This is a genomic window from Pseudoalteromonas sp. Isolate6 (genome assembly GCF_022398435.1).
GTDB lineage: Bacteria > Pseudomonadota > Gammaproteobacteria > Enterobacterales > Alteromonadaceae > Pseudoalteromonas > Pseudoalteromonas galatheae.
The window spans coordinates 1-48,462 of sequence record NZ_JAKEVK010000015.1 but is presented as its reverse complement, the minus strand read 5'-3'; the positions used below and the strand labels follow the sequence as shown (position 1 = coordinate 48,462).

44 protein-coding genes are annotated in these 48,462 nt (G+C 44.7%); 27 read left to right on the top strand and 17 right to left on the bottom strand.

The window, feature by feature from the left end; all coding sequences use genetic code 11:
* Nucleotides 1–126: 126 nt before the first annotated feature.
* Nucleotides 127–1,386, top strand: coding sequence for a transcription termination factor Rho (gene rho / locus L1D50_RS03765; RefSeq protein ID WP_010604247.1), 1,260 nt, complete (start codon nt 127–129; stop codon nt 1,384–1,386).
* A 137-nt stretch (nt 1,387–1,523) separates the two neighbouring features.
* Entirely contained in the window at nt 1,524–2,786 is a 1,263-nt protein-coding gene (locus L1D50_RS03760) for a methyl-accepting chemotaxis protein (RefSeq protein ID WP_128725223.1), read from the top strand.
* On the opposite strand, the gene L1D50_RS03755 is transcribed toward L1D50_RS03760, so the two are convergent.
* Nucleotides 2,783–5,617, bottom strand: a complete 2,835-nt coding sequence (locus L1D50_RS03755) for an ATP-binding protein (protein ID WP_138524659.1) — start codon at nt 5,615–5,617, stop codon at nt 2,783–2,785. The two genes, L1D50_RS03760 and L1D50_RS03755, sit on opposite strands and share 4 nt — an antisense overlap.
* 71 nt (nt 5,618–5,688) lie before the next feature.
* Here L1D50_RS03755 and L1D50_RS03750 point away from each other — a divergent pair, with 71 nt between their 5' ends.
* Complete coding sequence (locus L1D50_RS03750) at nt 5,689–6,273, top strand: DNA-J related domain-containing protein (protein WP_128725221.1); 585 nt, start codon at nt 5,689–5,691, stop codon at nt 6,271–6,273.
* Here the strand turns inward: L1D50_RS03750 and dbpA are convergent.
* On the bottom strand, nt 6,262–7,644 hold the full coding sequence (gene dbpA, locus L1D50_RS03745; RefSeq protein ID WP_138524655.1) for an ATP-dependent RNA helicase DbpA: 1,383 nt from the start codon (nt 7,642–7,644) through the stop codon (nt 6,262–6,264). The genes L1D50_RS03750 and dbpA overlap by 12 nt on opposite strands.
* A 191-nt stretch (nt 7,645–7,835) precedes the next feature.
* Between dbpA and L1D50_RS03740 the strand changes: the two genes are divergently transcribed.
* Entirely contained in the window at nt 7,836–9,230 is a 1,395-nt protein-coding gene (locus L1D50_RS03740; RefSeq protein WP_239965551.1) for a M20/M25/M40 family metallo-hydrolase, read from the top strand.
* A gap of 89 nt (nt 9,231–9,319) precedes the next feature.
* Nucleotides 9,320–10,090, top strand: coding sequence for a tetratricopeptide repeat protein (locus tag L1D50_RS03735; RefSeq protein ID WP_239965550.1), 771 nt, complete (start codon nt 9,320–9,322; stop codon nt 10,088–10,090).
* Here L1D50_RS03735 and L1D50_RS03730 read toward each other — a convergent pair.
* Nucleotides 10,087–12,699: a GGDEF and EAL domain-containing protein gene (locus L1D50_RS03730; protein ID WP_128725217.1), complete on the bottom strand. Its 2,613-nt coding sequence runs from the start codon at nt 12,697–12,699 to the stop codon at nt 10,087–10,089. The two genes, L1D50_RS03735 and L1D50_RS03730, sit on opposite strands and share 4 nt — an antisense overlap.
* A gap of 316 nt (nt 12,700–13,015) precedes the next feature.
* On the opposite strand from L1D50_RS03730, the gene ubiD reads away from it, so the two are divergent.
* From ubiD to L1D50_RS03715, 3 genes are all read left to right on the top strand, one after another.
* Nucleotides 13,016–14,488 carry a 4-hydroxy-3-polyprenylbenzoate decarboxylase gene (ubiD, locus tag L1D50_RS03725; protein WP_128725216.1) on the top strand — a complete coding sequence of 491 codons (1,473 nt, stop codon included), beginning with the start codon at nt 13,016–13,018 and terminating at the stop codon, nt 14,486–14,488.
* Between the two features lie 77 nt (nt 14,489–14,565).
* The gene (gene fre / locus L1D50_RS03720) at nt 14,566–15,279 is read left to right on the top strand and encodes an NAD(P)H-flavin reductase (protein ID WP_128725215.1); all 714 of its coding nucleotides are present in this window, start codon (nt 14,566–14,568) and stop codon (nt 15,277–15,279) included.
* A gap of 402 nt (nt 15,280–15,681) precedes the next feature.
* Nucleotides 15,682–16,089, top strand: a complete 408-nt coding sequence (locus L1D50_RS03715; RefSeq protein WP_128725226.1) for a CBS domain-containing protein — start codon at nt 15,682–15,684, stop codon at nt 16,087–16,089.
* Nucleotides 16,090–16,109: 20 nt separating this feature from the next.
* Here the strand turns inward: L1D50_RS03715 and add are convergent, their stop codons facing one another.
* From add to cyaY, 7 genes are all read right to left on the bottom strand, one after another.
* Complete coding sequence (gene add, locus L1D50_RS03710; RefSeq protein ID WP_239965549.1) at nt 16,110–17,105, bottom strand: adenosine deaminase; 996 nt, start codon at nt 17,103–17,105, stop codon at nt 16,110–16,112.
* 132 nt (nt 17,106–17,237) lie between these two features.
* Complete coding sequence (locus L1D50_RS03705; protein ID WP_239965548.1) at nt 17,238–18,341, bottom strand: heme biosynthesis HemY N-terminal domain-containing protein; 1,104 nt, start codon at nt 18,339–18,341, stop codon at nt 17,238–17,240.
* A complete protein-coding gene (locus L1D50_RS03700) occupies nt 18,338–20,155 on the bottom strand; it encodes a uroporphyrinogen-III C-methyltransferase (protein ID WP_128725212.1) in 1,818 nt (605 codons plus the stop codon). Before L1D50_RS03700 ends, L1D50_RS03705 begins: the two co-directional genes overlap by 4 nt.
* Entirely contained in the window at nt 20,156–21,094 is a 939-nt protein-coding gene (gene hemC / locus L1D50_RS03695; protein WP_138524641.1) for a hydroxymethylbilane synthase, read from the bottom strand. It lies immediately after the preceding gene.
* A gap of 103 nt (nt 21,095–21,197) precedes the next feature.
* Nucleotides 21,198–22,133: a DUF2914 domain-containing protein gene (locus L1D50_RS03690; protein WP_239965547.1), complete on the bottom strand. Its 936-nt coding sequence runs from the start codon at nt 22,131–22,133 to the stop codon at nt 21,198–21,200.
* 45 nt (nt 22,134–22,178) lie between these two features.
* Nucleotides 22,179–22,835, bottom strand: a complete 657-nt coding sequence (locus L1D50_RS03685; protein ID WP_128725269.1) for an alpha/beta fold hydrolase — start codon at nt 22,833–22,835, stop codon at nt 22,179–22,181.
* Nucleotides 22,835–23,155, bottom strand: a complete 321-nt coding sequence (gene cyaY / locus L1D50_RS03680; RefSeq protein WP_010378141.1) for an iron donor protein CyaY — start codon at nt 23,153–23,155, stop codon at nt 22,835–22,837. Before cyaY ends, L1D50_RS03685 begins: the two co-directional genes overlap by 1 nt.
* Before the next feature lie 155 nt (nt 23,156–23,310).
* Between cyaY and L1D50_RS03675 the strand changes: the two genes are divergently transcribed.
* The 7 genes from L1D50_RS03675 to L1D50_RS03645 all read left to right on the top strand — a co-directional run bounded on the left by L1D50_RS03675 (nt 23,311) and on the right by L1D50_RS03645 (nt 29,543).
* On the top strand, nt 23,311–23,487 hold the full coding sequence (locus L1D50_RS03675; RefSeq protein WP_010604229.1) for a lipoprotein: 177 nt from the start codon (nt 23,311–23,313) through the stop codon (nt 23,485–23,487).
* A gap of 1 nt (nt 23,488) precedes the next feature.
* Complete coding sequence (gene lysA, locus L1D50_RS03670; protein WP_239965546.1) at nt 23,489–24,742, top strand: diaminopimelate decarboxylase; 1,254 nt, start codon at nt 23,489–23,491, stop codon at nt 24,740–24,742.
* A 127-nt stretch (nt 24,743–24,869) separates the two neighbouring features.
* Nucleotides 24,870–25,700 (top strand): diaminopimelate epimerase, encoded by an 831-nt coding sequence (gene dapF, locus L1D50_RS03665; protein ID WP_138523324.1) that lies wholly within the window; start codon nt 24,870–24,872, stop codon nt 25,698–25,700.
* Nucleotides 25,697–26,323 carry a DUF484 family protein gene (locus L1D50_RS03660; protein ID WP_138523326.1) on the top strand — a complete coding sequence of 209 codons (627 nt, stop codon included), beginning with the start codon at nt 25,697–25,699 and terminating at the stop codon, nt 26,321–26,323. The genes dapF and L1D50_RS03660 overlap by 4 nt, the downstream gene beginning before the upstream one ends.
* Complete coding sequence (locus tag L1D50_RS03655; protein WP_239965545.1) at nt 26,320–27,243, top strand: tyrosine recombinase XerC; 924 nt, start codon at nt 26,320–26,322, stop codon at nt 27,241–27,243. The genes L1D50_RS03660 and L1D50_RS03655 overlap by 4 nt, the downstream gene beginning before the upstream one ends.
* Before the next feature lie 2 nt (nt 27,244–27,245).
* Nucleotides 27,246–27,947 carry an HAD-IA family hydrolase gene (locus L1D50_RS03650; protein ID WP_239965544.1) on the top strand — a complete coding sequence of 234 codons (702 nt, stop codon included), beginning with the start codon at nt 27,246–27,248 and terminating at the stop codon, nt 27,945–27,947.
* 84 nt (nt 27,948–28,031) lie between these two features.
* The gene (locus L1D50_RS03645) at nt 28,032–29,543 is read left to right on the top strand and encodes a peptide MFS transporter (RefSeq protein ID WP_239965543.1); all 1,512 of its coding nucleotides are present in this window, start codon (nt 28,032–28,034) and stop codon (nt 29,541–29,543) included.
* Between the two features lie 29 nt (nt 29,544–29,572).
* On the opposite strand, the gene L1D50_RS03640 is transcribed toward L1D50_RS03645, so the two are convergent.
* The gene (locus tag L1D50_RS03640) at nt 29,573–30,907 is read right to left on the bottom strand and encodes a hypothetical protein (RefSeq protein ID WP_239965542.1); all 1,335 of its coding nucleotides are present in this window, start codon (nt 30,905–30,907) and stop codon (nt 29,573–29,575) included.
* 116 nt (nt 30,908–31,023) lie between these two features.
* On the opposite strand from L1D50_RS03640, the gene L1D50_RS03635 reads away from it, so the two are divergent.
* Nucleotides 31,024–31,893, top strand: coding sequence for an SDR family oxidoreductase (locus L1D50_RS03635; RefSeq protein WP_239965541.1), 870 nt, complete (start codon nt 31,024–31,026; stop codon nt 31,891–31,893).
* A 3-nt stretch (nt 31,894–31,896) separates the two neighbouring features.
* On the opposite strand, the gene L1D50_RS03630 is transcribed toward L1D50_RS03635, so the two are convergent.
* Nucleotides 31,897–32,202 (bottom strand): DUF6482 family protein, encoded by a 306-nt coding sequence (locus L1D50_RS03630; protein ID WP_128725278.1) that lies wholly within the window; start codon nt 32,200–32,202, stop codon nt 31,897–31,899.
* Between the two features lie 82 nt (nt 32,203–32,284).
* Here L1D50_RS03630 and L1D50_RS03625 point away from each other — a divergent pair, with 82 nt between their 5' ends.
* Entirely contained in the window at nt 32,285–32,977 is a 693-nt protein-coding gene (locus L1D50_RS03625) for a pseudouridine synthase (protein ID WP_239965552.1), read from the top strand.
* 23 nt (nt 32,978–33,000) lie between these two features.
* Here the strand turns inward: L1D50_RS03625 and L1D50_RS03620 are convergent, their stop codons facing one another.
* Entirely contained in the window at nt 33,001–33,387 is a 387-nt protein-coding gene (locus L1D50_RS03620) for an MAPEG family protein (protein WP_039491002.1), read from the bottom strand.
* Between the two features lie 300 nt (nt 33,388–33,687).
* On the opposite strand from L1D50_RS03620, the gene L1D50_RS03615 reads away from it, so the two are divergent.
* The gene (locus L1D50_RS03615) at nt 33,688–34,557 is read left to right on the top strand and encodes a multidrug transporter (protein WP_128725280.1); all 870 of its coding nucleotides are present in this window, start codon (nt 33,688–33,690) and stop codon (nt 34,555–34,557) included.
* On the opposite strand, the gene L1D50_RS03610 is transcribed toward L1D50_RS03615, so the two are convergent.
* Both L1D50_RS03610 and L1D50_RS03605 read right to left on the bottom strand, forming a co-directional pair.
* A complete protein-coding gene (locus L1D50_RS03610; protein WP_010604216.1) occupies nt 34,544–34,858 on the bottom strand; it encodes a multidrug efflux SMR transporter in 315 nt (104 codons plus the stop codon). The genes L1D50_RS03615 and L1D50_RS03610 overlap by 14 nt on opposite strands.
* Before the next feature lies 1 nt (nt 34,859).
* Nucleotides 34,860–36,386, bottom strand: a complete 1,527-nt coding sequence (locus tag L1D50_RS03605) for a bifunctional GNAT family N-acetyltransferase/carbon-nitrogen hydrolase family protein (protein WP_128725281.1) — start codon at nt 36,384–36,386, stop codon at nt 34,860–34,862.
* A 157-nt stretch (nt 36,387–36,543) separates the two neighbouring features.
* On the opposite strand from L1D50_RS03605, the gene L1D50_RS03600 reads away from it, so the two are divergent.
* Nucleotides 36,544–37,614, top strand: a complete 1,071-nt coding sequence (locus L1D50_RS03600; protein ID WP_138523342.1) for a GGDEF domain-containing protein — start codon at nt 36,544–36,546, stop codon at nt 37,612–37,614.
* 27 nt (nt 37,615–37,641) lie between these two features.
* On the opposite strand, the gene L1D50_RS03595 is transcribed toward L1D50_RS03600, so the two are convergent.
* A complete protein-coding gene (locus L1D50_RS03595; protein ID WP_239965540.1) occupies nt 37,642–39,936 on the bottom strand; it encodes a penicillin acylase family protein in 2,295 nt (764 codons plus the stop codon).
* Between the two features lie 195 nt (nt 39,937–40,131).
* Between L1D50_RS03595 and L1D50_RS03590 the strand changes: the two genes are divergently transcribed.
* The 6 genes from L1D50_RS03590 to folX all read left to right on the top strand — a co-directional run bounded on the left by L1D50_RS03590 (nt 40,132) and on the right by folX (nt 46,830).
* Nucleotides 40,132–43,488 (top strand): ATP-binding protein, encoded by a 3,357-nt coding sequence (locus tag L1D50_RS03590; protein WP_239965539.1) that lies wholly within the window; start codon nt 40,132–40,134, stop codon nt 43,486–43,488.
* 93 nt (nt 43,489–43,581) lie between these two features.
* The gene (locus L1D50_RS03585) at nt 43,582–44,211 is read left to right on the top strand and encodes a DUF480 domain-containing protein (protein ID WP_128725285.1); all 630 of its coding nucleotides are present in this window, start codon (nt 43,582–43,584) and stop codon (nt 44,209–44,211) included.
* Nucleotides 44,212–44,271: 60 nt separating this feature from the next.
* Entirely contained in the window at nt 44,272–45,108 is an 837-nt protein-coding gene (gene nadE / locus L1D50_RS03580; protein ID WP_128725286.1) for an ammonia-dependent NAD(+) synthetase, read from the top strand.
* 74 nt (nt 45,109–45,182) lie between these two features.
* A complete protein-coding gene (gene folM / locus L1D50_RS03575) occupies nt 45,183–45,899 on the top strand; it encodes a dihydromonapterin reductase (protein WP_128725287.1) in 717 nt (238 codons plus the stop codon).
* A 6-nt stretch (nt 45,900–45,905) separates the two neighbouring features.
* On the top strand, nt 45,906–46,460 hold the full coding sequence (gene folE / locus L1D50_RS03570) for a GTP cyclohydrolase I FolE (RefSeq protein ID WP_128725288.1): 555 nt from the start codon (nt 45,906–45,908) through the stop codon (nt 46,458–46,460).
* 7 nt (nt 46,461–46,467) lie between these two features.
* Entirely contained in the window at nt 46,468–46,830 is a 363-nt protein-coding gene (gene folX / locus L1D50_RS03565) for a dihydroneopterin triphosphate 2'-epimerase (protein ID WP_128725289.1), read from the top strand.
* A 39-nt stretch (nt 46,831–46,869) separates the two neighbouring features.
* Here the strand turns inward: folX and L1D50_RS03560 are convergent, their stop codons facing one another.
* The gene (locus tag L1D50_RS03560) at nt 46,870–47,298 is read right to left on the bottom strand and encodes a YqaA family protein (protein WP_128725290.1); all 429 of its coding nucleotides are present in this window, start codon (nt 47,296–47,298) and stop codon (nt 46,870–46,872) included.
* A 106-nt stretch (nt 47,299–47,404) separates the two neighbouring features.
* On the opposite strand from L1D50_RS03560, the gene L1D50_RS03555 reads away from it, so the two are divergent.
* Both L1D50_RS03555 and L1D50_RS03550 read left to right on the top strand, forming a co-directional pair.
* Nucleotides 47,405–47,917, top strand: a complete 513-nt coding sequence (locus L1D50_RS03555) for a thioredoxin-like domain-containing protein (protein ID WP_138523352.1) — start codon at nt 47,405–47,407, stop codon at nt 47,915–47,917.
* A 12-nt stretch (nt 47,918–47,929) separates the two neighbouring features.
* A complete protein-coding gene (locus tag L1D50_RS03550) occupies nt 47,930–48,394 on the top strand; it encodes a DUF2721 domain-containing protein (protein ID WP_017219384.1) in 465 nt (154 codons plus the stop codon).
* Nucleotides 48,395–48,462: the final 68 nt, after the last annotated feature.

Here is a 48,462-nt window from a genome sequence, read left to right as displayed (position 1 = left end):
GTATAAACACTGGACGACCCGACGCCTAGCTGCTAACTTATAAAGCCACAAACCTTTAAGCTTTATCAAATCAACCTCTCTCGTGAAACTAACGAGAATGACAACTGTAATAAAGAACCCACCAATATGCATTTACGCGAATTAAAAGACAAGTCAATCAATGAACTTGTAAAACTTGCTGAGTCCATGGGACTTGAAAACGTAGCTCGTTTAAGAAAACAAGATATTATCTTTGCTATTTTGAAAGCGCACGCGAAAAGCGGCGAAAATATATACGGCGGCGGTGTTTTAGAAATTTTACAAGATGGCTTCGGCTTTTTACGTTCTTCAGAAGCATCTTACCTAGCTGGTCCTGATGATATTTATGTTTCCCCGAGCCAGATTAGACGTTTCAGCCTGCGTACCGGTGATACCATCAGTGGTTTAATCAGACCACCAAAAGATGGCGAAAGATATTTTGCATTATTGAAAGTTAATGAAGTTAACTTCGATAAGCCAGAAAACTCACGTACCAAAATCCTATTCGAAAACTTAACGCCTATTCATGCTAATGAGCGTATGGTGATGGAACGAGGAAATGGTAGTACAGAAGATATTACCGCTCGAGTACTGGACCTTGCTTCTCCAATTGGTAAAGGTCAGCGTGCACTTATCGTTGCACCGCCAAAAGCAGGTAAGACAATGTTGCTACAAAACATTGCTCAGTCCATCACATACAACAACCCAGATGCAACATTGATGGTACTACTCATCGATGAACGTCCAGAAGAAGTAACTGAGATGCAGCGCCTTGTTCAAGGTGAAGTTATTGCCTCTACGTTTGATGAACCAGCCAACCGCCACGTTCAGGTAGCAGAAATGGTTATCGAAAAAGCAAAACGCTTAGTTGAACATAAGAAGGATGTCATCATTCTACTTGACTCAATTACACGTCTTGCCCGAGCATATAACACGGTTATTCCTTCATCAGGTAAAGTACTAACCGGTGGTGTTGATGCCAATGCTCTTCACAAACCAAAGCGTTTCTTTGGTGCCGCACGTAATGTTGAGGAAGGCGGAAGCTTAACCATCATTGCAACAGCACTTATCGATACCGGCTCTAAGATGGATGAAGTTATCTACGAAGAGTTTAAAGGTACGGGTAACATGGAACTACACCTAAACCGTAAGATCGCGGAGAAACGTGTATTCCCAGCTATCGACTTCAACCGCTCAGGCACTCGTCGTGAAGAACTGCTGACGAAGACTGATGAGCTTCAAAAGATGTGGATCTTGCGTAAGATTGTGCATGAAATGAGTGAAATCGATGCGATGGAATTCCTTATTGATAAGCTTTCCATGAGCAAAACAAACGATGAGTTTTTCGACTCAATGCGTCGTAAGTAAGTAGACTTAGAGTCTAGTTATTGAAAAGCCAGCTTATGCTGGCTTTTTGCATTTCAGGTTCGCCAACTACCTGTTTTTGTTCTATACCTACCTAATAAAATTAAACTAGATTTGAATAATGAACCAAGGGACGTAACATGAAGCCGAGTCGTATTATTGCCGCTGTCACACTGTTTAACTTGGCTTCTGTAACACTTGCAATTACTTTTATTTCCTCAGATGCGATTAAGATAGCTGCTGCAGCTGGTACATTAACACTAGGAGCGTTATTGCAATTCATATGTTTTAAAAGCGCTTCCTCTGCAGAAAAACATATGGAACATCTCGTTCGAAACTTTATCACCGACAGTGGGGTAGACCTTACCTACCGCTTTAACGAACAAGATAAAAATATCTCTAAATCCTGCCTACTAATGAATGATTGCTTTGCTGTCATCGAACACATCATTAGCGAAGTCTACTCCTCCTCTTCGCGGCTTCACCCTATGGCAGATAGCTTAAGAGATACTTATGCATCCATGACACAAAAAGCGACGCTACAGCATACTCACGGTGAATACTTAGCGACTTCAATACAGTCTATGTTGGAGATTTCTGCGCGCCTGGATACTAGTTTAGAGCAGATCTACGCATCGGTAGAGAATGCTACAACGGCGGTGAAACAAACCCGATTAGACACCGATAAAAGCCAAGAAAGTCTGCTTACACTTGCGGATAACATCAAAAAAACCAGTAAACAAATAGAACTCCTCAAAACCGACAGCAATGAGATTAGCTCAGTACTTGAAGTGATTAACGGTATTGCGGAACAAACCAACTTACTGGCGCTGAATGCTGCAATTGAGGCCGCACGAGCAGGAGAGCTTGGCCGAGGCTTCGCCGTTGTTGCCGACGAGGTGCGTAATCTGGCAGCACGAACGAGTCAATCAACCAAAGAAGTAAGTCAGGTTATTAGAAAAATACAATCCGGTACTGATTCTGTTTATGCGCTGATGCAAGCGGCGCTAGAAGAAACAGATAACACAGTAAAATTAAGCGAAGCTTCTACAAAAGAAGTTGATGAAATAGAAAACTCGATGCTCTCTATCAACCAAATGTCTCATGATATTCATCAGCAAGTTGGGGAGCAAAAACAAGCTTCTGACGCAGCTCAAGAGAGCATAGAGTCAATGGTTCATCTAAACTCTGATGCCCTATCGAGTACGAAAATACAAGCTGTGTCCAATCGTGATCTCATTGCCCTATCACAAAGCATTCATGAAAAGCTGTCTATTTTTAAAATCGCTGACTACACACCGGAACTAGATACCAGAAAAGATAGCTCCCGAATATCTATCAGTGATGATACGCAACCTGACAATTTGAAGGTGGATGACTCCGACGATATAGAGCTCTTTTAAGAGGCCAAAGACTCTTGAGATTTTAGTTGATCGCACAACGCCAAAAACAAAGATTGGAATTGCTCTTCACAACCCTGCTTTAGCACTTTTTCAAACTCTATTGCGATGTTTGCAAGTTCTGGAAATTCAAACATTGAAGCAGCTCCAGCAAGTTTATGGCATGTACTCTGAAGTGTAGCCAAGTCTTTGTTTTGCCAAGCGTCAATTAATAAGTAACGCTCTTGCTCAAAGGTATTTGAAAAGCTATCTCGCAAATCCGATAAATCGATCTTAAGCTCATATGGCTTTCCTTCAGACTCAAGAGTTAAATGTGTATTCAAGACCCCTAATAATTCATTTTTATTAATCGGCTTACCAATATGTCCATTGAATCCTGAATCAATATATGATTTGACTTCTTCTGTCAGCACATTTGCCGTGAGCGCATAAATTGGCCCCATATAACCTGCTGAACGAATAATTCTCAGCGCCTCGACACCATCCATCCCAGGCATTTGAATGTCCATCAAAACTAAATCTGGAAAATCACTCAGACACTGTTCGACTGCCCTTGCACCATTTTCGGCTACGCATACCGTCGCACCAGTACGCTCTATCATACGTGAAAACAATTGACGATTTTCAGGATGGTCTTCAACAACCAGAACACTTCCCGACAGCTGTGGCTGTTTTAATTGTGGAATTTGAACTTCAGCATTTTCGGTGTTGAGATATACCGTACAAGGCACACTAAAGGAAAATACGCTGCCTTGATCGACGGCACTTTGTACGTTGATTTCACCATTCATCATATGCGCCAATTGACTAGATAGACTTAGCCCCAATCCTGACCCACCAAAGCGCCTCGTGATACTGTTGTCGGCCTGTTGAAAGTTCTCAAATATTCGCCCAATCTGTTGCTCACTCATGCCGATACCTGTGTCTTCAACGGTGAACAACAAGCCATGATGCGTCTCAGATACAGCTAATTCAATCCTGCCTTTTTCTGTAAACTTCAAGGCATTACTGAGCAGATTTATCAGTATTTGTTTTACTCGGATGTAATCGAGGCGAACATAGGCATTTGATCTGACTTGAGAACTCACGATGAATTCTAATTGCTTACTCTGGATGTTTTGTTGGAACATATCGCATAAGTCGGCAAGCAAGCTGCTAACCGCAAACTCTGTGGATTCAAGCTCTAAACGCTCAGCTTCTATCCTGCTAAGGTCAAGAATATCGTTGACCAGATCCCTTAAATGTAGCCCCTGATTATAAATAGTTTTAACCGACGCTTGCACCTGCTCATTTAAGTCTTGTTCGACTAGGAGGTCTTCCGCATGACCCAACACCGTTGTCAGTGGCGTTCGTATTTCATGGCTCATATTTGCCAAAAACTGGCTTTTAACTCGGTTAGCCGCCTTTAATTCATCCGCCTTTTGTTGAAGTTCGGATGTTCTAAGTGCGACTTTTTGACTCAACTCCAGTTTTGCTCTTTGTTCGACCTTGCGTCGATACAAGGCGAAGGCGGTTAGCAAAGTTAATATCCCAATGACAACACCCAACAACTGTAACTGACTGCGCTGTTCTTCTTTTAATAACTGTAACTTTTGCTCTTGCTTGAGTATCTCAACTTCACGAGTCAGCTCACTGGCCTCATATTTAGCACGATAGTCATTCATACGCTTGAGCATATCATCATTCATCATGCGGTTTTGCGCTTCCTGATTTTGCGAGTCATACTCCCTTGCACGCTTAATATTACCTTGTGCAGCTTCGATTAGGGCAAGCAAACCAAGCGCCTTTCGCTCTCTCTTTTGTTCATGCATTATTCGACTTGCAGCTAAACTATGCTCTGCATTAGTCAAAGCTTCATCCAGTCTGCCTTGCGCAAAGAAAATCTTTGCCAAGATAAACTGAGCTTCCATAAGGTTGGCAGGGTTTTGTGACTTTTCGGCATAGTAGAGCGCGAAGTTTGCTTCTTTTTCGGCAAGTTCTAATTGGTTTTGTGAATAACTTAATAAAGCAAGGTTACCATATTCAAATGATAGATGACGAACATCATTCTGGGTTTCATAATAAGCAATTGCCGCTTGATAAGAAGCTTTAGCAAGCGCTGGACGCTTAGTCTCCGTGTACAGCACCCCAAGGTCAGCTTGGGCCAGCGCCGCACCATATTCATCGTTTAACTCGACGAATGCGCTTAGCGCATCATGGAGCATCTCTTCCGCTTTTTCGTAAGCAGCTTGACGGATATAAACACCTGATATGTTCAAAAGGATATCAGCATGATCTTGAGCATTACCAAACTCTTGATATAACTCATCCGCTTTTAGAAAATTTTGCAATGCCAAATCGAGCGTAAAGCTATTAAAGTAGGCTAGTCCTAAGTTGCTATATAAATTCGCCACTTCTATCGGGACGTTACGTTGCTTGGCCAACGCCAATGCCCGTGAATAAAAATCTATAGCCTGCTGATAATGGCCTAGATAAAAATAGCAAATACCTTGGACTTTTACCGCATTAAAATGGTTGTCACTCAATGTATTCTGTTGCGTTAGCTGTTCTAGCTGATTAAGAAAGGTAAGTGCATCTTTGAAATGATTCTGTTGATAAGCAGACTTACCGAGGCTAAGCAAAAGATCAATTCTGCTAGCCTTTTCCAGTCCTTGCTCACCAAGTAACTCAGCTCCAAGGATCTTTTGTTGTTGCCAATCAGAGGTTTGCTTTACCTCCGCAACACGTTCAGCAAATGTAATACTGTTTAACGCAGCGTCGGCGCAAAAGGAACTTGAAAGAAACAGACAACAAACAATCACAGACCATGGCTTTTGTTGCCCCCATAATTTCATTCTTGCTCTCCGTTGCCTATCATTTAGTCTGCGTGGTAGTGTGAAGATACACCAAGACTAAAGAGCCGACAATGTTCAATCCGCTAACAGATGTTATTTTTAGATTAATTTGTCAAAATCAATCTTTAAAAGTGCACACTATTGCCGCCGCCCTGATGGAGCAACAGCAACTGCCTCGCCTTGATGAAGATGAAAATAAAAACCTCTTCAAGCGTAACTTCTTGATCATGAATGCTCTTTATCAACTTCAGCAAGAGGTATTCGCCGAAGGCCAATACCTGCATGTTGAAGCACTCAATATTTATCTGTCACCACATTCTGGTGAGCATCAATTAGCATTAGATGATCCACTCAGAAGTTACTACTTAGACTGGCAGCATTACGAAACCAGTGGTGAAGAAGTGAGTGCTCTGTTGGATAACTTTTGGCAGCACTTTGCATTCAATGGCGCTCGCCGGCAAATTGATATCAAGGCTGACGAATTAAACGCGATTAAAACACGCTGGCGACTGCCTAACAGTTATGATCGCAGGGTGTTAAGCCAATGTTGGAGAAAACTGGCTCTGACTCATCACCCAGATAAATCAGGTGATGAGGAGACTTTCAAACGCTTGATGAATGAGTATGAGATACTTAAACAGACCTTAAGCACGTAAGGCTTTATAACGCTTATTTTTAATCTTACTATTGTTAAGCTTACGTAGTGCAGGCTTTACTGCCTCGCGTTTTACCGCCACGAATGTTTGCACGTCATAAATATTGATCTTACCAATTTGCTTAAAGCTAATCCCCTCTTCACCCGTCAAACTACCTACGATATCTCCTTTGCGGAGCTTTTGCTGCTTTCCACCTTCAATCATGAGGGTCACCATGTTCGACTTGTAGGCTGGCTTTTCGAGTAGTGAATGACCCGGCAACGTGCCATGTTTTAGCTCTTGACCATATATTTCCGCTAACTGTTTTATTTTGAAGGCTTCTTTTTCTCCATAAAGAGATACTGCGATACCTTTGTGCTCACCCCGACCCGTGCGACCAACACGGTGAATATGCGTCTGCGGCTCAAGCGCCAAATGATAGTTAACCACAAGCTCAACTTCCTCAACGTCGAGCCCTCGAGCAGCAACGTCAGTGGCAACTAAAATATTGGCACTCTTATTGGCAAAAGTGAGCAATGACCACTCACGCTCACCTTGATCTAAATCGCCATGTAACTCGACACAAGCAAGTCCGGTCTGGCGTAATTCTTCGAATAGTCGCTTAGTCTCAGCTTTGGTATTACAAAAAACGATACAGCTTTGCGGCTGGTGCTGCATTAACAGCACTCTCAGTGCGTTAAAGCGCATTTTATTGTTGTCTAATTTATAAAAGGTTTGCTTAATGCTGTGGTGTGCTTGTTCTTCTTTCGCTTCAACAAACTCTGGCTCACGCATATATTGCTTAGCCAGTTTCATGATCTTGTCTGGGTAAGTCGCACTAAACATTAGTGTTTGTCGAACTTCAGCCACATACACTAAAATGCTTTCTAGCGTTTCAGTAAAGCCCATATCCAGCATCTGATCAGCTTCGTCGAATACCACAGTCTGCGTTTCAGTTAGCATGAGTGAGCCATTAAAAACATGCTCTTCAACCCGACCAGGTGTACCAACAACAATATGCGCACCATGTTGCAACGCCCGTGTTTGAGGTTCAATTGGCATTCCTCCGCAGAGTGTTTGCACTTTGACGTTATTAATTAGAGCCGCAACTTTTCTGATCTCTTGTGCGACTTGATCAGCCAACTCTCTCGTTGGACATAACACCAAAGCCTGAACTTCATTGCACTCGGGCTGCAGCTTATTCAGCAGCGCAAGTGAGAACACCAGTGTTTTGCCAGATCCAGTTTTCCCTTTCACGACTAAATCTTGTCCAGTCAACGCCAGTGCTAAACTCGCAGACTGTACTGCCGTTGGCACCACGTAGTTAAGATCTACAAGGCGCTGAGCAAGCGCTTGGTTTAGAGGTAATTGAGAAAATGAAGTGATCGACACAGTGCTTTCCTATTCGCTATCTTAATCGCGTATTTTATACCAAATGTGTAAATTCGCTAACCGCTTTACTCTATTATTCCAAGATAAAGCGCCCCTAGATTGTGGATGAATTATCCTCATCGCAATACACGGACTTACATCAAAATTTATGCTTTAATCTCTCGGTAACTCCATTTTTACCAAGGATTATCATGAAGTTTAAATCACTATTGGCATTTGGTTTATTAAGCGCAGGTTTGAGTACAGCACTGCAAGCCGAAGAATTTACTACACAACAATTAGAACAAGTTAAACAAGTCAGAGAAGCGGCAAGCCACAGCAACCTAAGTTGGCAATTACTAGAATCCCTCACCACAGAAGTAGGCCCACGCTTACCGGGTACCGAAAATGATAAAAAAGCGGTAGCTTGGGCACAGAAACAACTTGAGCAATTGGGATTTGACAAAGTCTGGCTTGAGGAAGCGACCTTTCCTGAATGGCGCCGCTACCATGAGTCTGCAAAAATACTGATACCGAGCGAACAACCGCTACACCTTACGGCACTCGGTAACAGCGTCAGCACACCAAAAGATGGGCTAAGTGGTGAGGTAGTTTTATTTGAAACTCTCGATGAGCTGATTGCCGCGCCAGACAATAGCTTAAAAGGTAAAATAGCTTTTATTAATTACCGCATGAACCGCGACATTGATGGTAATGGCTATGGACCTGCGGTAAGAGCTCGTAATAGCGGCGCCGTAGAAGCGGCAAAAAAAGGCGCTATCGCTTATATGATGCGCTCAGTCAGCACCAGCCATCACCGCTTCGCGCACACTGGCGGCAGTCACTATAAAGCGGGAGTGACAAAGATCCCGTCTACTGCAGTTGCGAACCCAGATGCGGATCAGCTAGCACGCCTTATCAACTCCGGTCATACCGTTAAAGTCGCGCTAAATATTCAAACCGAGGACTTAGGTGAAGGAACCAGTTACAACGTCATCGGCGAATTCACGGGTACTGAATTTCCAGAGCAGTATGTCTTGATTGGTGGTCACTTAGACTCTTGGGATCTGGGTACTGGGGCACTTGATGATGGCGCTGGTGTTGCATTAACGATGGCAGCAGCTAAACATATTGCCGACGTAAAACGCCCTAAACGCAGTGTTCGCGTAGTCCTATTTGCAGCAGAAGAGCTGGGTCTTTGGGGCGCAAAAGCTTATTTTAAAAAGCATCAGGCAGAATTAGACCGCATTGTGGCCGCGTCAGAGTCCGACTTTGGTGCAGATGTAGTCTATGCGTTTGAGTCAAACGTAAATGCAGCTTCTTTACCAGTCGTGCGTGAGATTGCTAAACAGTTGGCACCTCTCGGTGTTACTTATATTGGTAAAAATAGCGCACATGGTGGCCCCGACTTAATTCCGCTTAAAAATACTACATCAGCGCCAATCTTCGCGTTACATCAAGATGGCACGGACTATTTTGATTATCACCACACAGCTGATGATACACTTGATAAAGTCGATCCGGCAAAGTTAAAGCAAAACACTGCAGCGTACGCCGTATTTGCCTTAATGGCTGCCGATGCTAAAACGAAAATGGCTGGGAAATAAAATCTTACATTTATGGGGACAAGTATACTTGTCCCCTACACTCAAGTTGCCTACTTTAGACATACCCATACATGACTAATTATTAGAATATGGAAATCAAAAGCGTACTCTTTTCCTATTACGACACAATATTCAACTTTATCAGTAAATATAAAGTTGCCGTGTCGGCACTGATTGTGGTCACTATTGCACTTTACTTTTTTAACCAACACCAACAACAAGTCGCCAGTTATAAAACGTATTTAGCGTCTCCACAAATCGACGACCTGATTATTTTTGATGCTGGTAAAAACACAGAGCAAGTCTATGAACCCGCTTTTCAGGTATTACAAATTACTGAACTGACAGACGAAAACATTGAAGTGAAAGAAAGTGCCTACACTTATCGTACGATGCGTAACATCACCAGAGATATACGTGTCAGCATGCTAATGACCGATCATTATTTTAAGCCACAAAGACTGACATTAGAAAAAGACAACCTATTAGACTTACTTGACGATGAAATGATTGTTTCCGTCTACAGACCCGTAGGGATCCATGTGCTGGGCGGCGTTGTTAGACAAAGGTTTAAAAAGCCGAAGCCACTGTATAACGGACCTAATATCTCAGCACAGAACCAAGAAGCAATTCGCGCTTACAGCCAAGGAGATTTTGAAGAAGCAAAAATGGGATTTGCAGCAGCGGCTAAAACCGGCAATTCGTGGGCGCAATATAACTACGCAACAATGCTACGTGACGGTGAAGGCGGTGAAAAAGACATTAAAAAAGCTATCCACTGGCTTAAACTTGCCGCAGAGCAAGGTAATTATAAAGCACAAACGGCTCTGGCTAAGTTATGCCAAGATCACCCCTGTTAACTGTGGCTTTGTTTGTGATACTGCATGGTTAAAACGTTTGCTTCAAACTCTTGTTGTGCCACGGGCTTAGAGTGAAAATAGCCTTGCGTCATATCACAGAGCAAGCTTTTTAAGAACATCGACTGCGATGGGGTTTCAACCCCTTCCGCAATCACTTTTAAATTCAACTTGTGCGCCATCAGGATTATCGCACTGACGAGCGCTTTGTCTTCTTCATCTTCAGGTAAGTCACGAATAAAGGTTCTATCAATTTTTAATTTAGAAAGCGGGAAGCGCTTGAGATAACTTAACGACGAGTACCCAGTGCCAAAATCGTCAATCGCCAATTCCACGCCCATCTCTCTTAATGCTTTTAATTGCGACAATATTTTGTCTGAGTTTTCAACCAGTACCGACTCCGTGATTTCTAATGTCAGGTGTTTTGCTTCCAGTTTGGTATCTCTAAGCACTTTTCTTACTACTTCGACCATATCTTGGCGTTTGAACTGAATACTAGAGACGTTAACCGCAATGAATAAGGGTCTACCATAGCTGTCTTGCCAAGCTTTAACTTGAGAGCAAGCATGATAAAGCACCCACTCCCCAATCGGTAAGATAAGACCCAACTCCTCGCAGACAGGGATAAACTGGTCGGGTGAAACATGGCCCAGCAATTCACTTTTCCATCGTAACAATACCTCACAGCCAACGAGGTCGCCGTTGCCAAGCTGTGAAAAAATAGGCTGGTATACCAGTGACAATTCACGATTTGATAGTGCTTTATGCAAGGCACTTTCTAAGACGCTACGCGCTTTGGCATGTTGATGCATCGCAGAGGTATAAAATTGAAAGCAGTCACGACCATGCTCCTTCGCTTTATACATTGCACTGTCTGCGTTACGTAGCAACACTTTACGATCGGTTCCATCATCTGGATAGAAAGTGATCCCCATACTACCAGAGACATAAGCTTCGTGCCCTTCCAAATGAAAAGGGTTGGCTAACGCGCGTAAAATCTTAGTCGCAACCAGCTCTAAATCACTGATAGAGCTGATATCTTGTAGCAGTAACGCAAACTCGTCCCCACCTAATCTTGCAACGGTATCAGAGCTTCGCACGCACTCATTAATACGGTTTGCAGCCTCTTTGAGTAGTAAATCACCAATATGGTGCCCAAGCGTATCATTTACTGCTTTAAAGCGGTCAAGATCGATAAAACAAATCGCAAAGCGTTCTTCTAGCTGAGCTGCTCGCTTCAATGCTAAATCAAACTTAACGTGATAATGATGGCGGTTTGCAAGGCCCGTCAAGCTATCAAAGTTGGCTTGTTGCCACATCAACTGTTCGTTGCGTTTTCTCGAGGTAATGTCGCTAAATAGCGCAACATACATATCAATTTCCCGAGCCTCATTAAACACAGCTGACACCTGCAACCAACTTGGATAGATTTCACCATTTTTGCGCTTGTTCCAAATTTCTCCTTCCCAATGGCCTCTGTTAATCAAATCATCATATAGCGTATTGAAAAATCGCTCATCATGACGCCCTGAATTCAGTAAGGCTGGTGTTTCACCTATCACTTCCTCCATACCATAGCCTGTGATCTCGCTAAACGCGCGATTTACCATTTGGATTTGATTATGCTTGTTGGAGACCAACACGCCTTCTGTGGTTGTCGCAAATACCGTGCTTGCTAAACGCTGCTCTCGCTCATTCTCAAGCTCTTCTGTGATGTCTTGAATAACATAAATGAAGCCAAGCTTAGCTTGCGTTTCACTGACTACGGGGGCACACGAAACTCGAACATTACAATAGCCAAAACGCGCATCAAGTTGGCACTCAAGCGTTCCTTCCGCTAGCAACTTTTCACTATCGAGAACATCAAATAAGGTATAAATAGATTTTGATCTTAACGCTTCTAAGCTATCAAAATCCTTTAATACAGTTCCATTCACGGCTTCAATATGGTGTGTTTCATCGGTAAACACCAAGTATGCGGTCATACAATCAAAAATAGCACTGAGTTTCGCGCCTTGAGCTTGTGCGCGCTGGTTTGAACGTCTAAGCCTTACCAACATGGTCATCAATACTGCCATAAACAGGATCAAAACAGCTATCACAGCCGTTAACAAAATGACCTGCACCATATTGGCTTGTTTGATTTTTTCAGTCTGTAACAAGACTTGTTGTTCAAGATTTGCTTGGTAATGCCAGAGATCTTGCTGCAACTTACGCTGCTCGCTCATATCTTGGATGATGGAAAGTAACCTAGGTTTACCATCACTATTTTCAAACGGCGTCGAGTGCACACTTACCGTTTTCACGTTACCGCCCGCCGTCTGATGCTGGAAGATAAAATAATTACGGCCCTCATTTAGTGCTGCCTGGCGCTCATTAGCAACCTGTTCGGCGGTAAATAAGTTGATATCCTGTATGGCCTTTGACTCTAAAGCCGCCTCGCTGTATCCATAAAATGCGGCGGCAGCCTTATTGGCATCTAAAATTTTTCCAGACGTGGGTTCGATGATCAACATCACCGCACTGTGATTAGAAAAAGTATAATATGGTAACTCGTTAGCTGGTGCTGACATACAAAACAGCAATAGCAGCCCCCCGAGCAATTTTGACATCAACTTCAAACTCAGACCCCTCAGGATATCGTTTTATGCAACCGCGGCGACTATAGCGCAAAGGGTATGTGAGCTACATCGAAAGTCGATTTTTGCTTGTTTCATATCAAAACAACTCAACACACACATCTTTTTATAACAATTTATACACTTGCTCTGGTGCACTGACAAGCGGATAAGTTCTGAAAGTGTAGCCTATTTCGCAATAGTGTAGACGCAAAAGTGAATAACTAAACCTTTTCACCACCCCATCCGTACAGCTAGGAAAAATATGCCTAGTTGATATACTAGGCCAAACTCAACTCATAGTGCGCCGATGAAATACCAAGACTTACGAGATTTTATAACCCAGCTTGAAAAGCAAGGAGAACTTGTTCGTGTCAAGCAGCCCATTTCCACCAAACTAGAAATGACAGAAATTGCAGACCGAACGCTGCGAGCAGGTGGACCCGCTATCCTATTTGAAAACCCTGTAGGTTATGACATTCCAGTACTGGCTAACCTATTTGGCACACCAAAGCGCGTTGCAATGGGGATGGGACAAAGCGATGTCAGTGAACTAAGAGAAGTCGGCAAGTTACTCGCTTTTTTAAAAGAACCCGATCCACCGAAGGGAATTAAAGAAGCCATTGGCCAACTACCGGTATTCAAACAAGTGTTGAATATGCCTGCCAAAGAAGTGAAAAAAGCCCCATGCCAAGAAATCGTATTGAGCGGCGATGAGGTCGATCTCACTACACTACCTATTCAACATTGCTGGCCTGGTGATGCCGCACCTTTAATCACATGGGGGCTGACGGTAACCAAAGGTCCTTATAAAAAGCGTCAGAACCTAGGGATTTATCGTCAGCAGTTGTTAGGTAAAAACAAAATTATTATGCGCTGGTTATCACATCGCGGCGGCGCGCTTGATTTTCAGGAGTGGTGCAAAGAGCATCCGGGCGAACCGTATCCGGTATCTGTTGCACTTGGCGCTGATCCGGCGACGATTTTAGGTGCGGTAACTCCGGTTCCAGATACCTTGAGCGAATACGCATTTGCAGGTCTACTACGTGGTAGTAAGACGCAGGTCGTTAAATCTATCTCGAATGAACTTCAAGTACCAGCGAGTGCCGAAATCGTCTTAGAAGGATATATTCAACCGGGCGAGCTCGCGCCAGAAGGTCCATATGGCGATCATACCGGCTACTACAATGAAGTTGACGACTTTCCTGTGATGACAGTCACCCATATAACCCATCGCAAGGATCCAATTTATCACAGCACCTATACGGGCCGTCCGCCTGATGAGCCAGCTATTCTTGGTGTTGCCCTCAACGAAGTATTCGTGCCGATTTTACAAAAGCAATTTCCAGAAATCGTCGATTTTTACCTTCCACCAGAAGGCTGCTCATACCGCATGGCGGTCGTCACCATGAAAAAGCAGTATCCGGGGCATGCTAAACGCGTGATGATGGGCGTATGGTCTTTCCTTAGACAATTTATGTACACCAAGTTTGTCATTGTTTGTGATGATGATGTGAATGCTCGCGATTGGAATGATGTGATTTGGGCGATAACGACACGTATGGATCCTGCGAGAGACACCACCTTAGTTGAAAGCACGCCTATCGATTACCTCGATTTTGCTTCCCCTGTATCCGGCCTTGGTTCTAAAATGGGTATGGACGCAACCAACAAATGGCCGGGTGAGACCGACCGTGAATGGGGCGAGCCTATCGTTATGGATCCCGAGGTTAAACAACGCGTTGACGAAATTTGGGATACCCTAGGGATCACCATCAAATGACATATATCATCTAACATTGTGCACTCAGCTATGCTAGAGTGCACAGACTTTAGCCACGTGCTTAATAAAGGTAACACATGCAAGTATTAGCAGCAGAGGTTGTCTCAATTACACCTCTTACGGAATTTGTTCACAAAGTTATATTAAAACCTGAAGAAGCGGTGCAATTCGAAGCCGGCCAGTATCTGCAATTGGTACTTGGTGAAAAAGACAAACGTGCTTTCTCGATTGCCAGCAGCCCTTCAAAAACAGAGCAGTTAGAGCTACATATCGGTGCTTCTGGCGCTGACTCTTATGCCATGCAATCACTAGATCACCTACGTAACGCTTTTGATACAAAGCAAACCGTTGCATTAGAAGTTGGTCTTGGCGTATCTCAGATCCGTGTTGATCAAGCGCGTCCACTAGTTCTACTTGCCGGCGGCACTGGATTTTCTTATGTCAAATCTATGGCCGATCACTTGGCTGAAACGGGTTACGATCAACCAGTATTATTTTACTGGGGTGTAAAAGAAGAATCTGCGCTGTATGCAAAAGCGGAGATGGAAGCTTGGGCCGCCTCAAATAAACACTTCCAGTTTATTCCTGTGGTAGAAAATGCCAGTGAAACATGGAAAGGTCACCGCGGTTTCGTTCATCAGGCTGTGATGAAAGATATCGTTTCTTTAGAGCCGTACAGTATTTATATGGCTGGCCGCTTTGACATGATTGGCATCGTGCGTGATGACTTTATCAATCATGGTGCTGAGCGCGACTTTATGTACGCCGACGCTTTTGCGTTTATTAAGTAACCTGAGCTGCGGATAATTAATGCCTTTCTAGCAGCCAGTTTTAGCGCTAACTGCGTTGAATTCACTTCCAATAGCCAGCTATTGGTGCGTAAATTCGCCTTGCCTACAGGATGTAGGTACCTTAGCGAGAGCAGGACGCGGAAGCGGTGTTTTCCCTAAAACTCTCTGGCTAGACAAGGAAAAAACTAAGTTATGCTTTAGAAACAATGAGTTGGAACATTCCTTATCCAAACCTCAGGTTAAGTAACTTAAGCCAAGTTATTTAATAGCAATTTATCCAATGTGTGGCTGGCCTTTAGTCACACATTGAAAAAATAGAATAAACCAATCAAAACAATTCATTTTACCAAAAACCACTCGCCCGCTATTCTCTTAGTACACACAAATACCGCGAGAAGTATGATGAGTAAACTCTATGTTCGTGACATTATGTCACCCGATTTTCCAACACTAACCGCTAACACTGAACTCACTGATGCTATTAGTTTGCTGCAAAAGCATCATTTAATTGGTGCGCCAGTGGTAGATGCAAAGCGTCATCTTGTTGGATTTATTTCAGAGCAGCAGCTGCTCAAGCCTTTGCTTAATTCCAGCTACTTTTGCGACGGTAAAGTACAGGTAGGAGATTTACTGGCGACGCCAGCCCTGAGTGTTGAAGCTGCAACAACCGTTGTCGACCTCGCACAGAGAATGCAGCAAAATAGTCCTAAGGTTTTTCCCGTCATAAACGAAGGTAAAGTCATAGGAATTGTGACACGCAGCCAAGTCGTTGCGGCGCTAAAAGAGAGTTATCTTAGCTGTGCGGGATAATCCCACACAGCTAGTTCAATTTAGGCTTTCTTTGCAAGTAACGCTTTTTTATCGGCCTCACTTAAAAAAGCAATCTCAACCGCATTGCGCTGCGCTTTATGGATATCACTCAAATCTAAACCTGCCGCCGCAGCTGCATGGCTATACTCGTTATCTAGCTCAATACCTTGAACCGCAGGGTCATCAGTGTTGATGGTTGCCAATACGCCATGATCTAAAAATGCTTTCAATGGATGCGTGGTTAAGCTTTCGACAGTGCTTGTTTGGATATTACTGGTTAGGCAAGACTCGATCCCGATACGATTATCACGTAAATAGTCCATCAGAGCTGGGTCATGGATTGCTTTAACTCCGTGACCGATACGTGTTGCACCAAGTTCTTTAATGGCTTGCCAGATACTTACCGCGCCCTCAGCTTCGCCAGCATGTACCGTCACGCCAAGGTAAGCATCGCGAACCTGCTTATAATGTTCAATAAACAGCTCGCCTGGGAAGCCCAGCTCGTCACCCGCGAGGTCAATCGCAACTAACTTCTCCTTAAAGGCAAGTAGCGCATCTAGCTCATATTGGCATTTCTCAACACCAAATGTGCGTGACATAATCCCGATCAGGTTAACCTGAATGTCTTGACCCTTGACTGCACTTTGTACACCGTCGACTACGGCTTCAACAACGCCCTGCGGGTGTAGATTATGGGTTTTTGCCATGTAGTAAGGGCTAAACCTTAGCTCAGTGTAATCAATACCCTGCGCAACTGCGTCAGCAACATTTTCAATCGCAATACGACGACAAGCATCGTAGTCACCCAGTACCTTTACGCCCCAATCTAGCTTTTCAAGAAACGCCATTAGGTTGGGTGCATTGTCCAACACTTGAACATGCGGGCGTAGACCTTCAAGATCCGTTGCAGGTAAATCCATATTAAACTGCTGGCCAAGTTCTAAAATCGTTGTAGCACGAACGTTACCATCTAAGTGGCGATGTAAATCTAATAGTGGAAGTGTGTTATTGATCATAAGAGACTCGATTTGCAGTTAAAATTTTTGGGATCATACGCACCTAAACTGAGATAGCAAGGACATATGTCAGAATTGAGTATAGCTAACTTTAATGCAAAAAAGCCTGCACATTGCTGCACAGGCTTTTCTTTACGACTTTGCGATTAAATACGCTTTCTCGTAGGTATGTATTTTTTCGTAGGCGAGCTGAGCTTGCTTACTCCAGCGCGCTTCCCAAGGGTTTGCGCTTAAGGAGTCAAAGATCTTCGCAGCAAGCTCATAATCCCCCTCAGCATTGCAAAGGCAAGCCAATGCAAACAGCAGCTCCTTGTCCTCTGGATGTTTTTTCAATTGCTGCTGCAGTGCTAACTTAAGCTCATTACTACTTTGCGTACTGTGTTGCAAGTAATCCGATAACTGATGATATTGACCTTGTTTGAGCAGCTTCTTGAGCTCACCTAACACTTCAGTTATGCGCCCCTGTTGCAGCTTCACCTTATTAAGAGCTGGTATTGCATGCGCTTTTACTGCCTTAGGTAGCGTATTAAACAAAGTATCTGCTTGCTCTGGGGCTATCACAAACATGCGCTCGAACACACTCTGCCACTGCGTATCACTCCAGTTAAGCTTTTTGTGCCACTTCGCGATTTGTGCTGTAGCCTGCTCGGGTTGTTTAGCCTGTAGGCAAGCTAAAATGTAACCGCTAAGCACCGCTGAAGTTGGTTTAGCTGCAGACATTTTGTCATCAAGTAAAGCCAATGCCTGTTCACTATTATTTGCTTCCAACCACAACGCCGCGAGTTGCCCTTGGTTGTCATCCGATATTGCTTCTAGCTCCGTATTCGCTTTGACAACATCTCCTTGCTTTAACGCCGCTTTGGCTGCGATGGCACGCACATAGTCTTGGCGATCATCCGGCTGCGGAGTTTTCGTCAACAAGGTTGCAGCCTGCTCCACTTCGCCGTTAATAAATAGCCACAAACTTTCGTTCCATGCTTGTTGCGCTTTTAGCTTACGCTTTCTGGAAAAGTGGCCTTTCGTATTGACTAGACGATGCCACGACCAACGCACTATCTTAGCCAACAACACTAAAGCGGTGATGGCGAGTAATAACAAGATAGTGAAAGACACTATACTGCCTTCAATCGTGGTTTGATTGAAAGAGATCAACACATAGCCTTTCTCATCTATGAGTAAATGACTGGCGGCTAGCGCGATAAAAATAAGCGCGAAGGTGATGATTTTTGCCATCATTTTAGCCACCCTTTTACTGCTGCTGGGGTGGCAAGTTCAATCGACTCTTGGCGCTGAACTTCACTGCGGCTCAGCTTGTTTAAAGCCTGCAGCATCGCGCTCACAGGCGCTTGTTGCGTATCAAAGTAACGTGCCAACGTGTCGGCTGCACTATCAAGCGCACTGAAGTAAATGCTTGCTTGCTGATCTACTAATGCGGTTTGTGCTTGGGTTAGATAAGCACGCAGTTGCGTGCGTATAAGCAGCTGCTCGTTTTTATCTAGCAGTGGATCTATCACCACTTCATCATGGTGACGTATGGTAATAAAGTCATCAACCAACCCCTGCCAAGAGCGCTTTAAGTTCGCTTGCCAATCATCAACCTGTTGCGATAGCGCAGCATCTTCACTCGCAGTCTTTTGCGGAATTTGTTTGGTTTTTATCGTTAGCGTATCAACTTGAGACAATAAACCATGAAGTTCAAAATAAAGTGACTCAGTTTGTGGCTTAGGCAAGGCCTTCAAAGCCGCAATATCTTTAGCAATCGCCTGCTTAACAGCAGCCGTGTTTGACTCAGACTCTAGGCTCTCTTGCAAGCGCTGCAGAATAGCGATTGCGCCGAGATAATCTTGCTCTGCCGCAACCTTAAATGCAGCAAGGCGCTGTAAATACAAGGCCTCAGAGGCCACGGCACCGCTTACTTGCTGCTGCGCCTTGGCAAGCGTCTGCGTTAGCTGAGTTTCCACATGCTGTTGCTGCTCAGCCAATCGCTTTGCGACATTGTCTTGTAGCGAATCCAGCACATTTTCTACTCGCTGAAGTTGCGATTTAGCGCCACTCAGCTGGGTGTTTAATAGCTGATTTTCAGCGTTAATCGCTTGGTTAGCTAGCAACGCTTGTTGCAACTGTTGTTGCTGTTGCAAATAGACATAGCCAGCACCAGCACCACTGCCAAGCGCCACTAATAATGCAATGAGCGCAACCTTACTCACACCAGCCTTAGCGTGATGTGGCGTTACTGTTTGCTCTGCTGCTTTTAAAGCTTGCTGAGTATTTGTATTCTTTGTTTGCGATTCAGACTGAGTCATTTTGCGCCCTTGCTGCTTGGTATAGTCGATGATACTCCCTGCGATGGCACGATTATCAGGGCCATGACATACCACAATTTGAGACTGTTCGATGTTATAGGATTGCTGTACATGCTCAGCAATACGTTGACTCACAACAAAGAAAGTGCGCTGAGCCAACCAATCTTTACTTGCTGACGACTGCGTATTAAAAATCGCATCCGCTGCACTATTACTGGTAATGACTATACCTTCAATCTGCTGGCTTCGCCAGTGGTCTAACCAGCCATCTGCATTGTCTTTTACGGCAACACGTTCATAAACCACCAAACTGTCAAGGATGGCCCCCCGCGCTTTTAAAGTTTGCGCAATAACGGGACGCCCGCCTTTCCCTTTGACCAACAATACACGCTTGCCCTCAACAGAGGACAGCTGCGGGAGTGCAAGCAAGCCTTCGGAATCAGGTTGTTTAGGGTATTTAGCCTTGATATTTAGGGTCTGCTGGATAGCATCGGCCGTGCCTTCGCCAACAGCAAAAGCTGCACAATGCCCGGCTAATGGTACTTCTAACTGGTGAAAGTATCGCACCGCATCCGGCGAGACAAAAATAGCTAACTCGGCTTCGTTTATCATTGCTTTAGCTGTGTCACTCACCGCCACTTCGTTAAGCTGCAATACTGGGCAAATTACTGAACTAATTTGCTGCTGTGTCAGTAACTCAGATAAAGGTTCTGATTTGCCAACGGGTCGAGTTAGCACAACTTTCATTTAAGCGTCCCTATAAACCTCAGCAAGAATTTTATCTGCACCTTGCGCAAGTAAAGATTCTGCCAATTGAATTCCAAGTTGCTCAGCCTCTGCAACCGTACCTGAGCATTCGCCGCGCAAGATTTCACTGCCATCGACAGCCCCCACTAAGCCGCGCAAGTGTACCTGATCGCCCGAGACTTCTGCATAAGCACCGATTGGAACCTGACATCCTCCTTCCAAACGGCGGTTCATTGCTCGCTCGGCAAGTACACGAATGCGTGTATCAGTGTGCTCCAGTGGTGCGAGGAATGCTTTAGTTTGAGCATCATCGCTACGACATTCAATGCCGACAGCGCCTTGGCCATTGGCCGGTAATGATTCTTCAGGTTCAATATAACTTGCGATTCTATCAGCCATTTCTAGACGGATAAGTCCCGCCGCGGCCAGAATAATAGCATCAAATTCACCCGCATCGAGCTTAGCTAGGCGAGTATTCACGTTACCACGTAAATCCTTAATAACTAAGTCCGGACGAGCTGCTCGAATTTGACATTGGCGACGTAGGCTTGAGGTGCCAACTACAGCGCCCTCTGGCAACTCTACAAGTGAGGTATAAGTATTAGACACAAACGCGTCTCTTGGGTCTTCACGTTCACAAATAGTATGCAGCTCGAGTCCCTCAGGGAAATCAACCGGTACATCTTTCATTGAATGCACCGCAATATCTGCGCGCCCTTCTAACATGGCCTGCTCAAGCTCTTTGACGAACAACCCTTTACCACCAATTTTTGCCAATGGCGTATCTAAGATTTTGTCGCCTTTCGTCGACATCGGCACGAGCTCTACTTTTAGATTCGTATGGTGTTTTTCAAGCTCTGCCTTCACAAATTCGGCTTGCCATAGCGCCAAAGCACTTTTGCGCGTTGCAATACGTAATATGGAAACTTGTTCTGTCATGATTTGCCTTTCATTTATTGCAGCGTTATTGCCGCTGCAAAGAGTTAACTATGTGGTGATGGCAGTCAGTCGCGTGCTGCCATACACGATACTGCGAGTAAGATTATTGCTGACTATTATCCACAATGCGGAACGTCTTTTGGGCAAGCAGTTGTCCTGACTGCGTCACCACCTCAACACGCCAATCCCCGGTCTGACTCGGCATGACGTTCTTACTTGAATAAGTACGATAGCGCGCGGCTTGGATCGGCAGCTCCACTTCTGCCATCAACTCGTCTTGATGAAACCACAGGTGCGACACTACTTGATCTTTAAGCGCGTGTACTTCGGTGAAAAAGTAAAGCTTGTCACTAAACTGAGTGGTCGCGATCACATCTTTCAACACGTTCGTTGGTTCGCGGTCATCAATCATAGTAGTGAGTACAGCGCGGCTGATAAATTGCGTGTCGATTTTTGCCCCTAGCGCGACACTGGCTATGCGCGCTTCAGCATCAAATTGATTTTTAGCTTCAGCCCTTGTTTCTGTTTCTGTTTCTGTTTCTGTTTCTGTTTCTGTTTCTGTTTCTGTTTCTGTTTCTGTTTCTGTTTCTGTTTCTGTTTCTGTTTCTGTTTCTGTTTCTGTTTCTGTTTCTTCAGAAGCTTGTTGCTGTTCTTGGTCTAGTGCAATGACTTGAGCGACCTCTATTGAGGTCGTCGCGGCACCAGTAGGGGTGAGTTCGGGCGTCGTTAAAACGGTATCAGGTGAGGTATCCGCACTTAGCTGCTCGCCCTCACGCTCTTCATTAGAGTCTACTGATGCAGGAGAGTCATTCAGCGAAGTATCGGTTTTCGTATTGGTGGCATGCATAGGTACTGCCACTTGGACATCGTCTTCATCTGCGTTAACGTTATCCACGACACCATAAATCCCCGCGGTTGCAATGCCAGCAAACGCTGCCGTTGCCATAAAAATGCGTTTCCAGTGCCATTGATAGGTCACCGCTGAGGGCTTTGAGGGTTGCTTACTCACCGACGTTTTTATGACAATCTTTTGTGACATTGCTTTGCTCCTGTATCTGTCACCAGTACCTTATACCACTTAATATTAATCACTCAGTCTCGTAATTAACCAAGCGCGAATAGCTTTTAATTCTTCAAGACATACCTGATGCTCCATTGGGTAGTCTTGCCAGCTCACTTCATAACCTTGCTGTTGTAACGTGTTAAGTGCATGCTCACCTGCAAACATCGGTACGACAGGATCAGCACTGCCATGCGCCATAAAAATAGTGAGCTCGCTTTGCTGTGCTTCTGCGCTGAGCTTTTCAGGCACACACATATAAGTCGATAGTGCCATGACACCAGCCAATTTAACAGTTAAACGCGGTGCAAGATGGAGCGCAATCACCCCCCCTTGAGAAAATCCAGCTAAGACAATGCGGTTAGCTGGGATACCTTTATCTAGCTCTGCCTGAATTAACGCTTCAACCTGAGCTGATGAGTCTCGCACACCTTGCTCATCCGCTCTTTTATCCAGATCAAATGATTTAATGTCATACCATGCACGCATCAACATGCCACCATTTATGGTGACCGGCTGCTGTGGTGCATGTGGAAAAATAAAGTGTGCACCCAATTCCTCAGGCAGGTTTAACTCAGATGCAATAGGTAAAAAGCCGTTGCCTGAATCACCTAATCCATGGAGCCAAATAATACTCGCTTTATGTTGTCCTTTGGCAGGATAATCTACAAACTCCAACATTAATCGTGCTGCCACTCTATTGCGATATTTGCTTGCTTCGTCGCCGCGTCGCTCATAAATTGCCAAAACTCAGCACCTGAGCGATTATCAATCCACTGATCGCCACGCAGTTCAAAGTGATGACCATTAAACTTAGTCGCCACCCAGACTTGGTGCAATGGTGCTTGTTTGTTAATAACAATTTTGCTCTTGTCAGGGAAAATAATCTCTAGAATTCCCGATGCTGATTCGTAATCTAAATCAGCGTCACAATCATCGATCTGCTCTTCAATAGTCAACATTAGCGCATCGGCTAACTCATGATATTCACTTTCTGTCATCGTGATTTCCTCTTACTGACGCACTGCGGCATGGTGCCTAAGCTTAACTCGCTATTTGAGCAATTTGATGAAGACGAAATTTCAATAGCGAAAAGCTGCTTTTTTTATCAATTCTGTTACTCTGCGATTATAAAGGCACTGACACGAATTATCTAATGAAAGCGACACCTTATAAATTTAGCGTAACGGCACTTGTTTTTACTACTTTAATCGGATTATCGGGTTGCGGTCAAAGCGGTCCGCTTTATTTGCCTGAACAACAGGCTAAAAAATCAAACCAACCGAAAGCAGCACAAGCAAACCAGCCTGAAGCAGAACAACAGGAGCGTTAAAATGGATTATTTCAATTATCAAGATGGCGAACTATTCGCTGAAGATGTCGCCATAACCACTATCGCTGAGCAATATGGCACTCCTTGCTATGTCTACTCGAAGAAGACTTTAGCACGGCACTATCACGCTTTTACGGACGCCGCAGCTGGTCATCCCCACTTAGTGTGCTACGCAGTAAAGGCGAATTCAAATATCGCCGTGCTGAACGTCTTGGCTGAGCTTGGTTCTGGTTTTGATATCGTGTCGAAGGGTGAACTTGCGCGAGTGCTAAAAGCAGGGGGAGATCCTCGAAAAGTCGTTTTTTCTGGTGTTGCGAAAACGGAAGATGAAATCGCGTTTGCACTTGAGACTGGGATTAAATGCTTTAATGTTGAGTCGATTGCGGAGCTTCACCGCATCAGTGAAGTGGCAACCAGACTGGATAAAATTGCGCCAATTTCATTGCGTGTAAACCCAGATATCGATGCAAAAACTCACCCCTATATTTCAACCGGGTTAAAAGAGAACAAATTTGGTATTGATATCAAAGCCGCATTTGATGTTTACCAGCTCGCTTATGCCCTACCGGGTTTAAAAGTGGTTGGGATCGACTTCCACATCGGCTCGCAGTTGGTTGAGGTTAATCCATTTTTAGCGGCGTTAGATAAAGTGCTGGCTCTAATCTCTCAACTTGAAAAAGCGGGGATTTACTTGCATCACCTCGATATCGGTGGCGGTCTTGGCGTGCCTTATGACGGTGAAAAACCGCCGCATCCGAGTGCTTATGCTGCAGAGATTAAAGCACGATTGGCGCAGTTCAATGATCTAGAACTCATTTTTGAGCCAGGTCGTGCGATTGCTGCTAATGCCGGTGTGTTGGTGACTAAAGTCGAATTTATTAAGCCAACCGAGCATAAGCATTTTGCCATTGTTGATGCTGGCATGAACGACATGCTGCGCCCATCGCTTTATCAGGCTTGGCAAAATATCGTGCCTGTCATACCGCGAGATGATGTTGACGCGATAACTTACGACGTGGTTGGCCCAGTCTGTGAAACGGGTGACTTTCTAGGTAAAGACCGAGTACTTAAAATAAAGGCTGGCGACTTGTTAGTACAGCGCAGCGCAGGCGCTTATGGCTTTACCATGAGTTCAAATTACAACTCTCGCCCCCGCTGTGCGGAGGTCATGGTTGATAACAACCTACACCATCTAATCCGCCAAAGAGAGCCGTTAGAATCTCTGTGGCAATATGAACAACTACTGCCACAATAATCGACTTGGATACATCCTTGGGATGCAAAACAAGGCTTAATGTCAAGCCCGCTTCCCTAGCCGAAGTATCCATGGCAAAGTATTAGTAAAGTGAGGCCATGGTTTTATACCAAAAGATAACCACTCTATGTTTATAAACTTTTCAAAAATGCATGGTTTAGGCAACGACTTTGTGGTGATAGATAATGTCACCCAAAATGTGTTTTTGTCTCGAGACCAAATTAAGAAGTTAGCAGATCGCCACTTTGGAATTGGCTTTGATCAGCTATTGATGGTTGAAGCGCCTTATTCCCCGGACTTAGATTTTCATTACCGTATTTTCAACGCTGATGGTAACGAAGTTGAGCAGTGTGGTAACGGTGCTCGCTGTTTTGCTCGTTTTGTTCGCATGAAGGGCTTAACGAACAAACACAAAGTTTGTGTCTCTACAAAGGGCGGCAATCTCACCCTTTATACCGAAAAAGACGGCCAAGTTACCGTGAATATGGGCAAACCAAACTTTAACCCACAAGCCATTCCATTTCGTGCAAACAAACAAGAAAACACCTATATTTTAAGAGCCGACGAACATACGGTGTTTTGTAGCGCGGTTTCTATGGGCAATCCTCATGGCGTGATTATTGTCGATAGTGTAGAAACCGCTGAGGTAGCGACACTTGGGCCGCTCCTTGAACACCATGAACGTTTCCCACAAAAGGCCAATATTGGCTTTATGGAAGTCGTTTCTCGTGAACACGTTAAGCTACGTGTTTGGGAGCGCGGTGCTGGCGAAACGCTTGCCTGTGGCACAGGAGCATGTGCTGCCGTAGTCGCAGGCATAATGCAAAGCAAGTTAGAAGAAACCGTTAGGGTCGACCTACCAGGTGGCAGTCTTCAAGTACGTTGGGGCGGTCAAGGCCAAGTAGTGAAAATGACCGGGCCGGCGGAGCATGTTTTTGATGGGCAAATCGCAATATGACCATAAAAGAAGCAAATTCGACTGAACAATTAGTCATTGAGTACCTGCGCAAGCATCCTGATTTTTTGCTCAGACACCCTTATGTGCTATTGGATTTGCAGCTACACCACCAGCAGCAAGGGCTCCCAAACCTTGCTTTGCACCAACAGCGGATGCTCCGCGACGAAGTCAACTCACTACAGCAGCAGATCAAAGACATGGTCCATTATGCAAAAGCCAACGAGCTGATTTTCAAGCAATTGAGTGAATGCCAATTGGCTATCATGCGTTGTACAGAGTTGAGTGCAATCAATCATACGTTAGCACAGCGCTTTGAGGACCACCCGGACATCCAAGCATGTAAACTCATCAACATCGATGATACGCTTTTGGAACTAGTGTCAGCTAAACTGAGCAGTAACAACTGCTACTTAGGACGACTCAGCCAGTCACAAGCTGAACTCTTGTTTGCCGGTATTGAAGTGGGCTCGGTGGCACTTTACCGCGTTGATGCGTCGGACCAGGGTCGCTTTATTCTGGCCTTTGCTAGCCGCTCACCAGAACACTTTTCGCCACAACACGACAATATGTTGATCACGGCTTTTATTCAAACATTATCGCTTAAGCTCGAAGCGCTGGCATGAGCCTAAGACCACTACCTGAAGATTGGACTCAACCCGTAACCGCCTTTATGGCACACTTGCGCCACGAAAAGCACTACTCAGAACATACACTCACCCAATACAAAACTCAGCTGATCCAAGCAGCGCAGTATTTTAGTGATCACGCCCCTTCTTGGCTTGAAGTTAGTGGCGATCAAGTTCGCCGCTACAGTATGAAGCTTCGCGGCCAAAATTACAGCCCAAGAACCATCAATCTTAAGCTCAGTTGTATTCGAAGCTTATATAAATTTCTCAAGCTCAAGTCACAGTCGCAACAGGCTGTCGTCAATCCCGCACAAGGGATCCGAGGACCTAAGTTTCAAAGACCATTACCAAAGAACCTTGATGTTGACCAAATGGGACAACTTCTTGAAATTCAGGCAGATGATGCGCTTGCTATTCGTGACAAAGCCATGATGGAATTAATGTACTCCAGTGGTTTGCGATTAAGCGAATTGGTTGGCGCTAACCTATTGGACGTCAAAGACGGTGAAATACGCGTGCTTGGTAAAGGCGGTAAGGAGCGTGTTGTGCCTGTCGGCGGCAAAGCGCTAAACGCGCTAGCTGATTGGCTCAAAATAAGGCCGCAATTTGCAACATTGGAAGAGCCTGCGCTTTTTGTGAGTAAATTAAAACGCCGGATCAGTCCTCGCCATGTCCGCGCAAGAATGAAAGAATGGGGCCTGAAACAAGGGGTTAGTACACCTATTCACCCCCATAAACTGAGGCACTCGTTCGCCAGCCACATGCTAGAATCCAGCGGTGACTTACGCGCGGTACAAGAGATGCTTGGACATGCCAGCTTATCAGCCACTCAGGTCTACACCCATTTAGATTTTCAACACTTAGCAAAAGTGTATGATAGCGCTCACCCAAGAGCGAAAAAGCAAAAAGACGAGTAACAATGCGATTCAATAAGCCCATTTCAGACATTGCCGCCATCAGTTTTGATTTAGACGATACGCTATACGACAACAGGCCTGTTATCATTGCGGCCGTTAACGCCATGACAAAACACCTGGATGCTATTCCCGAGTGGCAAGCGAAAGGAGAGGCATTCTGGTCTCAATGTCGAAGCGAAGTGCTCAAACAAAACAGTGCGCTTGCAGAAGATGTGACAAAGTGGCGTCAAGTGGCACTTGAGTGGGGCTTCACAGCACTGGGGTTTGATACCGCAACAAGTAAACAGCACGCACTACAGGCTTATCAAGCCTTTGCCGATGCCCGCAGCAATATCACGGTCAGCGACGCCGTCATCAACCTGCTTGCTCAGTTACGCAGCCAATATCACATCATTGCTATCACTAATGGTAATGTCGAGATAGATAAATTTAATCTTCGCGATAGTTTTGACTTAGTGCTTCGCGCCGGAATTGATGGCCGCGCCAAACCTCACCCTGAGCTTTACCAGCTTGCCTGCCAGAATTTTAACCTTGCACCACATCAACTTCTGCATGTTGGCGATAGCTTAGATACCGATGTACAAGGAGCACACCGTGCCGGCTGCCCTAGTGTTTGGCTTCGCAATCAATTTGTGCCATACCAGTACAAAGGATTAGCCAATGTGGAAATCGATGACATACAAATGTTAAAAAAGATGATGTAATGTTTCCTTTCATGCGGTTGCATTCGGTGCTTGAATAACGTACTAATATTGACTTCCAAAAAACGATAATAATGGAAGTGAAATATGTCATCACAGGACACAACAAGTGATACAGGCTTTTTTGGTCATCCAAAAGGCCTACAGACTTTGTTTCTCACCGAGATGTGGGAACGAATGAGTTATTATGGCATGCGTGCCATGTTAGTACTTTTCATGACAGCCACCTTACAGCAAGAAGGTCTTGGCTTCACCGTTGCCTCAGCTGCCGCAATATATGGCCTCTATACTGGTTCGGTTTATTTCTTAGGCCTACCGGGAGGCTGGATAGCAGACCGTTTATTAGGTGGCCAACGTGCGGTTTGGTACGGCGGCATTATCATTATGTGCGGCCACATCATTCTTGCCATCCCAAGTCAATTTTCCTTTTTTGTTGGCCTTATCTTTGTTGCCAGTGGAACCGGTTTATTAAAACCCAATATTAGCGCTATGGTTGGCCAGCTTTATAACGATGAAGATAACCGCCGCGACAGTGGCTACGCGATTTACTATATGGGGATCAACCTTGGGTCTGTGATCGGCTATGCGGTATGTGGTTACTTTATGGAAAACGTTGGTTGGCACTGGGCCTTTGGTGCAGCCGCAGTAGGCATGGCAATCGGTTTAGTCAATTATCGCCTAACAGACAAACACATCGCTACCGTTGGTAATGCGCCAACTAACCCAATGACGGGGAGTCAAAGTACTAAAGCTTGGGGGGCGATAGCTATAGTTATTACAGCTGTTGCAGCAATAACGGCAGCGGCGTTTACAGGTGTTTTAGTGATTAATCCTGTAGAGCTCGCAAAATATGTTGCGATTGCTTTTACTGTCACATTCTTTTTGTATTACGGTTATATCTACTTTGGCGGTAATCTTGATGCCGATGAAAAGCGCCGGATGTGGGCACTGTTTTTGGTTTGCGTTGCGTCCACTTGTTTTTGGTCTGGTTTTGAACAAGCAGGCTCATCGCTTAATCTATTTGCCCGCGATTACACCGACAGATTAGTAGGCAGTTTTAGTATTCCAACCGCTTGGTTCCAATCAGCCAACGCTTTTTTCATTATCGTGTTATCTCCTTTCTTTGCTGCGCTATGGATTAACTTGGCTAAGCGGATGATCACGCCAACCTATAGCGTGAAATGTGCGATTGGCCTTATCATCATGGCGAGCGGATTTATTGTGATGTTTTTCGCTTCCCAATATGCAGCCCAGGGCCTGCAAGTGGCGCCAATGTGGTTGATCAGCACTTACTTTCTGCACACTGTGGGTGAGCTTTGCTTAAGCCCTGTGGCGTTAAGCGCAGTAAGTAAGTTATCTCCCAAGCGTTTTGCAGGGCAAATGATGGGGGTTTTCGTACTGACTTACTCAATTGGTAATATCTTCTCGGGTCTGCTCGCCGGTAGCTTTGATCCGAATAATATCGAAGACTTACCCAACCTGTACCTTCAAATTGCACTATTTACTATCGGTATTGGTGTATTTGTCGGTGTACTTGGCCTAAAAACCAAGCATTGGGAAAAGCAATCTGAAAAGCCGCTGACAGAGCAAACGGCTTAGATAAAATGCAGATGTAGGAGTGATAACTTCTACATCTTCTCAAATTCAGCAGAAACAAGCTGACCATCATAAGATTTGAAATGACCAACCCACTGCTTAGCAGTGACCTCAATTGTGCCGTAAAAGTCCTCAATATCTCCTATCAAAGAGGCTTTGTTTTCAGGGTCTAAATAACGTACTCCATAAAATTCCCAAGGTGAAAGCACGCTTTTCATATCAGCAAGTCCAATTAGATTTGCATTAGATAATGACCAAGATTCAAGTAGTTTGACCGAAGTCACCTTTCCAAGCTTATTTAATTCAACTAGCTGGTTACAGCCAGTGTAAAACACCGTTTTTGCATCCACGTTCTGCCATTGAGCTAGACTTTGCTGGTGCTGCTTTACAAACTCGTCTATATCACTTTGACCTTTATAACAGCTAAGTGCGACTGGGTCGGTGACATTAAATTCACCAACCTTTAGGCCAGAAAGCTTAGTCTTTGGCTCTTTGGTGTATTTACCCTCTTGATAAAATGTCGCGCCGGAAAAATCGCTTTTAATAGCTGCTACCATCTTTTCGCTCAATGCAGCATTTGTGATTTCAATGGCTTCGCCTTGAATGTGACTTGCTAGGTTAATGTCGTAAATATTAATGAGATTGGCGAGACTTGAAGGCAACAGATTGAAAGCATATTGATAGCCTACAAACCGATTATTTTCGAATAGCAACGCATGATTTCTGCCAATGGTTGCAAGCTTTTGCCGTGCGTTGAGTGGCCAAACTAATGTAAAACGCCCAACTTTTTTCTCAGCAACAGCATAGGTATCGCCCAACTCAATACCAAAGACTTGTTTTTGGGATATTACCGTATCATCAACTTGCGTTGATTTACGCACAAACGCATTCCGGTTTGGGTCTATTTCCACGTTAAAGGTAATTCGTTGAGTTTTACCTGAAAACGATGTGGCGGTTATCATGTCATAGTTTTTAGCGGTGATGACTTCCGAAGTCTCACAGGTAGTAACTGGGTAAGCGACAATACGACCAGAAACATTCACTTCTTTAGAGGTGTCTTTAAGACGCTCTTTAAGCACCACTCTATCTACGATAACACCATGCGGATAAGCTTGCGCTTTAGTCGAAAGCATCTCGAATAGCTTCAACTTTACATCATCGCTCAACTCACCTGCTACTTTTCGAACTTGCCTACTACTTGGGTCTCTGCCTGCAACTGCATAAATTGAGTCAGAACTTTGGGTAAATAACTCTATTGGCTGAGCCGATTCATCAAGCCGACATTCACTTCCTTTCATAAATATCTGTGTTGCATTTACTGATGTAGACAACATGCACATGCTTAACAACTTAACTTTATTATTCATTCTTGCTCCCTGTTTAATTAGTCATCATTTAACTTAACGTAAATCGACACAAACCTGTAGTTTTTCATTCGCCTTTGCTACTGTACTGACTCGTTCAAAAAGGGGTTCCATAATCTATGTCCAAAGTTATGATCACCGGCGCAACCGGCCTGCTTGGCCGCGCACTCTGCCAAGAGCTAAGTAGTACTCACGAGATTCTAGGGTGTGGCTTTAGCCGAGCAGCCGCACCACTTCACAAGCTTGATTTGGCTGACCACAATTCGGTTTTAGATTTCTTAGATAATCATAGCCCTGAGATACTTATTCATGCCGCAGCAGAACGCAGACCAGAACAATGTGAACAAGACCAAGCGGCAACGCTTGCGCTCAATGTTGCAGCAACCGAGTTCTTAGCCCAAGCCTGCCGCAAAAGAGATATTCGATTTTTCTTTATTAGTACTGACTATGTGTTTGACGGCACCTCAGCACCTTACGTTGAAACAGATATCACTAATCCTGTGAACTTCTACGGCCAAACCAAGCAAGCTGCGGAGCGTGCCATACTGGCGGATAGCGCATTACACACCATAGTACGAGTGCCAGTTTTATACGGCGAGGTAAAAACGCTGGAAGAATCTGCGGTAACCGTTATTGCAAAACAGCTGTTAGCCACCCCTGCTTCAAGTCACGACCACTGGGCTACTCGCTACCCAACCCATGTCAGTGATATTGCACTAACGCTCAAAGATATTATCGCACAGCCTAGCCTTGGTGGGATTATTCATATCAGTGGCAATCAAGCATTCACTAAGTATGAAATGGCGCAGGTCATGGCGCAGGCTTTGCAGCTACCGACGCAAGATCTCGTACCGCTGAGCCAACCGAGTGACGATGCCACAAGACCACAAGATTGCGCTCTGAAAGACACAAGGTTGATTGATTTGGGGATTTCTCACCAACGCGATTTTGCCACCGCAATAGCTGAAGTGCTCACAAAACATATATGACGCTTACAGTAGGTCATTACGGCCAAAGGGTACTTCCAGCGTATTATCATCTGCTGATACTGGGTGCCCTATCATTTCGTCATAAGCACTTTGATGCCTAATCACCATTTCTAGGTAGCTAATATCAAGCAGACGTTTTTGAATTTGCAGCGGGTTGTGTGCTTTTAAAAATTCGCCATTTTCCTCCGTGACATAATATTCCACGTTATTAATAAGCACGCTGACTTGATAAAGCGCTAAATCAATGGAATGCACTATTACCTTTTGCAGTGGTTGATGCTGTTTTAACTTTGAAAACGCAATAGCCATTGATAGTCTCCCATGCATAGATCCAAACAGTTTGTTGCCCTACAATACGCGCTGTTATCTCTTTTTGATCATGTGAATGTCTATGTCCTATCCGATGCGTTTGGCTAAATATCTCAGCCACTGCGGTGTTTGCTCTAGGCGACAAGCGTCTCGCCTAATTGATACAGCAAGAGTGACTGTAAATGGCCGCTTGGCCAATCACATAGATCATATCAATTTGACCGATTGCATTATGGTCGATGGTGAACCGGTCGCGCCGCCACAAGCGAGAAGACTCTTTGTTTACCATAAACCTGTTGGTATAGACTGCAAAGTAAACCCAGATGACCCTGCCAGTATCTACCATGTACTACCAGAGTCATGTCGTGTGTATCCAATAGGTCGGTTAGATAAAGACAGTCGAGGATTACTACTCCTCACCAATGATGGGGCACTGTGTCAGCAATTAATCCACCCAGACCATCATCAAGAGAAAGAATATGAGGTGCAAGTTGATAAGCCTCTGGACCCAGATTTTTGCCTTAAAATGGCAGCCGGCGTGCCAGTGAAGGGGCAAATAACCCTGCCCTGTACTGTTGAACAAATCGCTCATGACCGCTTTAGAATAGTGTTACGCCAAGGGCTCAATCGCCAGATCAGAAGAATGGCACATTACTGTGGTTATCGGGTTATCGATTTATACCGAGTGCGTATTGCAAACTTAGCATTGACACAATTGGAGGTTAACTCTGCTGAAGTGAAAGAGATTTCAGCAGAGTTAATTCAATTGACCTAAGTGTAAAGTCGCGCAAAGAACGACTACAAACCACACACAACAATAATGGCAATGGCACAGCCAAGTCCGAGCGCCCATACGATAGAACGCAGCACATCAATATTCGCCCAATACAGCACACAATACAGTGCTCGTGCGACAATATGTCCGATGGCTAGCCATTCGACCAGAGGAGTATAGGTTTGGGTGCCGAACGCAACGGCCAAGGCGACAGCAAAAACAGCTAATGATTCAAAGCAGTTTTGATGCGCAGCCAGCGCTCTTGCTCCAAGCCCTGTCAGTTTCTTTTGCTGTTCACGTGGGTGCTTGTTGTCATAGCCCCCTTCTTTGTTCATCGCCACTGCCACAGGAATTTTGGCAAAATAAGGTAGTAAGATGGCAAGAATTGCACAGATGATTAGTATACCCACAAGATACTCCTTCAACCTTTTGATTATTCAACTCAGTAGAGCAGAATAGCGTTAAAAAGAAAAGCCATAAGTGGATACGTGATACCCGAACCTATGGCCCAATCTTGTAGCATCGATCTTAATCATATCGTGATAATTAAAATTAACCATGTGGCAAATTGTCGCGGTACCAAGTCAGTAGTGCAATCTGCTATCACCTTAAGTAAATGAATTATTTTCACTATCACGATAATTCATTTATCCAGATAAGCTCCGTTCCGGTATGCTGATTTACATTTGAGCATTGTAGGGACAGTTTTTATGTGGATTTTATTCACCTTGCTAGCTGCTTTTTCTCAGGCTTGGCGAAATGCCTTTCAGAGCAAATTGAGTGAAAGCGCCTCCACAGCCAGTGTCACCCTAGCAAGATTTATTCTAGCCAGTCCACTCGCAGGGTTATATCTATGGAGTCTTTACCTGATTGCTCCCGCAGGGCCACTTGTCATTAGCAATGATTTTCTTGCCTATGTACTGGGAGCCAGTGTCATGCAGATCATCGCGACGGGGTTAATGGTGGTGCTGTTTAAGCAGAGTAATTACGCCATAGGTGCTGGACTTGCGAAGAGTGAGGCACTCGTGGCGGCAATTTTGGGCGTGCTCTTTTTTGGCTCTAGCTTAACTCTACTTGGTTGGCTTGGTGTCTTTATTGGTGCCATCGCGGTGTTGTTATTAAGTGGGTTTAGCCTGCGTGCTTTCAATGGGAAAACCGCACTAGTGGGACTTGCCTGTGGAACAAGCTTCGCGCTCACTTCTCTTTGGGTACGTGAAGCCAGTATCGCATCGGGCCTACCTTTTCCTTACAGTGCAGCCTGGGTGTTATTGTTAGTACTGGTTTGCCAAACTGTGATGTTGAGTATGTATTTGACGATACGCGAAGCACACTCTTGGCGCGTACTGTGGCAACGCCGCAAACTGACGCTGGCCATTAGTGTTAGCAGCTGCATCGGTTCTATAGGCTGGTTTAGTGCAATGAGCCTAGAGCATGTAGCGTACGTAAAAACACTCGGCCAAATCGAAGTGTTTTTCACTTTGCTTATCTCTTTCTTATGGCTCAAAGCACCGGTAAGGAAGCGCGACTCAATGGGACTCTTACTCATCGCCATCGCCGCTATTTTGGTTATGCTAACTTAAGTACCACAACCCCACTGATGATAAGTAACACGCCCAAGTAGCGCATAAAACTACTTGGGTCACCGTAGAAAAAGATACCCACTAAGAATGTGCCAGCCGCGCCAATACCCGTCCACACCGCATACGAGGTACCCAGTGGAATTTGTTTTTGTGCCAGCCATAACATCCAACCACTCAAGGCCATAAAACCAACGGCTATCACTATACCTAACCAACGAGTATCGGCTTGCTGAGCCATTTTCAGACCAACGGGCCACCCTATTTCAAACAAGCCAGCCATAATTAAATAAACCCACGCCATACTATTTTTGTTTCAACTCCACAGAATACAGGTCTTTTCTTCGGTCTCGTAAATTACGCACCGTTCCTTCACTATGCAATATTTTGAGTTTATCTAAGTCTAAGTCACTAAATAACAGCATCTCTGTATTTGGTGTTGCTTCGTTGAGCGCGGCATCATGAGGAAAAGCAAAATCCGATGGCGTCAACACCGCTGACTGGGCGTACTGCACATCTAGGCTTTCTACCTGTGGCAAGTTACCAACGCTTCCTGCGATAACAACGTAGCATTCGTTTTCAACCGCACGGGCCTGCGCGCAGTGCCTTACCCTTAAATAGCTGTTTTTTGTGTCAGTCCAAAATGGTACAAACAAAATATCCAGCCCTTTTTCAGCCATGATCCGCGATAGCTCTGGAAACTCCACGTCGTAGCATACTTGGATCCCCACTCGGCCCGCATCCGTATCGAACACTTCAATTTTATCGCCACCTTTGATAACCCAATCGTAGTCTTCGTGAGGAGTAATATGAATTTTACGTTGTTCATCCACTTTGCCGGAGCGGTGACACAAGTAACTGACGTTATAAAGTTTATCGCCCTCAAGTAGCGGCATAGAGCCCGTGATAATATTGGCATTGTACTCAATCGCCATTTGCGACATAGCGGCTCTAAACTGCTCTGTATACGTTGCTAATGCTCGGATAGCTTCGGTCTGATTTTTATAGCTTCCAAGGCCCATTAGGGGCGCGTTAAAAAATTCAGGAAACAGGATAAAGTCACTTTGATAATCAGAGACTGTGTCCACAAAATACTCTACCTGTTGCATGAGCTCCTCTACCGATTCCACCCGGCGCATTTGCCACTGTACCGCCCCTACTCTGACAATGGTTTTTTTACTTTCGATCACAGTATCGGTAGGCTCGAAGAGAATGTTATTCCACTCCAACAGCGTCGCATAGCCTTCGGAGTCTTGATCTTCCGGTAGATATTGTTTCAACAATCGCTTTACTTGGAAATCGTTGGCAAGTTGGAAGCTTAGAATGGGGTCGTGTAATTCTTTATGGTCGACTTTGTTTATATACTCCATTGGCGACATGCTGCTGCGGAATTGCTTATAAAGCGGGATCCGACCACCAGCTAAAATCGCACGTAAGTTGTACTGACGACAAAGCTCTTTACGGGCATCATACAGTCGCCGACCGAGACGCAGACCACGGTGGCTTTTGGCTATCACTACATCAAGTCCGTACAGTGCATCGGCATTACTATCACTGAAGATTCGGCTATGCGCATCAACAATATCTTCATAAGTATGTGGGTTAGAAAAGGTTTGATAGTCAACTTGAACACTCAACGCAATACCCACTATACGATCGCCATCTTTCACGCCGATCTGTCCCTCAGGAAACTGGTCAATCAACCTAAATATCGTATGACTAGGCCAAGCACCACCAAGATCAGGGTAAGCTTCATCCATTAATGACTTGACCTGATCGTAGTCAGACTTTTCTAAGTTACATAGCGTGATCCGCGCTTTTTCTATAGACATATCAACTCCAAAGCTTATGTTATCTAACTTTCTCTCACTCTACTACAGCCAACCTTGCTGAATGCTGAGCGAATAAACTGAGCTTAGGCCAAATAGACGGCAAATCACAATAGAGCTTCTATACTTATTTTATTGTGAACACCACAAGAGCTTACGTTTGACTAAATACCACCCTTACAGCAAACCAGACCAAGTAGAAGCATTAAAATTTGCATTATTACGACGCGTGGCTTTGTATTGCATGTGGCTACATGCCGGTCTTATAGGTGTGTTTTGGCATCTAGAGGTGAACATACTCGCTTTGGTCAATGTGTGGAGTGTGCTGATGTGGTACACCGGAATTAAACTCATTGATGCGAGTAAACCCTCTATCGCACTGCGGGTTTTCTGTCTAGAAGTGGCCATACATGCAACACTGGTATGTGCCTACTTAGGTATGTCACTTGGATTTCAATACTACCTCTGGACAGTATCTTGCCTTATGTTGTTAGATTACCAACTCAGGTTACGTAATGCCGTTATTTATTCCGTTGTGTTGATCACACTATTCGCAGCCTTGGAGTTGTTGTTCGGTGATATTGCCTATCAATATCGCTATCAACAGTTGCTCCCGTACGTGCATTTTGCCAACGTACTCATATGCGGTATACCCATGATTTATACGATCAGCCACATACGAAAAATGACGGTGCAACAAAGAGATAAATTAGAAGAACTCGCTGCACACGACCCACTCACACAAATGTTCAACCGCCGCTATGCGCGCGAGCTTATCACTCACGCGAAAGAAAGCTGTATCTCTACTCACTCTCCTTTATGTTTAGTAATGGCGGATATTGACCACTTCAAAAAAATCAATGACACCTTTGGCCATGACAAAGGAGATCAAATCTTAAAAAGCGTGGCCGAAACGATTAAAGCACATATTTACCCTGCGGATATTGCCGTTCGTTGGGGCGGCGAAGAGTTTTTAATCGTGCTGGCACCTTGCTCTTGCGGAGAGGCAATGCAGCGTATGGAAAAGTTACGACGAGCCGTTGAAGCCATAAGCTTTGAAAACGAAATTCTTAAAGTCACCATGAGTTTTGGCGTTGCCAGTTGGGATCCCAGCCAATCTTTTGAGGTCATCATTCAACATGCCGATGCAGCACTTTATGACAGCAAACACTCTGGACGAAACCGGATTACTGCAGCACCGATTTTGCGCGTATCGGAGGGAGTAAGTTAACTCCCTCATACATTCTATAAATTTATTTTACTTAGAGGAATTAGGTGTGATAACTATCTGATGGGTTATTTTGCTTGGTAACAGAGGAGTATCTCCCCCTTCGGCATAGTCATTAAACCCAGTACGATAAAATGGCGATAACGGATGTCCACTTTGGCCACCAGCAACCGTCAGAATCGCATTTTCTAAGTGACCAGGCTGAGCAATAAAACGCTGTGACGCACCAAATGCTTTACCTTGCACCGCTGGCATAAAGGTATCACCAAAGGCCTGCGTAGTTGGCATATCCAATAACCCACTGAGCATTGGCATTTGTTTGGAGAATGGGTGCTGCACTTTGAGTGCATTCACATCACCCCAACGCCAAGCCGCCATATTACTGCCGTAGCGCTCGCTGAGTTTTTGCTTAGCGAGTTGATATGCTGCCAGCTCGAGTTCATTCCAGCTGCTATGCGCGCCAAGCCAGCTATTTGGCTGCTCAGTTAACAGCTGCCAAAGGCCTGGTTCGAAATAACCTTTAACAGATTTCAGCGACAAGCTCTGCGTTTGTAAATATTGCTCTAACGGCGCATATAGAGTGTCTATCAACGCATTACGATAGGCTTTCACTAAAGTGTAGCCAACCGAATCTGCGCAAGCGCAACCCTGCCAATCTTTAAGTAGCCTTAAGTCTTTTTCAAAAGACGTTGAGTCTTGCGTTTGCAATAACTTGACTAAGCGCTCATGCCACGGCGTTAAAAACTTTGCTTGGTTATCCAATTGTAACTGATAAAAATCGGCTTCACTGAACACTTGTTTACTTATCAAACCGTCCCGGATCTGTACTGCACGCGCTCCCGGTGCGTAGCCTCCATCCCCAAAGCGCTGATTATCTTCGGTAGACACAACTCGAGCGTTTGCAGTCCATAACTTACCGCTTTCTGGGTTTTGTACCACCGGGCGAATGCGCTCGTTGTTTTGCCAAGCAGATTCATATTCTTCCTGCTTCAGCGCAGTGTCACGAGCAAACTTGCGAGCGGGAATAGCACCTATCGGCGTCCACGCAGCACTACCTTGACTATCGACTACCACCAAATTTTGGACTGGAATGCCAACATTTTTTGCGTGCGCAGTCGCTTCTCCAACTTCAGAAAACAGCTCAAACTGTAAAAGCTCTAAATTGACTGCATAAGGCTGGTGCGCAACCCAGCTGAGCGCGAACTTTTTATCACCTACCTGTTTTACTGGGCCAAAGGCACTCATTTCCAACTGATAGGTATGCACCTCACCGCTGGGTAACATAATCTCTTCAGCAATCTGCTGTGTTTTGGTGTCGCTATTAAGTTCAACCCAATCGGCAGCATCTAAATAGCCATTCGTAAACCCCCATGCGATGTGATGATTGCTACCAACAACAATAGCAGGTGCACCAGGTAAAGACACACCTGTTACTTGTACCTCTTTGCCTCGCTCCTGATAGTTTAGCTGTGCGCGATACCAAATTGATGGCACGGTTAAGCCCAAATGCATATCGTCCGATAACATTGCTGCTCCCGTTTTCGTTAGCGCACCAGTTACCGCCCAGTTATTACTACCATAAAGTGGTATATCTTCAATATGCGAGGGTTGATGTTGTGCCAGCTGAGGCTCGATAACCGGAATTGCAGCAGTTGGTGCGGTTATTACACTGCCATCCAACGCAGCTTGATGGTGACTGGGCTGCAAAATGAAATCGAGCATACCTTGACCGTACTGCTGCTTAAGAGCTATCAAAGCTTCATCGCGTTCAAAGTTTGCCGTTTGTAGATCTAAATACATACTGAAAATAACCAGCAAACTATCCTCTGGCAGCCAAGGTTTTGGCGTAGCTCCAAGTAACAAATACTCAAAGCTAGTAAATCCAGACTGCGCCCGACCATCATTTACGCCTTGCGTGTAACGTTCAAGCATTAGTTGATATGATTCCGGTAAAGACATCACAATAAGCTTTGCCCGCTTCCTAAACTGATGAAATCGCATGCTTTCATCAAGATTTATTGCTGCTGAGCCGAACAACTCACTCAACTCACCTGCCGCATTACGGCGCAATAAATCCATTTGAAAAAAGCGATCTTGACCATGCGCAAAACCTAAGCCATAAGATGCATCCGCTCGCGAGTCCGCCGACACCACCGCTTGCCCTATCGCATCTCGCGCGATCGTCACGGTACTATCTATCGTGGTAGCACTTCCTTTTCCATCAAGCGCAGGTAAACTCAAAGCTAGCAGACCATAGATAGTGGCAGTCCCTAATAATACGAGTAACAGCAGTACAACAACAATTCGTTTAATCCAAGTAAGCATGGCTATCCTTTCACAATGTATTCAGCGCTAATTTATGTCTAGAAGATATATCATGTCATCAGCCAATAAACCAATATTCTCGACTGTGTCACAGATATAAGGCAATCAGGTTAAAGCGTTTTATTTTAGTCAATTAGATTTCGCTTTGTGAGGACTGAACTATAGTTAAGTCATCATCTTAAACACAGAAGCACCATGATCTCTGAACTATCAACATCACCACTTAAATTTCGCTTTGTAAAATATAGCTTCTGGCTGTTGCTAGTCGTGATCATCGCGGTGGCATGGTATGTTGATCAAGTAAACTATCGCCGCTTAATCGCGATAGAAAAGAGCCGCTCAACTGAGGAAGTAAATGTCTACCGTACCAAAATGGAAGGAATTTTGGCAAAAAATGTTCAATTGGTCAGAGGGTTAGGTATTGCACTTTCAGATCAGTCAGAGCTATCTCAAGCTCGCTTCGAACAGCTCGCGAGACCACTTTTCGACAGCAGTCAAATTCTGCGAAACATCGGGGCGGCGCCAGGTATGCGGCTCGATTACATCTACCCTTTGAAAGGCAATGAAAAAGCCGTAGGCCTAGACTATCAAACTCATCCCACACAAAAATACGGTGCGTTACTCGCCAAAGAGAGTCGTGAAATCGTGATGGCAGGACCTCTAGAATTGATTCAGGGTGGCACAGGGTTAATTGCTAGAGTTCCTGTCTACACTGAAAAAACTCAGTTCTGGGGACTGCTCTCTGTTGTACTCGATATGGATAACCTCTATCAACAAGCGAACTTTACTGCTCTTGAAAGTCAATATCTCATTGCAATTCAAGGCGTCGATGGCAAAGGCCGAGAGGGAGATTATTTTTACGGCAATCCCGATATTCATGCGCTCGCGCCTATCTCTTTTAAGGTTAACGTCCCCTCAGGTGAGTGGGCGCTTTATGCGGTGCCTCGTATAGGCTGGCATCCAGAAGCAACCGCAGTGTGGCCTTTTCGCCTCGCCATCATCGCACTTATTATTATCGTTGTTGGCGCATTTATCTTTATAAATCAACTCCTATCGCAACTCCAGCGCAATGCGCTGTCGCTTACCAATATGGGTATGCTTGCTGAAGTTGGTGCTTGGGAAATCAACATCAAAACCCGAGATATTATTTGGTCAGACGTCACCCGTAATATTTTTTGCGTACCAAGACAGTTTCAACCTACTTGGATGAACACTACTGAATTTTTTAAAGCCGGTTTGCACAGAAAGCGTTTGCAAGACTGTGTGGATGACTTGATAAAAACAGGCCATGAGTTTGAAGAAGAATTTATCATCCAGACGCACGATATTCGTAAACTTTGGGTGTTGGTGAAAGCGCGCGCTATTCGCCGTGGCAAACGCACTACCCACATTTTTGGTTCGATTCAAAATATTCATAAACGAAAGATGATGGAGATAGAACACGATAAGTTTGCCAAAAACAATGAGCTGCTTGCTTATTTGAGCTCACATGAAGCCATTTTAAATAACCACCTAAATCAGGCCTTATCACTATGCGCAGACGCTTGTAAAAAAGGAGCTGAGGTCAATAGAGTTAGTATTTGGCAGTTTAACGATGATAAAAACCTCTTAATACCCGTGTGTTTTTCGCATGCAACCGCAGATAGTCTTGAACATTTTCCCCCTTGGCGAAAAGCGATAGCGTCTGAGTTCTTTAGTGAAATCGAAAAAGGCCAATTAATCGCAGCTGAGCAAGCAAAAACCCATCCAGCAACGATGGCTCTGACCACAACTTATCTTGAACCTTTTGAAATTAAAGCAATGCTCTGTTGTCCAATCAGCCATAAGAATCAAAACCTAGGCGTACTCTGTGCCGAGTATGACGTCGTGAGCCCTGCTTGGGGCCAAAGCGATATCCGTTTAATAAAATCTATTGCCGCGATGTTAGGTAGCTTATTTATTAATAAGGTACATCAAAAGGCAAAAAATCAAGCCATCATTGACAAAGACTTAGCAGAGCAATCTGCAAAAATGAAAGCTGAGTTTTTAGCTAGCATGAGTCATGAAATACGCACCCCCCTCAATGGTGTGATGGGTATGGTTGAGCTCGTCATGCACTCACAGCTCACTCCGACTCAACACCACCAGCTATCTTTGGCGCATGGCTCAGCGAAATCTTTGCTCACCATCATTAATGATATTCTCGACTTCTCAAAAATCGAGGCTGGTAAACTAACGATAGAGTTTGTCGAGTTCGATCTTATCGAGATGCTAAGTAGTATGTTGTCAGGGTTTGTAAACGCCGCAGATACCAACAATAACCGACTACATATCGATTTATCTGGTATGAAAATCCAGTCCGCGCAAACGGATCCCAACCGCCTCAAACAAATTCTCAATAACTTGTTAAGCAATGCGATTAAATTCACCCATGATGGTTCGGTGACATTAAGTTGTCATACCGAACAAGCGGGCGATCAAACTTGGCTATGGTGCAGTGTGGAAGATACCGGTATTGGCATTTCAAAGGATAAGCTCAATAAAGTGTTTGATTCATTTACCCAAGCTGATTTATCAACTACTCGGCAATATGGTGGCACAGGGCTTGGTCTCACCATTGCAAAGCAGTTATCGCAATTGCTCGGTGGCGACCTACAAGCATTTAGTAAGGAACACGTTGGCAGCACGTTTTCCTGCAATGTGCTTTTGACAGAAGCTAAGCCTATTACCGTGCATGAGAAATCAGACAATTCAACACTATATATCTTAACCGATACCGACGAAGACTACAGTAAACTACTGAAGCCTTGGCATATTACGTGTTTACACATGCAGCAACTTGATATGCTCATGACACAACTACAACAACCATCCTCACATCTTGCTGTTATTTTGGATGCTAAGTTACTCGATGCTGCGCCGCGTAAGATGCAACAAGCTCTCAAAACCCAGCTAGCACAACAACAAATCGTTCATGTGATTGCCTTTGAACAGCAAAGTCGCGAAACGCTCTCGTTATTCTCCTCTTGTGAGCAGATATACTACCCCATTACACCTCATGCAGCGCTTCAGGTTTTCAACTCTGATTATCAAGATCCAGACAAGCCGAAATACGCCAAAACTGACTCATCAAGCGGCACTAACCCCCTGTTAGAATGCTCAATCTTATTGGTAGAAGACAACCGGATAAACCAAACCGTTGCGATGACGATGTTAGAGCGTCTAGGCGCCAAAGTGGTCTGTCAAGAAAATGGGGAGTTAGCACTTGCACACTTACAATCAACTAGCAAATCTTATGATGTGATTTTAATGGATTGCCAGATGCCAGTGATGGATGGTTATCAAGCAGCACAGCAAATCCGCCAAGGTGTTGCTGGAAAAACCCATCAGCATAGCGTGATCGTAGCGCTAACCGCCAATGCGATGCAAGGAGACAGAGAGAAATGCCTTGATGCAGGTATGGATGACTATCTCACCAAACCCATTGACTTTGAAGCACTAAAAGCCAAACTTCTACAAATAAAACCACAGCAAACAACTCAGACGCCTTCGCCTACAGTCCAACAAAGTTAGTTCATGCGCTTTGCTACAGCTAAGATTGGTATTATATTGCTACTATCAAGATGATGTTATTCATCTCATTAGCAACAAAAAATAAGGAAAGTGATGCAATTAGATACTCAAGAGCAACGTGTACTGGGTAGCTTAATCGAAAAGCAAGTCACCACCCCAGAACAATATCCAATGTCACTCAACGGCCTTACCAATGCGTGCAATCAAAAATCGAATCGCGAGCCGGTGATGGAACTCTCTCAAAATGACGTACTAGACACACTGACCCGCCTACAAGAAAAACGCTTAATTACCTGTGACGAGGCACTGTCAGGTCGCGTCGACAAGTATAGTCAGCGTTTTTGTAACAGTGATTTTGGTCACCTTAAAGTCAACGCAAAACAAAAAGCGATTATCTGTTTATTGTTATTGCGTGGCCCACAAACCCCCGGTGAACTGCGCACCCGCAGCAACCGTCTCGCAGAATTTAGTTCCGTACAAGATGTTGAATCAACATTAAGTGCGATGCAAGAACATGATTATGTGGTTAAGCTCGCCAGAGAGCCTGGAAAACGAGAAAGTCGATATCAACATTTGTTTGGCGATCAAGTAGTTGAACCTGCAGTCACCTCAGCAGAATCTTTAGCAGGCACACAAAATGACAGTGAAATCGAAAGCTTGATTGCAGAAATTGAACAATTAAAGCAAGAACTCGCCACCATCAAAGCACATTTAGGGCTTTAAAAAGCGCGTCAGCACCAACATAATAGAGGTTTGTCGCCCCGATAGTATTGAGGAACCAGTATGCGTGAAGCAATCATGGCCGAAATGAAAGTTCAGCCAATTATTGACCCAGAATTTGAAGTCAAACGACGTGTCTCATTTTTAAAAGCACGATTACAAGCCTCTGGCTGCTTCACCCTTGTGCTCGGCATAAGCGGAGGGGTTGACTCTTCAACCTGCGGCCGTCTATGCCAGCTAGCTATTGATGAGCTTAATGCTGAACATGATACCGGGGCTTATAAATTTATTGCTATGCGCTTGCCGTATGGTGTTCAAGCTGATGAAGATGAAGCTCAACTAGCACTTGAGTTTATCCAACCTAGTCAGCGCTTAACAGTCAATATCAAACCTGCAGCTGATGCCATGCACGAGCAGGCGCTCGCTGCTATGGCGGGTGGAAGCATATCACTGCCTTCACAAGCCAGCGTGGATTTTATTAAAGGAAATGTAAAAGCACGCCAGCGCATGGTTGCGCAGTATGAAATCGCTGGCCTGACTCGTGGTTTAGTGGTCGGCACCGATCATAGCGCTGAAAACATCACCGGCTTTTACACCAAGTTTGGTGACGGCGCCTGCGACTTAGCGCCCTTATTTGGCTTGTCAAAGCGCCAAGTTCGCGCACTAGCTGCTTTTCTCGGAGCACCTGCTGGATTAGTACATAAAGTGCCAACAGCCGATCTTGAGTGCGACCGCCCAGGCCTTTCTGACGAAGAAGCGCTGGGACTAAGCTATGACAATATTGATGACTTTCTTGAAGGTAAGCCCGTTAGTAGCGAAGTGAGCGACAAACTTATTGCCATCTATCAGCGTACACAACACAAGCGTCAACCAATTCCTACGGTATACGACGAACAATAGTATTGTTGGCAGGAGATAACTAGTTAATTATTCATCCTGCCCCCTAACCTCTCAATTCACAAGGTGATTAACTTATGAGCCCAGCAGCTGCACCTATTTTAATTACTGGTGGCGCACAGCGCATTGGACTTGCTTTGGTGAAACACTTTCTCGCTAAACAGCAAGCCGTCATACTGACGTATCGCACCAGACACCAAATTATCGATGAACTAGAATCGCTAGGTGCCATTTGTATCAAGGCTGATTTTGACGAGCCAGAAGCAATCACGCAGCTCAACAATCAAATTCGTGCTCATACCAGCACCCTCAGTGCTATCATCCACAATGCATCGAGCTGGGATTGTGAAGCTAACAACCCTGATTTTTCAGCATTATTCGATAATATGATGCGGATCCACGCTAAAGTCCCTTATTTGATCAATCATGCCTTGAGCGATTTATTGACTGCCAACAATAACGTCAGTGATGTGATCCATATTACTGACTATGTAGTAGAAAAAGGCAGTCCAAAACACATTGCCTATGCCGCTAGCAAAGCTGCATTAGATAACTTAACTCGGTCATTTGCCGCTAAGTTTGCACCTAAAGTCAAAGTGAATAGCATCGCACCTTCTCTCATCATCTTTAATCAAGACGATAGTGATGAGTACAAGGCAAAAACTTTGAAAAAGTCTATTATGGGAATTGAGCCTGGTAGCAAAGAAGTTATCAATAGTGTCGACATGATACTCTCTAGCAACTATATGACAGGACGCACGGTACAAATCGACGGTGGCCGCCATTTGAGGTAACGCATTATGCAAGACAAATTACAACAGAGTTATAAAACGATTATTGAAGCCGTGGGTGAAGATGCAGACCGCGAAGGGTTATTAGACACACCAAAGCGCGCAGCGAAAGCGATGGAATATCTGACTCAGGGTTACCGTCAAACACTGGATGAAATCACCAATAACGCGGTATTCAGCTCGGATGCCGATGATATGGTGCTGGTCCAAGATATAGAATTGTACTCTATGTGTGAGCACCACCTTCTACCTTTCGTTGGTCGTTGCCACATTGCTTATATACCTAGCGGTAAAGTGCTTGGCTTATCTAAATTTGCCCGAATTGTTGATATGTTTGCCCGTCGATTTCAAATCCAAGAACAGCTAACTCATCAAATCGCCAAGGCCGTTGAGGAAGTCACTGGCGCAAAAGGCGTTGGCGTGATCGTTGAAGCCAAACATATGTGTATGATGATGCGTGGAGTTGAAAAACAAAACTCTAGCATGCGAACGTCAGTCATGCTTGGTAACTTTAGAAGCGACCCCAAAACCCGCAACGAGTTTTTACAGTTAGTGAAAGGATAAACACGCTATGTCGAATGCCATTATCAAGGTGACAAATTTAAGATTACGTACCTTTATTGGTTTTAATCCCGAAGAGCGGGAGAAAAAGCAAGATGTCGTGATCAATATTGAAATTCACTACCCAGCTGATACGGCATGTTTAGATCATGATAACGTGGCCCATGCGCTTAATTACAAAACGGTAACTAAAGCGGTCATCACGCGAGTAGAAGAAGGCCACTTTTTGTTACTTGAGAAGTTAGTGGCTGACATACTCGCTGAATGTCATCAACATCAAGACGTGACCTATGCAAAAGTCACCGTAGATAAGCCACACGCTTTGCGTTTCGCTGACTCAGTGTCGCTCACACTTGATTGGCACAGGAACTAAGCGAGCTGACACTGGTAGTTCCCTCCTTGCCTTCAGAGCTTATGAAGCCACCTGAAGAGCAAGGTAGATCACTAGAGCATAACGGGTACCTTTACCGAGCGCGACTAACACAAAAAACCACCCAAAAGAGGTCCGCAAAGATCCAGCGACCACAGTTAAAGGATCACCGACTATGGGCAGCCAAGCAAATAGCAATGAAAACTTACCGTAACGATTAAACAACCCACAAGCCTTATCGTACTGCTTTTGAGAAACTGGAAACCAGCGCCTATCCCGCCATTTAACGATAAACCAACCAAGATAATAGTTAATACAGCTACCAAGTAAATTTCCCGCTGTAGCGGCCAGCCATAACCAAACCAGTTCGCCCTGTTGTTTCGCAACAAGCCCACTCAGTGCTAGCTCAGACGACGCAGGTAATAGGGTTGCAGCAATAAAAGCAAGCCCAAATAAAGAAAGGTAAATCATATCTACGGCTACAAGAAATTGGACTTTAAGAAATCATCTAAGTGGGGCAATATACTGAAATGCGTGCAAGACTTCAAAAACACTGACACGGCAACAAGGAATAGACATGAAAACAACAATAAAAATGTTACTACTCAGTACTGTACTCACTTCCGGATTAAGTGGCTGTAAAGCCTCAAACGAGGCGCTACCACAAGCAGCTGATGACTATCAGACCTACATCCATACCGGTGACATCTTCAAGCACTTGCAATTTACGGATATAAAAAACCAAACCATTCGGTTCGATACTAAACACAAAAAACTCGTAATTTTATTCGCGACGTGGTGCTCTGATTCGCAGCGTCTATTGAGCGAACTAAAACAATCGGAACTACTCACCCAAGCAGATTTAACCATCGTTGCCATCGGCCGAGAAGAAAATAACACTACGCTTGAGCAATTCAACGAAGCCATGCAATTGCCCATACATCTTGTTGCCGATCCCAATCGAGATATTTACAACACGTATGCCAACAAAGGCATTCCAAGAGTCATCTTGCTTGATGAGCATAACCAAGTGATGCAAACCCTCATCGGTGAGCAACCCAACACTTTATCAAAACTAAACTGGAATTAACGAGGTAACTATATGAATCCAGAAGTCGTTAGCATTCTCACGATGGCCAAAGTTATCCAAACCGCCGTTGCCCCTGTATTTTTAATTACGGGTATTGCTGCGACCTTAGGAGTGCTATCAAACCGTTTAGCACGGATCACAGATAGAGCTCGTTTACTTGACCGAAAGATCAATACCACGCAAGATGAAGAGCTAAAAATGCACTTTAGTCGAGAAATGCGTGCACTGCTAAAACGGTCTCGCTTTATTCACGTTGCATTTAGCATGAGTGTACTCAGTGCGTTGCTTGTATGTGCAGTGGTTATGCTACTGTTCATGTCACACTTGTACAGTATGCCATTAGGCATTACTTTATCGTCTTGTTTTATCGCCGCTATGGTGCTGCTCATTGGCGCATTTGTCTCTTTGCTTGGAGAAATCTTTTTAGCCACCCGCAGTATGCGCAGGGGTATGATATTCAAAGACATAGAGAGCTGACTATTTAAAACTAGCTGCCTCCGTCACAGGGCACTAATCGCAGTTATTTGATTATATTTGTAATTTAC

What these genes read in the sequence shown, in the direction of transcription:
- L1D50_RS03740 (WP_239965551.1), top strand. Translation starts at nt 7,836, where the DNA reads ATGAAGTTTAAATCACTATTGGCATTTGGTTTATTAAGCGCAGGTTTG.
- L1D50_RS03595 (WP_239965540.1), bottom strand. Translation starts at nt 39,936, where the DNA reads ATGCTTACTTGGATTAAACGAATTGTTGTTGTACTGCTGTTACTCGTA.
- L1D50_RS03660 (WP_138523326.1), top strand. Translation starts at nt 25,697, where the DNA reads ATGACCATAAAAGAAGCAAATTCGACTGAACAATTAGTCATTGAGTAC.
- fre (WP_128725215.1), top strand. Translation starts at nt 14,566, where the DNA reads ATGCAAGTATTAGCAGCAGAGGTTGTCTCAATTACACCTCTTACGGAA.
- L1D50_RS03715 (WP_128725226.1), top strand. Translation starts at nt 15,682, where the DNA reads ATGAGTAAACTCTATGTTCGTGACATTATGTCACCCGATTTTCCAACA.
- folE (WP_128725288.1), top strand. Translation starts at nt 45,906, where the DNA reads ATGCAAGACAAATTACAACAGAGTTATAAAACGATTATTGAAGCCGTG.
- L1D50_RS03730 (WP_128725217.1), bottom strand. Translation starts at nt 12,699, where the DNA reads ATGTCAAAATTGCTCGGGGGGCTGCTATTGCTGTTTTGTATGTCAGCA.
- L1D50_RS03635 (WP_239965541.1), top strand. Translation starts at nt 31,024, where the DNA reads ATGTCCAAAGTTATGATCACCGGCGCAACCGGCCTGCTTGGCCGCGCA.
- L1D50_RS03560 (WP_128725290.1), bottom strand. Translation starts at nt 47,298, where the DNA reads ATGATTTACCTTTCTTTATTTGGGCTTGCTTTTATTGCTGCAACCCTA.
- L1D50_RS03640 (WP_239965542.1), bottom strand. Translation starts at nt 30,907, where the DNA reads ATGAATAATAAAGTTAAGTTGTTAAGCATGTGCATGTTGTCTACATCA.
- L1D50_RS03645 (WP_239965543.1), top strand. Translation starts at nt 28,032, where the DNA reads ATGTCATCACAGGACACAACAAGTGATACAGGCTTTTTTGGTCATCCA.
- L1D50_RS03610 (WP_010604216.1), bottom strand. Translation starts at nt 34,858, where the DNA reads ATGGCGTGGGTTTATTTAATTATGGCTGGCTTGTTTGAAATAGGGTGG.
- L1D50_RS03685 (WP_128725269.1), bottom strand. Translation starts at nt 22,835, where the DNA reads ATGTTGGAGTTTGTAGATTATCCTGCCAAAGGACAACATAAAGCGAGT.
- add (WP_239965549.1), bottom strand. Translation starts at nt 17,105, where the DNA reads ATGATCAATAACACACTTCCACTATTAGATTTACATCGCCACTTAGAT.
- L1D50_RS03675 (WP_010604229.1), top strand. Translation starts at nt 23,311, where the DNA reads ATGAAAGCGACACCTTATAAATTTAGCGTAACGGCACTTGTTTTTACT.
- L1D50_RS03755 (WP_138524659.1), bottom strand. Translation starts at nt 5,617, where the DNA reads ATGAAATTATGGGGGCAACAAAAGCCATGGTCTGTGATTGTTTGTTGT.
- L1D50_RS03615 (WP_128725280.1), top strand. Translation starts at nt 33,688, where the DNA reads ATGTGGATTTTATTCACCTTGCTAGCTGCTTTTTCTCAGGCTTGGCGA.
- L1D50_RS03630 (WP_128725278.1), bottom strand. Translation starts at nt 32,202, where the DNA reads ATGGCTATTGCGTTTTCAAAGTTAAAACAGCATCAACCACTGCAAAAG.
- L1D50_RS03735 (WP_239965550.1), top strand. Translation starts at nt 9,320, where the DNA reads ATGGAAATCAAAAGCGTACTCTTTTCCTATTACGACACAATATTCAAC.
- rho (WP_010604247.1), top strand. Translation starts at nt 127, where the DNA reads ATGCATTTACGCGAATTAAAAGACAAGTCAATCAATGAACTTGTAAAA.
- L1D50_RS03550 (WP_017219384.1), top strand. Translation starts at nt 47,930, where the DNA reads ATGAATCCAGAAGTCGTTAGCATTCTCACGATGGCCAAAGTTATCCAA.
- L1D50_RS03700 (WP_128725212.1), bottom strand. Translation starts at nt 20,155, where the DNA reads ATGAAAGTTGTGCTAACTCGACCCGTTGGCAAATCAGAACCTTTATCT.
- L1D50_RS03655 (WP_239965545.1), top strand. Translation starts at nt 26,320, where the DNA reads ATGAGCCTAAGACCACTACCTGAAGATTGGACTCAACCCGTAACCGCC.
- cyaY (WP_010378141.1), bottom strand. Translation starts at nt 23,155, where the DNA reads ATGACAGAAAGTGAATATCATGAGTTAGCCGATGCGCTAATGTTGACT.
- ubiD (WP_128725216.1), top strand. Translation starts at nt 13,016, where the DNA reads ATGAAATACCAAGACTTACGAGATTTTATAACCCAGCTTGAAAAGCAA.
- L1D50_RS03650 (WP_239965544.1), top strand. Translation starts at nt 27,246, where the DNA reads ATGCGATTCAATAAGCCCATTTCAGACATTGCCGCCATCAGTTTTGAT.
- L1D50_RS03690 (WP_239965547.1), bottom strand. Translation starts at nt 22,133, where the DNA reads ATGTCACAAAAGATTGTCATAAAAACGTCGGTGAGTAAGCAACCCTCA.
- L1D50_RS03705 (WP_239965548.1), bottom strand. Translation starts at nt 18,341, where the DNA reads ATGATGGCAAAAATCATCACCTTCGCGCTTATTTTTATCGCGCTAGCC.
- folM (WP_128725287.1), top strand. Translation starts at nt 45,183, where the DNA reads ATGAGCCCAGCAGCTGCACCTATTTTAATTACTGGTGGCGCACAGCGC.
- L1D50_RS03625 (WP_239965552.1), top strand. Translation starts at nt 32,285, where the DNA reads ATGTCCTATCCGATGCGTTTGGCTAAATATCTCAGCCACTGCGGTGTT.
- L1D50_RS03605 (WP_128725281.1), bottom strand. Translation starts at nt 36,386, where the DNA reads ATGTCTATAGAAAAAGCGCGGATCACGCTATGTAACTTAGAAAAGTCT.
- dapF (WP_138523324.1), top strand. Translation starts at nt 24,870, where the DNA reads ATGTTTATAAACTTTTCAAAAATGCATGGTTTAGGCAACGACTTTGTG.
- L1D50_RS03750 (WP_128725221.1), top strand. Translation starts at nt 5,689, where the DNA reads ATGTTCAATCCGCTAACAGATGTTATTTTTAGATTAATTTGTCAAAAT.
- L1D50_RS03585 (WP_128725285.1), top strand. Translation starts at nt 43,582, where the DNA reads ATGCAATTAGATACTCAAGAGCAACGTGTACTGGGTAGCTTAATCGAA.
- L1D50_RS03555 (WP_138523352.1), top strand. Translation starts at nt 47,405, where the DNA reads ATGAAAACAACAATAAAAATGTTACTACTCAGTACTGTACTCACTTCC.
- L1D50_RS03760 (WP_128725223.1), top strand. Translation starts at nt 1,524, where the DNA reads ATGAAGCCGAGTCGTATTATTGCCGCTGTCACACTGTTTAACTTGGCT.
- nadE (WP_128725286.1), top strand. Translation starts at nt 44,272, where the DNA reads ATGCGTGAAGCAATCATGGCCGAAATGAAAGTTCAGCCAATTATTGAC.
- lysA (WP_239965546.1), top strand. Translation starts at nt 23,489, where the DNA reads ATGGATTATTTCAATTATCAAGATGGCGAACTATTCGCTGAAGATGTC.
- folX (WP_128725289.1), top strand. Translation starts at nt 46,468, where the DNA reads ATGTCGAATGCCATTATCAAGGTGACAAATTTAAGATTACGTACCTTT.
- hemC (WP_138524641.1), bottom strand. Translation starts at nt 21,094, where the DNA reads ATGACAGAACAAGTTTCCATATTACGTATTGCAACGCGCAAAAGTGCT.
- L1D50_RS03590 (WP_239965539.1), top strand. Translation starts at nt 40,132, where the DNA reads ATGATCTCTGAACTATCAACATCACCACTTAAATTTCGCTTTGTAAAA.